Source organism: Roseisolibacter agri, assembly GCF_030159095.1.
GTDB lineage: Bacteria > Gemmatimonadota > Gemmatimonadetes > Gemmatimonadales > Gemmatimonadaceae > Roseisolibacter > Roseisolibacter agri.
Genome location: NZ_BRXS01000001.1, coordinates 855,523 through 911,733, shown reverse-complemented (window position 1 = coordinate 911,733; position 56,211 = coordinate 855,523). Strand labels below are relative to the sequence as shown.

The following is a 56,211-nucleotide window of genomic DNA, read 5'->3' as shown; positions in this document are numbered from 1 at the left end:
ACCCAGAACGCCGCCGCCAGCTCGTCGCTCAGCACCAGCGGCCCTGGCGCCGCGAGCGCCACGTGCGGACGCACGACGATCGCGGGCAGCGCGGGATTGCGCGGGTACAGGTCGTCCAGCGTGCCGAGCAGCAGGCCGTCGCGCCGCAGCTCGAGGCCCGTCTCCTCCCACGTCTCGCGCGCCGCGGTGTCCCACGGGGTCGCGTCGTCGGGCTCCGCGCGACCGCCCGGAAACGCCACGTGCCCGCTCCACGGATCGCCCTCGTACTCCGCGCGCTTCACGAACAGCAGCTCCGGCGTGCCGTCCTCGCGCAGCCGGAGCACGAGCGCCACCGCGGCGTGCCGCGGCGGCCGGTCGTCGGGGTGAATGCGCGCCGGGCGGCCGGGCCGCGCCGCGAGGGCGGCGGCGAGGCGCGCGATCTCCGGGTGCGCGAGCCCGTCGGCGAGCGCGTGCGGGAGGGCGGGACGGCCGCCGTCGCTCACGCGCGCGCCCTCACTCGACCTCGCCGCCCGCGTCGGCCCAGGCGCGGATCCCGCCGCGCATCGAGCTCACCTTCCGGTAGCCCATCTGCTGCAGGACGTCGGCGGCCAGCACCGACCGGTTGCCGGACGCGCAGTAGAGCACGACCTCCTGCTCGCGCGGGACGCGCGACTCGATCGCGGACTCCATCACGCCGCGCGGGATGTGCAGCGCGCCGGGGAGGTGGCCCATCTTCCACTCGTTCGGCTCCCGGATGTCGAGCAGCGTGAACGACTCGCCCTGCGCGAGACGCGCGCGCACGTCGTCGGCCGACACTTCGGTGATGCGTGGCTTGGCCTCGGCGACCAGGTCGTGGTAGGTCTTCATGACGGAACGGTGGAGCGGAGGACGGAACGGCGGCGAACGAGGACGCGGAGAACGATAGGGCGTGAAACGGTGGGGCGTCTACCGATCCGCCTTTCCGTCTCACGCTCCACCGTCCTCCGCCGTTCCGTTCTCCGCCGGTCCGTCCCCCGCCGGTCCGTCCCCCGCTCTCAGGCGGAGAGCGTGAGCGTCCTCGTCTCGGTGTCGACGGTCGCCGGCGCGCCCAGCGGGATCGTCCACTGATCCTCGATGTGCCCCACCGGAATGCCGAGCAGCGCCGGGACCTGCAGCGCATCGGCGATCTCGGTGACGACCGCCGCCAGCGAGCGCCGCCCGTCGTCGTCGCACTCCTCCGGGCAGGCCGTGCAGTGGCCGAACGCGATCGCGCGGCAGCCGTCCAGGCAGCCCGCCAGCAGCAGCTGCCGCAGCATCCGGTCGATGCGGTAGGTCGCCTCGTTCACGTCCTCGATCACCGCGATCGCGCCGTCGAAGCGCGGGGCCCAGCGCGTGCCCGCGAGCGCCGCCAGCAGCGCGAGGTTGCCGCCCGCGAGCCGGCCCGTCGCGCGCCCCGGCCGCAGCGTGCGCGCCGCCGGCGCCTCGCCGCACGGCTCGCCGCCGTCGCGCAGCGCGGCCAGGAACGAGCGCTCGGAGAACGGCGTCAGCACCGCCCGCGCGGTCGGCCCGTGGTACGACACCAGCCCCGGCACCTCGACCGCGAGCGCGCAGTGCAGCGCCGTGATGTCGGAGTACCCGATCAGCGCGCGGGGGCGCGCCCGCATCGCGTCCCAGTCGACGTGCGGGAGGAGGCGCATCGCGCCGTAGCCGCCGCGCAGGCACCAGATCGCGTCCACCGCCGGATCGCGGAGCGCGGCGTTGAGGTCGGCGAGGCGATCGGCGTCGTCGCCCGCGAAGTAGTCCGCGTGCGCCAGCGCGTGCTCCCCCACCACGGGCTCCCACCCCAGGCGGCGAGCGGTCTCGAGCGCGCGCGGCAGGTCGTTGGGGCCGAGGAGCGGACCGGCGGGCGCGACCAGGGCGACGCGGGCGCCGAGCGCGAGCGTGGGCGGGCGGAACGTGGGGGCGGCGACGGGCATGCCGGCGAACGTAGGCAGGCTCACCGGCCCCGGCAACGCGCCCGGGCGCGTCCCGCCTTTCGTCCGTTCCCGTACGAATGGGTACGGCCGTTGCCCAGGGAGGGGGCCCCCGCGAGGGGGACTCACCTCAGCAGGAGGCAGCACGATGGCCGATCGACAGAATCGCGACTCCCGCAACGATGACCTTCAGGGCAGCCAGTCCCGCCAGGGCGGCAGCCAGCAGTCCTCCAGCCGCCAGAACGACGAGGGCATGAGCGCGTCGTCGGGTGGCTCGCAGTCCAGCTCGTCCCGCTCGCGCAGCAGTCAGCGCGGCAGCCAGCAGTCCTCGGATCAGGGCGACGGCATGGACGGCATGTCGGCGAGCAGCGGCTCCAGCAGCGGCTCCAGCAGCGGCTCCAGCAGCGGCTCCGATCGCAACCGCGCGGACCACGGCATGGGCGCCAGCTCCCGCGATCGCCAGCAGCGCGACAGCGGCCGCGAGAGCGGCCGCGAGAGCGGCCGCGAGGGCCAGAGCGACCGTGAGGGCAGCGGCGGCTACGGCAACGACACCGGCTACAGCGGGGGCACGTCCGGCAGCCGCGACGACGAGGGCATGCGCGGGAGCTCGAGCAGCCCGTACCGCGACCAGGACGATCAGTCGTCGGACCGCTCGTCCGGCCGCACCCTCGAGCGCATGGACGACATGTGAGCGGAGCACGCTCCGCTCGTTGCGATCCATAGCGACGCCTGACGACGACGGCCGGCGCCCACGCGGCGCCGGCCGTCGTCGTACGTTCGCGGCCCACGCCATCTTGTCGTCGTGACCGATCCTGCCCTGCACTCCTGGCGCGACGCCGCCCTCCAGGCGATCCCGTGGGTCGCCGCGCCGCTCGTCGTCTGGTGGCGCACGCGCGACTCGCGCGCGCTCGACGACTACTCCGGCGTCGCCCCGTCCGACGCGCCGCTCATCTCGGTCGTGATCCCTGCGCGCGACGAGGCGCGCAACGTCGCGCGCTGCCTGCACTCCGTGCTCGGCACCACCTGGCCCGCGCTCGAGGTGCTCGTCGTCGACGACCACTCCACCGACGGCACCGGCGACATCGCCCGCGCTATCGCGGCGCGCGACACCCGCGTGCGCGTGCTCGACAACCCGGCGCTCCCCGACGGCTGGATGGGCAAGCAGTGGGCGTGCGCCACCGGCGCGGCGGCCGCGCGCGGCGACATCCTCGCCTTCGTCGACGCGGACACCACGCACGCGCCCGACCTGCTCCCGCGCGCGGTCAACGCGATGCGCGCGCGCGGCGCCGCCCTGCTCTCCGTCGCCGGCCGCCAGGAGATGGAAACGTTCTGGGAGCGCGTCGTGCAGCCGCAGGTCTTCGCCGTCATCGCGGGCCGCTTCGGCGGCACGGAGCGCGTCTCGCGCTCGCGCCACGCGGTCGACAAGATCGCCAACGGCCAGTGCCTGCTCATGACGCGCGCGGCGTACGACGCGATCGGCGGCCACGCCGCGGTGCGCGACGCGGTCGCGGAGGACCTCAAGCTCGCACAGCGCACCCACGCCGCGGGCCTTCCCGTCCACCTCCTCCTCGGCGAGTCGCAGCTCGCGACGCGCATGTACACGTCGCTGCGCGAGCTGGTGGGCGGCTGGCGCAAGAACGTCTTCGCCGGCGGCCGCGAGGCGATGCCGCTGGGCCGCGTGGGCCGGCTGCTCTTCCCGCTGCTGCTGCTGTTCCCGGCGTTGATGCAGCTCTGGCCGCTCGCGCTGCTGCTCGCCGCCGCCGCGGGCCTGCTCGACGACTGGACGCAGGTGCGGATGGCGACGATCGCGGTCGCGTGCACGCTGCTCTTCTGGATGGCGATCTACCGACGCTCGGGCCTCTCGCCGCTCTGGGCGCTCCTGTATCCGCTGGGCGCCGGCACCTACCTCACGATCGTCGCGCAGGCGATCGCGCGCGGCCGCCGCGTCGAGTGGCGCGGCCGCGTCTACCTCTCCGCGAGCGACCCGGCCTGACGTCGCTGCGTAGCCGCGTACCGCCACGCGCTCCACCGATACGGTCCCGCGCCGCGCACGACGCACTGTGTGCGCGTGCGCCTCGCCCTCGCCGCCCAGCTGCTCGCCGACGCCCGCTCGCTGCCCGCGCTCCTCCCCATCGCGCGCGCCGCCGGCTTCGCGTCCGCCCCGCTCACGCTCCCCCACGACACGCGCCGCACGCTCGGCATCGACGAGGCGATAATCACCCGCGCGCGCCTCGTCGTCGGGCCGGGCGCGCTCCGCGCGCTGCTCGCCACGGTGCCGGCGCGCACGCCGCTCCGCGACGCCGCGCGCACCCTCGCCTCACGCCTCGCGCTCCACGCGGCGCACGAGCGCTGGCTCCTGCTCCTCGTGCGCGACGACGGCGGTGCGCTCGCGGTCGCGGCCTGGACGCCGGTCGCGAACCGCCCGCCGCGCCTCCATGCCCTCCTCTGCGACCCGCGCGACGTCCGCGACAGCGACGCGGAGACGCTGCGCACGCTCCTCGCGCACGCGCCCGCACCCTCCGCCACCGACGTCGACGCGCTCCTCGCCCACCAGCGCTGGCTCGACGTCCTCGGACGCGACCGGCTGGGCACGCGCTTCTACCACGCGCTCGCGCGCACGGTCGCGACGCTCGCCGACGCGGCCACCGCCACGGTCCCCGACGCCGACGCGCGCGCCGACCTCGCGCTCCTCCACACGACGCGCTGCCTCTTCCTCGCCTTCCTCGAGGCGAAGGGCTGGCTCGACGGCGATCCCGCCTTCCTCGCGCACCGCTTCGACGCCTGCATGGCGAACGGTGGCGACTTCCACCGGCGCGTCCTGCGCCCGCTCTTCTTCGGCACGCTCAACACGCCGCGCAGTCGCCGCGCGCCGGTCGCGCGCGCCTTCGGCCGCATCCCCTTCCTCAACGGCGGCCTCTTCGCGCCCACCGCCCTCGAGCGCCGCCACCGGCGCCTCCACCTCGACGACGCCGCACTCGGCACGCTCGTCCACGACCTGCTCGCGAGTCACCGCTTCACGGCCCGCGAGGACGCCGCCGCCTGGTCCGAAGCCGCCGTCGACCCGGAGATGCTCGGCCGCGCCTTCGAGTCGCTGATGCACGCGCGCGACCGCCGCGCCACGGGCGCCTTCTACACGCCGCAGGCGATGGTGGAGCGCGTGACGTCGGCGGGCCTCCGCACGGCCCTCCTCGCGCCCCCGCCACGCGGACACGATGCGCTGCCGCCCACACTGGTCGACGCGTCGCTCGCGGGCCACGACGTCGCCAGCGATCCACGTGCCGCCACGCTGCGCCGCCGCGTGCTCGCGCTGCGCGCGCTCGACCCGGCCTGCGGCTCGGGCGCCTTCCTCGTGCACGCGCTGGAGCGCCTCGCCGATCTCCTCGCGACGGCCGGCGACGCGCGCCCGCTCGCCGACCTGCGGCGCGCGCTGCTCACGCACACGATCTTCGGCGTCGACCGCAACACGACGGCGGTCTGGCTCGCGGAGCTGCGCCTCTGGCTCTCGGTCGTGATCGAGGCGGACGTCGACGATCCGCTCCGCGTCCCTCCACTTCCGAACCTCGACCACAACGTCCGCGTCGGCGACGCGCTCGCGCTGCCGACGGGCCTCGCGCTCCCCGCGGACGCGACATGGGGCGGCGCACCGTGGGGCTCGGGTGCGCCAGTGCGCGCAGGCGGTGCACTGGCGACCCAGCGCGCCCGCTACGCCCGCTGCACGGGCGCCCGCAAGCGCGCCGCCGCCCGCGCCCTCGACGACGCGGAGCGCGCGCGGGCCCTCGCGACGCTCGACCGCGCCCTCCTCGCCCTGCGACACGAGCGCCGCGAGCTGCTCGCCGCCGCCCGCGCGCGCGACCTCTTCGGCGATCGCCGCCCGCCCTCCACGCGCGACCGCGAGCGCCTCCTCGCGCTTCGCCGCGCCATCCGCGCCGCCACCCGCCATCGCCGCGCGATCGCGGACGGCGCCGCGCTCCCCTTCGGCTTCGGGTGGCACTTCGGCGACGCGGCCGCGGCGTCCGGCTTCGACCTCGTCGTCGGCAATCCCCCATGGGTACGTCCGCACGCGATTCCCGCCGCGGAGCGCGACGCGCTGCGCGCCACCTACGCCTGCGCGCGCGACGCCGCCTGGCGCACGGGCGCCGCGCTCGCGGGCGCGGGCATGGGCTTCGGCAGCCAGGTGGACCTCGCGGCGCCCTTCGTCGAGCGCTCGCTCGCCCTGCTGCGGCCGGGTGGCGCGCTCTCACTGCTGGTGCCCGCGAAGCTCTGGCGCGCGCTCGCGGGCGGCGGCCTGCGCACCCTGCTCGCACGCGAGGCGGAGCTGCACGCGCTGGAAGACTGGACCGAGGCGCCCGCGGCCTTCGACGCGGCCACGTATCCATCGCTCGTCGTCGCCACGCGCCGCGCGTCTCACGACGACGCCACACCCGCGCGCGAGACGCACCTCCCTCACGTCGCGATCCGCGTGCACCGCCGCGCCGGCATCGCGGAGTCGCGGCTCGCGCCGCACGCCCTCGCGCTCGACGCCGATCCGGCCTCGCCGTGGCTGCTGCTCCCGCGCGACGTGCGCGCGGCCTTCGATCGCCTCCGCGCCGCCGGCCCCCCGCTCGGCGCCACCTCCCTCGCCCGCGCCACCCTCGGCGTGAAGTGCGGCTGCAACGACGCCTTCCTCGTCGACGTCGAGCCAGGCGACGGCCCGCTCGCCACGGTGCACGCCCGCGGCCGCACGGGCACGGTCGAGCGCGGGCTGCTGCGCCCCGCGCTGCGCGGCGAGGACCTCGCGCGCGGCAGCGACGCGCCGCTCACCAATTCCATCGTCTGGACGCATTGCGACGACGGCGCACCATTGCCCACGCTCCCGCCACGCGCGCTCCGCTGGCTCGCGCCGTGGCGCGCCCGCCTCGCGGCCCGCAGCGACGCCCGCAGCTCGCGCGCCTGGTGGACGCTCTTCCGCACGCACGGCGCGGACGCCCGGCGCCCGCGCGTCGCCTGGGCCGACCTCGCGCGTACTCCGTTACCGCGTCTCATGCCCGCCGGCGATCCGACGGTGCCGCTGAACTCGTGCTACGTCGCGTCGTTCGACGACCCGCGCGACGCCCGTGCGTTCGCCACCCTCCTCGCCGCCCCGCCCCTCGTCGCCTGGCTCGGCGCCCTCGCGGAGCCCGCACGCGGCGGCTTCCGCCGCCATCTCGCGTGGACGGTCGCGCTGCTGCCGGTGCCCGCCGACTGGCGCGCCGCACGCGACCTGCTCGCCGACGCATGGACCGCCACGCCCGGCGCGCGCACGCTCGCGGTCTGCGCGGCCTACGGCATCCCACCGCACGCGCTCGCGCCGCTGCTGGCCTGGGACGCGGGCCTCGTCCACGCCGACGCCCTCCCGCACGACGACGACGCCATGCGCGCCGCGCGCATGGTCCGCGAGCGACACGCCACGCATGCCGCATCATGCCGTCGCTGACCGGCGTCGCCCATGCGGGCATCGCCGCCGTGCGCGCGCGCATCGCCCGCGCCGCGCTCGCGGTCCCCGGCGCGCTCCCCGGCGCCACGCTCGGTAGCATCACGCTCCATCCGCACCAGCGGATCGCGGTCGCGCGGCTGCAGCACGCCCTCCGCGAGCATGGCGGCGCCCTCCTCGCCGACGACGTCGGCCTGGGCAAGACCTACGTCGCGCTCGCGGTCGCGCGCATCGAGTCGTCTACCGTCGTCGTCGCACCGGCCGCGCTGCGCGACACGTGGACGCACGCCTGTGCGGCCACCGGCGTCCGCTGCGCGTTCGTCAGCGTCGAGTCGCTCTCGCGCCCCGCGCTCGCTGCCGCGTCCTCCGACGTGCTCGCCCGTGCCGCCCTCGTGATCGTCGACGAGGCGCACCACCTCCGCAACCCCGCCACGCGCCGCTGGCGGCGGCTCGCCACGCTCGCGCGTCACGCACGCCTGCTGCTGCTCTCCGCCACCCCGATCCACAACTCCGCCCGCGATCTCGCCGCCCTCCTCTCGCTCTTCCTCGGCGCCCGCGCCACCACGCTCGACGCGGCGTCGCTCGCGCGCCTGATCGTGCGCCGCCGTGGACGACCCGCGGGCACGCACCTGCCACACGTCGCACCCACGCGCTGGCACCGCTTCGCTTCACGCGCGTTCGACGCTGCGCTGTGCGAGGCGATCCTCGCCCTCCCTCCTCCGCTCCCACCGCGCGACGGCGGCCTCGCGGCCTCGCTCGGCGCCATCACCCTACTGCGGCTCCTCGCGTCGGGTGAGGACGCGCTGCGCCACGGTGTGCGACGGCGCCTCACCGCCGCCGCCGCGCTCGACGCGGCGCTGCGCGGCGGCCGCCACCTCGCCACGCGTGAGCTGCGCGCGTGGGTCGGCGCGGAAGACGCGGTGCAGCTGGGCCTCGCGCTCGACGCCCCGACGACCGACGACGTGGCGGCGTTGCGCGACACGCTCTCTGCACACGCGCACGCGCTCCGCGCGCTGCTGCACCGGCTCGACGCCCCCGACGTCGCCGCGCGCGCCGACGAGCGTGCGGCGTGGCTGCGCGCGCTGCGCGCGTGTCGTCCCGACGCACCCGTCGTCGCCTTCACGCACTTCGCCGACTCGGCACGCGCGCTGTACGCGCGCATGGAGCGCGACGGACGCGTCGCGCTGCTCACGGCGTCGGGCGGTCGCATCGCGTCCGGGCCCGTGTCGCGCCGCGAGCTGCTCGCCCGCTTCGCGCCCATCGCCGCTGGTCTGCCGCCTCCGCCCGCGCGCGAGCGCATCGACCTGCTGCTCGCCACGGACTGCCTGTCCGAGGGGCTCGACCTGCGTGATGCGGCGACGGTCGTGCATCTCGACGTGCCGTGGACGCCCGCGCGTCTCGCGCAGCGCGTCGGCCGCGCGGCGCGGCTCGGCGGTCCGCACGCTCGGATCGCCGTCCACGGCCTCGCGCCGCCGCGCGAGGTCGCGCGCGCGCTCCGGCTCGCGGCGCGGCTGCACGCCAAGGCGCGCGCGGCGGCGCGCGTCGTCGGTGCGCGCATCGCCGGTGCGGACGACGCGCCCGCGCGCCACGTCGCCATTGCCTCGCGGCTCGAGCGCTGGCTCGACGCGTCCGTGTCCGGGGAGTCGACGCGCGCGGCGCGCACTCTCGTCACCGCCGTGTCCTCGCCGCGCGCGGGCTTTCTCGCGGCCTGCACCGTCGACGGCGCGTCCGTGCTCCTCGCGGCACGTGGCGAGGGCGCGGCACGGCCGGGCGGTCCAGTGCTCGCGTGGGCCGTGCGTCGGGTCGATCACGCGACCGTCGATCATCCACCGGAGCGCGCCGACGTGCTCACGGCGCTGCGGGCCGTTCGTCGATGGGCGCGTCGTACCGCGGCGCGTCGCGCGCTCGGTGGTGGTGTCGTGGCGCGGGAGGCGGCCGCGGCGCTCGGGGTTGCCGACGCCGCGCTCGCACGCGTTCCCGCGCATCGCCGTCCCGTGCTCGCCGCGCGTGTCGCGCGCCTGCGCGCCGCGCTCGCCGGTCCCGTGTCGGCCGGCACCGAGCGGGCGCTCGCTGCCCTCGCGCCCGGGCTGGAGGGCGAGGCGTGGCTCGACGCCGCCCTCGCCATCGTCGCCCCGGGCGAATCGTCCCCCGGTTCCGGCCCGTACGGCCCAGGGCCTCGCGTCGCCGCGCCGTCCGCGCTGGTGGTGCATGCCCTCGTGCTCCTCGTCCCGCCGGAGCGCCCCGGGGCCCGTTCAAACCTTTCGTCGCCTCGCCCGGTCTGACCTCGCGAGCCCGACGACGACACGATTCATGACGGTGGCCATCCAGGACTTCACTCCCACGCGCGTCGACCCCGAGCCGGTCGAGCCTTCCGATGCCGCGCTGGCCGCGGCGGGCGACCGGCGCGCGTTCGAGCGGCTCTACCGGGCGCACGTCGACCGTGTCTACGCCCTGTGCGTGCGCATGGTCGCCGACCGTGCGCTGGCCGAGGAGCTCACGCAGGACGTGTTCGTCCGGGCGTGGGAGAAGCTGTCGCTGTTCCGCGGCGAGAGCTCGTTCGGGACCTGGATCCACCGCATGACCGTGAACCTCGTGCTCAATCGCCGCGACAGCGACGGCCGGCGGGACCGCCGGACCATCGACGACGCGGAAGCCGTCGAGACCCTCCCCGCCCGGCCGCTCGCGCCGGGGGACCGGATGGACCTCGAGAAGGCGATCGCCGGCCTGCCGCCCGGCGCGCGCCGAGTCTTCCTCCTCCACGACGTGGAGGGGTACCGGCACGAGGAGATCGCCGAGCAGCTCGGGATCACCAGCGGCGGCAGCAAGGCGCAGCTCCACCGGGCGCGTCTCCTCCTGCGCGAGGCCCTGCAGCGATGACCGACATCCGTACCCCGACCCGACCCGCCGACGCCCTGCCCCCCGCCTGCGCGGTGGTGGACGAGCGGCTGATGGACTACCTCGAGGGCGACCTCCCGGCCGCCGATCGCGCGGCCGTCGAGGCCCACCTCGCCGAGTGCGGACGCTGCCGCGCCCTCGTGGCCGACCTGCGCGCCATCACGGCCGGCGCGGCCGCGCTCCCCGTGCTGCGCCCCGAGCGCGACCTGTGGGCCGGCATCGCCGAGCGCATCGAGGCGCCGGTGGTGCCGCTCCAGGTGCGGTCGACGACCCGTCGCGCGGAGCCGGCCGCCCGTGCGACGGTCGCCGTCACGCGGCGATGGATGGCGGCGGCCGCGGCGGCGCTCGTGACCGTGACCTCCGGCGTGACCTACCTGGCGACGCGCGGCCCCGACGCCCTGCGCGCGGTGGCGGCGGCCACGCCCGACACGACGGCCCGCGACACCGCGGCGCCGACGCCCGCGCCGGTCGCTCCGGCCGGGACCTCCGTGGCGACGCTGCCCGCGGCTCCGGAGCCGCGGCCGGACAGCGCCACGCCCGCGCCGGCCCCGGCGGCCGGCGGCACCGCGCGGCTGGCCGCGCGGCGTGCCACCCCGTCGGCCGAGGCCTCGGTGCCCGGCGTGCGGGACTACGACCGCGCGATCGCGACGCTCCGCACGGCCGTGCGCGAGCGGCGCGCCGACCTGGACTCGGGCACCGTCGCGGTGCTCGAGCGCAACCTCCGCATCATCGACGAGGCCATCCGCCAGAGCCGCGAGGCGCTGGCGAGCGATCCCGGCAGCCCGCTCGCCGGCCGCGCGCTGACCAAGGCGCTGGACCGCAAGGTCGAGCTGCTGCGGACGGTGGCCCTCATGCCGCGCACCTGAGAAGGACCCTGAGATGGACCCGCTCTCCCTCGCACATCTGCGGGCGCGCGCGCCGCGCCGCCCTTCTTCCGACGCTTCCGCACGCCCTGTCACGCGCCCTGCCATGCGCTCCCCCGTCCGTCTCTTCCATCTCGCGCTGCTGGCCGCCGTCGTCGGCAGCGTGGCGCCGCCGGCCACTGCGGCCGCCCAGCAGACCTCCAGCGAGCGTGAGCGCGAGCGTGAGCGCGAGCGCGCCGAGCGGGATCGCGAGCGCGAGCGGGAGCGCGCCGAGCGCGCGAAGGAGCGAGAGAAGGAGCGCGCGGAGCGTGAGAAGGAGCGCGCCAAGGAGCGCGAGCGCGACCGCCGCGACCGCGACGACGAGCGCGGCACCTACACGCAGACCCCGACGCGCATCGACACCACGGTGGGCGTGGGACGCGACGCGGTGGTCGACCTGGGGCTCATCAACGGCAACGTCACGGTGACGGCGTGGGGCCGCAACGACGTGCAGGTGCGCGCCTACAGCGAGCGCCTCCCGCTGCGCTTCGAGCACCAGGACGGGCGTGTGCGCGTCTGGGTGCCGTCGGGCAACTACCGCGGCCGCAGTGGCGACCAGCGGATGGAGGTCGTGGTCCCCATCGGCACGCGCGTCTCCGCGCAGACGGTGTCCGGCAACGTCCGCGTGACCGGCGTGCGCGGGGAGCTGGAGGCCGGCACCGTCAGCGGCGAGGTCGAGGCCTCGGACGCCGCGCGGCGCATCGCCCTCAGCAGCGTCAGCGGGTCGGTGCGCGGCACCAACCTCGAGGGCGACGTGCGCGCCAACTCGGTCAGCGGCGAGGTCATGCTCGACCAGATCGTCGGCGACATCGACGCGCAGTCCGTCAGCGGCGAGGTCGAGGTCCGCCGCGCGCGCACCTCGCGCCTCCGCATGGAATCCGTGAGCGGGGAGCTCACGTACGATGGCTCGATCGCGCGCGACGGCCGCTACGAGCTCTCGTCGCACTCCGGCGAGATCCACCTCGCGCTCCCGTCGGACGTCGGCGCGCGGCTCTCGCTGCGCACCTTCAGCGGCTCGATCGACACGGAGTTCCCGCTGACGATGGGCGGCACGACCCGCGACGACCAGGGGCGCCCGACGCGCGGCCGTGACCGGCGCATGGAGTTCACCCTCGGCAACGGCGGCGCCACGATCGTGGCCGAGACCTTCAGCGGCAGCATCGACATCGCCCGCGCCGGCTCGCGGCGCTGACCCGACCTCTCGCGATCCTCCGGAGATGCCTCTCGTGACCGCCTCCCGCCTCTCGCCCGTCGTCTCGCACGTCGTCTCGCCCGTCGTCCGCCTGCTCGCCGGCGCCGCGCTGCTCCTCCCGCTCGCAGGACTCGTCGCGCTGCCCCGCACCGCCGCCGCCCAGCGCGACGAGCGGAGTGAGCCCAACGCCTTCACGTGGACGGGCAGCATCCCTGCCGGCCGCTGGATCTACGTCCGCAACCTCAACGGCCCGATCCGCGTCGAGCGCGGCGGCGACCGCGTCGAGGTGGTGGCCGAGCGCCGCTGGGGCCGCGACGCCGACCCGAAGCGCGTGCGCTTCACGGCCGAGAAGGCGGGCGACGGCCAGAGCATGGTCGTGTGCGCGATCTGGAGCGAGAGCGGCAGCTGCGACGAGGACGGCTACTCGCGCGAGCGCGACAGCCGCTGGGGCGACCGCGACGACGGCTGGGTGGCGGTGGACTTCGTGGTGCGCGTGCCGAGCGGCGTGCGCGTGGACGTGCGCACCGTGAACGGCAGCCTCGAGGTGCGCGGCGCGACGGCGGAAGTCGTCGCCCGCACCACCAACGGCGGCGTGCGCGCGGAGACGCTCGGCGGGCCGGTGGACGCGCGGACGACGAACGGCAGCATCTTCGCCAGCATGCGCAGCGTCGGCGACGCGCGCGACCTGGACTTCCGCACCACGAACGGCTCCGTGACGGTCGAGATGCCCGCCTCGCTCGGCGCCGAGGTCGAGATGTCGACGGTGAACGGGCGCGTGAGCACCGAGTTCCCGGTGACGATCTCGGGCCGCATCGATCCCAAGCGGCTGCGCGCGCGGGTCGGCGACGGGTCGCGCCGCGTGTCGATGCGCACGGTCAACGGCAGCGTGGAGCTCCGACGCGCGAGCGACCGCTGAGCCGAGAGGGATCCGCAGTCCGCCTGCGGTTCCGAAACGCCGAACCGGGGCGCAGCGTAGGGACGCCGTACCGCGTTTCCCCTCACCGGTCCACTGCCATGATCCGCTCGCGCTCCGCGCTCGCCCTCGCCGTGCTGGCCTTCGTCCCGCTCGCCGGCTGCCGTCACTCCGAGGATGGGGAGCCCCGCACCGAGCAGGCGTTCCGCTGGTCGGGCACCGTGCCGCAGGGCGGCTGGGTGCGCATCCGCGATCTCAACGGCTCGGTGCGCGTGGCGCGCGCGCCGGGCCGCGAGGTCGTGATCACCGCGTCGCGGCGCTTCCGCGGTCGCCGGCCGCAGGAGGTGCGGCTGGTGGCGACGCCGGACGAGGAGGGCGTGACGGCGTGCGCGATCTGGGGGAGCGGCGCGTGCACCGCGGAGCGCTACCAGAACACGATGCATCGCAGCGGCGGCGGCTGGTTCCAGCGGCTGTTCCGGCGGCACTCGAGCGTCAGCATCGACTACCTGGTCGCGGTGCCGGCCGGCGTGCGCGTGGATGCGCGCACCACCAATGGAGGCGTCATCGTCGCCGACGCGACGTCGGAGGTCATCGCGCGCACGACCAACGGCAGCGTGACGATCGGCACGTCGGCCGGCCGCGTCTCGGGGCGCACGACGAACGGCAGCGTGCGCGCGCGCGTGGACGGGCTGCCGCCGGGCGCGTCGGTGGAGCTGGCGACGGTGAACGGCTCGGTGACCGCGCTGCTGCCGGCGAGCGTCGACGCCGACGTCTCGCTGCAGACGGTGAACGGCCGCGCGAAGAGCGACTTCCCGATCGCGCTGCAGGAGGGCAACCGCCGGTCGCTGCGCGGGACGCTGGGCGCGGGCGGGCAGCGCGTGTCGCTGAAGACGGTGAACGGCTCGGTGACGCTGGGCCGGCTCTAGACGCTCCAGCGCGCAACGCCGCGCGCGCGGCCGCCGTATCTCCGAGGGTGGGTCGCGATTCCCGTCTTCGGAGGGCTGTGCATGTCGGATCCCGTCGTGCCGTCGATCCCGTCCGCCGTGCCGGCGGACCCCGCGCTGGCCGCGCTGGTGCACTGCCGCCTGCGCATCGCGCGTGCGTTCCCGCGGCAGATCCACGCCGCCGTCGAGGCGCTGGACGACGCGCAGCTCTGGTGGCGGCCGAACGCGCACAGCAACTCGGTCGGGATCCTCGTGCGGCACCTCGCGGGCAACATCCGCGCGATCGTGGGCCACGGGATCGGCCGCTCGGGCTACGTGCGCGACCGCGAGGCCGAGTTCGACGCGCCGCCGATCCCGCGCGCCGCGCTGCTGGAGGAGTTCGACGCCGCGATCGCGGAAGCCGACGCGGTGCTCGCCGACCTCACGCCCGCGCGGCTGGCCGAGCGGTCGTCGGACCCGGCGTTCTACCCGACGGTGCTGGAGGACGTGCTGAACGTGACGATCCACATGTCGACGCACGTCGGGCAGATGGTGTGGATCGCGAAGATGCTGCGCGACGGCGCGCTCGACGACGTGTGGCGGCGCACGCATCGCGAGGTGGGGGCGTACGGGAGAACCCCCTGAGGCTGCGGACTGCGGGCTGCGGATCTTTGAACGGCGAACGGCATTTGCAAGGATGAAGATCGGATAAGGTCCGATAACGACGGATGGCTCCGCGTGGCGGCGAGGTTCCTCGCACTCACGCGGAGCCATCCGCTCTTATCCGATCTTCTCAGATTTTCATCCTTGCTGCCGTTCCCAGTTGCAGGATGCAGGACCCGCAGTCCGCAGCCCGCAGCCGTCAGTTCGCCAGCCGCTCGATCTCGCCCGCGAGGTCCAGGTCCAGCTGCGTGATGCCGCCCGCGCTGTGCGTGCTGAGCGTGCACACGATCTTCGTGTAGCGGATGTCGAGGTCCGGGTGGTGATCCGCGGCCTCGGCGGCCTGCGCGACGCGGTTCACGAACGCGATGCCCGCGAGGAACGCCGGGAACTGGTAGGTCTTCGTGAGCACGTCGCCGCGACGGCTCCAGCCGGGCAGTCGGCCCAGCTCGCGCTGGATGGCGATGTCGGACAGTCGTTCGCGGGCGCTCATCGGTGGTGCGGAGGGGTGGAAGCGCGGTCGGACGCGCCGCGCGCAACGTTAACGCTCCGGTGGTCGCGGACAAGGTTCAAGTCGTGGACCCGCGCGTCGTGTCGTGCCGACGCACACGCGCTCGCGCACGCGTCGTCGCGCTCACGTCGGTCACGCGCGCCTTCCGTCCATCACCTGTCGCGCATCATCTGTTTACATCACACACGACGTCGCGGCGGAACCCGGCTTGCATCTTCGGCTTTTGTTCGGTAAATAGGACGCCCATACTCGAGCCCGGAGAGACGCCGATGACGCTGCCCGATCCGTCGCATCCCGCGTACCCCGCTTCGCCCCGCGCCGAGTCGGTGGACGACCCGCGTGCGCAGCTCTACCTGGCGTTCCGCGACGGGCGCCCGTTCATCGCCAGCCACACCATCGCCGTCGGGCGGGTGGCCGAGCCGGACCTGCCGCCGGTGGCGGACCGCGCGCAGCTGTCGCTGTTCGGGCGCTGAGCGCATGACGGTCTCCGTTCGCGCCGTCGCGCGCCGCCGACTTTCGGCTTCTGTTCGGATCGCATGAGCGTCGCCCATGCGCTCGCCGTCCATGCGCCCGTCCATGCGCCCGATGCCACCCCGACCTCCGACGTGCTCGACGCCCTGCGGCGCCGCATCGCCGACGTCGTCGACGGCGACACGGCGCCGACGCAGGGCTTCCGCACCGGCGTCGGCGCGCTCGACGCCGCGCTGCAGCTCACCGGGGGCGTGCCGCGCGGCCGCCTCACCGAGCTGCTGGGCGCGGCCGGCAGCGGCGTCACGACGCTCGCGCGGCGGCTGGTCGGGCAGGCGCTCGCCGCGAGCGCGTGGGTGGCCTACGTCGACGCCACCTGTACGCTCGCGCCGCGCGACTGGGCGGACACCGAGCGGCTGTGGGTCGTGCGCCCCCCCGACGCCGCGCGCGCCGCGTGGTGCGCCGACGTGCTGCTGCGCAGCGGCGGCTTCGGGCTGGTGGTGGTGGACGGCGCGCCGGTGCTGTCGCGCGCCGTGGCGATGCGGCTCCTGCAGCTGGCGCGCGACGCCGACGCGGCGCTCGTGCTGGTGGGCACGGGGTCGCGCGCCAGCGACCTCGCGGGGGCGCTGCGGCTGCGCGCGCGCGCGGCCAACGCCGCGCCGGGCGCGGGGGAGCGGCCGCCCGCACGGCGGTGGCGCCCCGAGAGTGGCGGGACGTGGAGCGTGGTGCAGCGCGCGGTGATCACGGTGGAGAAGGGTGGGACGCATCGCAACGTGGAGGTGAGCTGTGCGGTCGGTGTGGCGCGTTGCCTGTGTGCGCATCCCGAGGTTCCCGATCGGCGCCCTGTGGCGCGCGCGGCAGGGCGCGTCGTCGGGAGCGCCGACGGACGGCCCGCCGATGGCCATGCAGCTGGCGCTGGCGCTCCCGCTGCCGCCGACGGCGTCTCCCGCGACCACGCCGGCCGCGTCGCCGACCCGGTCCGCCGGGGGCGCCGCTGCGCCGAGCCCGCGCTCGGCCGCCGCTGACACGGGGGCCGAGGAGCACTGGGACGCGCAGCCCATCGCGATCGCGGAGGGAGACGCGGGGCCGGCGCGCCGGCTGCGGGTCGTGTCGGCGGGCGCCGGCCGGCTCGGCGTGCGCGCGGGCATGACCGTCGCCGCGGCGCGCGCGCGCTGCGCCGCGCTGGTGGTGTGGCCATGGGACGAGGACGCGGTGCGCCGCGCGACCGACGCGGTGAGCGCGCTGCTGCTGATCGCCAGCCCGCAGGTGACGCCGGTCGCCGGCGCGCCCGGCATGTGGTGGATCGGCGCGGGCGGCGTGGACGGCGTCGGCGGGGAGCGCGGGCTCGCGCGCGCGCTGCACCGCCTCGCGGGCGCGTGGCATCCGGGCGCGCGCGTGGGCGTCGCCGACTCGTGCGTCGCGGCGCGCGCGGCGACGTGGGACTACGGGCCGGCCGAGCCGGTGCCCGATCCGTATGCGGAGGCGTATGCGCGGTATCTCCCCCCTGCCCCCACCCCGCCGCCGGTGGAGGCCGCGCCGCTGCCGCCGCCGCGCGGCTGCGTCGTGGTGCCGCGCGGCGGATGCGCGGCGTACCTCGCGACCGTGCCGCTCGCGCTGGTGCAGATGGACGTCGAGGTGCGCGCGGGGCTGGCCGCGCTGGGCGTGCGCACGGCCGGCGGGCTGGCCGCGCTCGACGGCGGCGACGTGGAGGCGCGCTGGGGTCCCGCGGGGCTGAGCGCATGGCGGCTGGCGCGCGGCGAGGACCGGCGCCGGCCGGGGCTCGTGCGCGTGGAGGCGCGGCGCAGCGTGAGCACCGAGCTGGCGGCGCCGTCGGCGACGCTGGAGCCGGTGCTGTTCCTCGTGCGCGCGGCGCTCGACCGGCTGGTCGCGGACCTGGCGCGCGACGCGCTGGGCGCGGCGACGGTCGCGCTGACGCTGCACCTGGACGTCGGCGCCACGCACACGCTCACGCGCGAGGTGCGGCTGGCGCGGCCGCTGGCGCGCGTGGCGCCGCTGTTCGAGCGGTGCCGCGCGCTGCTGGAGCGCGCGACGCTGCCCGCGCCGGTGTGCGGCGTGACGGTGAGCGTGCCCGCGACGGGCCGACTCGGCAGCGACCAGGGCGACCTGCTCTCGCCGGCGTGGCACGATCCGGCCGCGGTGGAGGCCGCGTTCGCGCGCATCCGCGCGGAGCTGGGGCCCAACGTCGTCGTGCGCGCCGTCGCGCGCGACCATCACCGCCCCGAGCGCGCGGGCCAGTGGCTGCCGGTGGAGGGCGTGGACGCGCCGAGCGATGCACCGAGCGACGCATCCGATGCACCGCGCGACGTGCATGCGCAGTCGACGCACGTCCCGGCCGCGCTGCGCCTGCTGGAGCCGGCCGAGTCGGCGGACGTGGCGCCCGACGCGGTGGGCGCGCCGACGACCGTGCACTGGCGCGGGCGCGCGCTCGCCGTCACGCGCGCGGACGGCCCGGAGCGCCTGTCGGGCGAGTGGTGGGCCGACCCGTACCGCCGCGACTACTGGCGCTGCACGACCGCGGCGGGGCTGCTGCTCGCCTACCGCGACCGCGCGCGGGGCGGGTGGTGGGTGCAGGGCTGGTACGATTGAGCGCGATACGGCGGAGGACGATACGGCGGAGGACGATGCAGCGGAGAACGGAAGGGCGCGATACGAGACGGCGGAACGGCGCGTGAGCTCCCAGCGCGAAGCATCCGCCCTCTCGTCTCACGCTTCATCGTCCTCCGCCCTTCCGTCCTCCGCCGCTCGGTCTTCCGCTTCATCAAGCTTCTACGAGTTGCACTGCCGCTCGGCGTTCTCGTTGCTCGACGGCGCATCGCTTCCCGAGATGCTGGTGGCGCGCGCGCTGGCGGTCGGGCTGCCGGGGCTCGCGCTCACCGACCGGCACGACCTGGGCGGCGTGGTGCGATTCGCGGAGGCGACGCGCGAGGCGGGGCTGGCGGGGATCGTGGGCGCGGAGATCGACGTCGCGTGGGACGACGACGGCGCCGACGCCGCGCCGCTCGTCCTGCTCGCGGAGTCGCGCGCCGGCTACGCCAACGTCTCGACCCTCGTCACGCGCGCGCGCATGGAGCGGCCGCGCGGGCGGCCGTGCGTGTCGTTCGCGGAGCTGGCCGCGCACGCGGGCGGCGTGTACGCGCTCACCGGCGGGCCACGCGGCCGCGTCCCCGCGCTGCTCGCGCACGGTCGCAGCGACGACGCGCGCCGCGCGCTCGGCCGCCTGCGCGACGCGTTCGACGGGCGCGTGGCGGTGGAGTGCTGGGACCACGGGCTGGCCGAGGAGCGCGCGCTCACGGCCGATCTCGTCGTGCTCGCGCGCGCGGTCGGCGCGCCGTGGGTGGTGGCGAACGACGTGCGCTACGCCGATCCCGGCGCGCGCGTCGCGCACGACGTGCTGTGCGCGCTGCGCCACGGGCGCCCGCTGGACGCGATGGGCACGCGCCTGCCGCCGAACGGCGAGTGGTACCTCAAGGGCCCGGCCGCCGTCGCGCGCCGCTGGCGCCACGCGCCCGAGGGCGTGCGCGAGAGCGTGGCGATCGCCGAGCGGTGCACGTTCCGCCTGGAGCAGCTGCGGCCCACGCTGCCGGCGTTCCCGCTGCCGCCGGGCGTCGACGCCGACACGTACCTGGCCGAGCTGGTGGAGACCCACGCGCGCGACCGGTGGGGCGAGGGCACGGGCACGCGGCGCACCGCCGCGCACGACCGGCAGCTGGCGCACGAGCTGGCGGTGATCCGGCGGCTGGGGCTCGCGGGCTACTTCCTGATCGTCTACGATATCGTGCGCTTCGCGCGCCGCGAGGGGATCCTCTGCCAGGGGCGCGGCTCCGCGGCCAACAGCGCGGTGTGCTACTGCCTGGGCATCACCGCGGTGGATCCCGTGGCGATGAACCTCCTGTTCGAGCGCTTCCTGAGCGAGGACCGGCAGGAGGCGCCCGACATCGACCTCGACTTCGCGCACCGCGAGCGCGAGCGCGTGATCCAGTACGTGTACGCGAAGTACGGGCGCGCGCACGCGGCGATGGTGTGCGAGCAGATCACGTGGCGCGGCCGCAGCGCGGTGCGCGACGCGGCGCGCGCGCTCGGCTTCTCGACCGCGCAGGGCGACGCGCTGAGCGCGTTCAGCGATCGCTTCTCCGCGCGGGCGACGGCGGACGCGCTGCGCGCGGGGCTGCCCGCGGCATCCGTCGCGCGCACGCTCGGCGACGGCATGGTGCGCGGCACCGAGGCCACCACGCGGGCGCGCGCCGTGAAGGACGCGGCACGGCGCGTCGTGGCGGCGCCGCTGGACGCACCGCGCGTCGAGCTGCCGTACGACCCCACGCGCGCCGACGTCCGCGGCACGCCCGCGCACGACGAGGCGCTGCGCCGCTTCCATGATGCGCGTGCCCAGGCGGCCACCGGCGCTCCGTGGCAGGATCCCCATGCCGCGCCCACGCCCGAGGAGCGCCGCAACCCCACGACCGCGGTGCTGCCGACCGCGCCCGCGCCGGAGAACGGCGTGCTCGCGCGCGCGGGGCTCGACGCGCGCGACCCGCGCGTGCGCGTGCTCGCCGACGTCGTCGACGGGCTGCATCAGCTGCCGCGCCACCGCTCCATCCACGTCGGCGGCTTCGTGCTGACGGCCGAGCCGCTGGCGACCGTCGTGCCGGTGGAGCCGGCGTCGATGCCGGGGCGCACCGTCATCCAGTGGGAGAAGGACGACCTCGATCCCGTGCGGCTGGTGAAGATCGACCTGCTCGGCCTCGGCATGCTGACGGTGCTGCAGGACTGCCTGCTGTACCTGCGCGGCACGCGCGGCCTGGCGCTCGACCTCGCGCAGCTCCCGACGGACGACCCCGACGTCTACGAGATGATGTGCCGCGCCGACACGATCGGCGTGTTCCAGATCGAGAGCCGCGCGCAGATGAACACGCTGCCGCGCCTGCAGCCGCGCTGCTTCTACGACCTCGTGGTGGAGGTGGCGCTCATCCGCCCGGGACCGATCCAGGGCGACATGGTGCATCCGTACCTGCGCCGCCGCGCCGGGCTGGAGGACGTGACGTTCCCGCACGAGTCGCTGCGGCCGGTGCTGGAGCGCACGATGGGCGTGCCGCTCTTCCAGGAGCAGGGGATGCAGGTCGCGATCGCGGCCGCGGGCTTCACGCCCGGCGAGGCCGACGCGCTGCGCCGCGCGATGGGGCACAAGCGCAGCCACGAGAAGATGGCGGAGATCTGCGAGAAGCTGGTCGCGGGGATGGCGCGCAACGGGATCCCGGAGGAGACCGCGCGAAGGATCTACAACCAGATCCATGCCTTCGCCGACTACGGCTTCCCCGAGAGCCACGCCGCCAGCTTCGCGCTGCTGGTCTACGCGTCGGCGTACATGAAGCACCACTACGCGCCGGAGTTCCTGTGCGCGCTGCTGAACGCGCAGCCGATGGGTTTCTACGCGCCGGGGACGCTGATCGAGGACGCGAAGCGGCATGGGGTGCGGGTGCTGCCGGTGGACGTCACGCGGTCGGCGTTCGACTCGACGTTCGAATCCGACCGCGGCGCGGCGCCCGCAGTCCGCCTGGGGCTACGACTCGTGCGCGGACTGGGAAGCCGGGCGCGCGCCCGACTGGAAGCGGCGGTCGCCAACGGCGCGTTCAGGTCCATCGACGATCTCGTCGCCCGCGCGGGGCTCGACCGGCGCGCGCTGCGCGTGCTCGCGGAGGCGGGCGCGCTCGACGCGTTCGTGCCCGACGAGCCGCAGCTGCGGCGGCGGCGCGCGGCCGTGTGGCGGCTGCTGGAGGCGGAGCGCGGCGACGCCGGCCCGCTGGCGCCGCGCGCGCGCACGCTCGACGTGCCGGCGGCCGTGCCCGCGATGACGCCCTACGAGCTGACCGAGGCCGACTACCGCGTCACCGGCGTCTCGCTCGTGGGCCACCCGATGGCGCACCTGCGCGAGCTGCTCGCGCCCAACGGCGTGCGCACCGCGCGCGCGGCCGTGCAGGACGGGCGCGACGGCGAGCTGGTGGCGGTCGCGGGGCTCGTCATCTGCCGGCAGCGGCCGGGCACCGCCAAGGGCTTCGTCTTCCTCACGCTCGAGGACGAGACGGGGACGATCAACGTCGTCATCAACCCGAAGCGCTTCGAGCGCGAGGCGCTGCTCATCTCGACGTCGCCGCTGCTGCTGATCCGCGGGCGGCTGCAGGTCGAGGGCACGGCGCCGCACGCCGTCGTCAACGTGCGCGCCGACCGCTTCCGCCGGCTGGAGGCGCCCGTGGGGGCCGAGCATGCGCGCGGCCACGACTTCCGCTGAGGGGGCGCGCGTGACAGGTTGGCGCATGCGCATCGGCATCGACCTGGGCGGCACCAAGATCGAGGCGATCGCGCTGTCGGACGCGGGCGCGATCACCGTCCGGCGGCGCGTGCCCACACCGCGCGACTACGCCGCCACGCTCGACGCGCTGGCCGGCATCGTCGCCGACGTCGAGCGCGAGGCGGGAGCGCGCGGCCGCGTCGGCATCGGCATCCCGGGCACCGTCGTGCCCGCGACGGGGCGCGTGAAGAACGCGAACTCCGTCTGCCTCAACGGCCAGCCGTTCCGCAGCGACCTCGAGGCGCGGCTCGGCCGCGAGGTGCGGCTGATGAACGACGCCAACTGCTTCGCGATCTCCGAGGCCGCCGACGGCGCCGCCGCGGGCGCGGACGTCGTCTTCGGCGTCATCCTCGGCACCGGCGTGGGCGGCGGGATCGTCGTGCACGGCCGCTGCCTGGTGGGCCCGAACCTCATCGCCGGCGAGTGGGGCCACAACCCGCTGCCGTGGCCCGCGCCCGACGAGACGCCCGGCCCGCCCTGCTACTGCGGCAAGCACGGGTGCATCGAGGCGTTCCTGTCGGGGCCCGCGTTCATGAAGGACCACGAGCGGCACACGGGCCAGGCGCTCACCAGCCGCGAGATCGAGCGCGCCGCCGCCGACGGCGAGCCTGCGGCCGTGGCGACGCTCGCGCGCTACCACGACCGCCTCGCGCGCAGCCTCGCCACCGTCATCGACGTCGTCGATCCCGACGTCGTCGTGCTGGGCGGCGGCATGTCCAACCTCGCGGGGCTCGCGGACGCGGTGACGGCGCGACTCCCGACGTACGTGTTCTCGGACACCGTGCTGACGCGCGTCGTGCGCAACCGGCACGGCGACTCCAGCGGCGTGCGCGGCGCGGCGTGGCTGTGGCCCGCGGGCGCGAACGCGGGCGCGAACGCGGGCGCGGGCGCCGCATGAGCGGCGCGCTGCGACTGCGCGCGAGCCGCGTCGACATCACGACGCTCGACGTCGACGCGATCGTCAACGCGGCCAATTCGGCCCTCATCCCCGGCGGCGGCGTGGACGGCGCCATCCACCGCGCGGCCGGTCCCGAGCTCGCGCGCGCGGGTGCGGCGATCGGCGGCTGCCCCACCGGCGAGGCGCGCATCACGCCCGGCTTCGGGCTGAAGGCGCGCCACGTGATCCACGCGGTCGGTCCCGTGTGGCAGGGCGGTGATGCCGGCGAGGCCGAGCTGCTGGCCGGGGCGTACCGGGCGTCGCTCGTGCTCGCGCGCGACCACGGCTGCGCGAGCGTCGCCTTCCCCGCCATCAGCACCGGCGTCTACGGCTACCCGCTGGAGGCGGCGACGCGCGTGGCCGTCGCCACCGTGCGCGCCTTCGCGCCGGAGGCGGGCGGGCTCGCGCTCGTGCACTTCGCCTGCTTCAGCGACGACGCCCTGGCCGCGTACCGCCGCGCGGGCGTCACCGACTGACGCGCGCCGCGACTCAACCTCCCACCCATCCCGTCCCATGAGCACCCCGACCGCCGCGACGCCGCTCGCCTCCCTCGCCGGCCGCTGGCGCGGCACGAGCCGGCTGTTCACGCCCTGGACGACGCCCGCCGAGCACGACTCCGACACGACGGCGGTGGTGACGCCCATCGGCCGCGGCAACTTCGTGACCGTCGCCTACACGTGGTCGCACGAGGGGAAGCCGTGCAACGGCCTGCTCTTCATCGGCCACGAGACGAAGCGCGAGGTGGCGCACGCGTCGTGGGTCGACTCGTGGCACCAGCACGAGCATCCGCTGACGTGCGTGGGCGAGGTCGACGCATCGGGCGCGCTGAGCGTGCGCGGCAGCTATCCCGCGCCCGAGGGGCCGCCCTGGAGCTGGCGCATCGCGATCGAGACGCCCGACGCCGCGACCTTCCGCATCCTGATGTACAACGTGACGCCCGAGGGCGAGGAGATGCCCGCCGTCGAGAGCCGCTACGCGCGCGACGACGCGTGACCGCTCCTCGCGACACGACGCCGCGCGTGCACCGCACCGCGGTGCAGATGCGCTTCGCCGACACCGATGCGCTGGGCCACGTCAACAACGGCAGCTTCGTCCTCTACGCCGAGACGGCGCGCCTGGAGTTCCTGGGCGCGCTGGGGGGCGCGGTGCAGTCGCTGATCCTCGCGCACCTCGCCATCGACTTCCGGCGGCAGGTGACGTTCGGCCAGACGGTGGTCGTGGACACGTGGGTCGAGCGCATCGGCCAGACGAGCGTCACCATCCTGCACGCGATCCGCGCGGACGACGCGGTGGCGGCCGAGGTGCGCTCGGTGGTGGTGTCGTTCGACTACGCGGCGCAGCGCCCGCGCCCCTGGACCGACGCCCAGCGCGCGGCGCTCGACGCCTACCGCGCCATCGGAGGCTGACCATGGACCTGCGCATCTGCCACGCGATCGCCGAGCGCGCCCTGCTGATGTTCGGCTACCGGGGCGCGGTGCGCGTCGTCGAGCCGCACCTGTACGGCCGCAACACGGCCGGCCACGACGCGCTCAGCGCCTGGATGCGCCCGGGCTGGAGCCGCACCGATCCGGACGGCGGCTGGCGCATGTTCCTCGTGGAGGAGCTGGACTCGCTGTCGCTGCTCCCCGAGCGCTTCGACGGCGCGCGCGCCGACTACAACCCGGGCGACCCGCACTTCGAGGAGGTGTACTGCCAGCTGCACGTCGCCCCGCTGTCGCCGCCGCCGCCGCCGGCGTAGGTTGGACGCGCCTCGCTCCCCCCTCGCTGGCCGTCCGTCCCTCCGCTCCACACCGCGCGCCGTGATCACCACGCTGATCCTGCCGGGCCTCTACGACTCGGGCCCCGAGCACTGGCAGAGCCACTGGGAGCGCGTGGATCCGAGCTGCCACCGCGTCGTGCAGGCCGACTGGGAGACGCCGCGCTGCGGGGACTGGGTGGCGACGCTCGACGCCGCGATCGGCGCCCATGCGACGCCCCACGGCGGACCGGTGACGCTCGTGGCCCACAGCGCGGCCTGCGCCATGGTGGCGCACTGGGCGCGCGACGCCGCGCCCGCCCAGCGGGCGCGCGTGCGCGGCGCGCTGCTGGTGGCGCCGTCGGATCCCGAGGGCCCGCGCTACCCCGCGGGCCCCACCGGCTTCGCGCCGATGCCGATGCGGCCGCTCCCCTTCCCCAGCATCGTCGTCGCGAGCCCGGACGACGAGTACGTGACGCCGGCGACGGCGCGCGCCTACGCCGACGCGTGGGGCAGCCGCTACGTCGAGCTCCCGCCGTGCGGGCACGTCAACAGCGCCAGCGGGCTCGGGATGTGGCCGACCGGCTACGCGCTGCTGGAGGAGCTGCGCGCGCTGCCCACGCGCGTGCACGCCACCGCCTGACGGCGCAGGCCCGCGTGCCGCGCTGCCGCGCGATGCGCGCCGAGGAGACGGACGCGGCGGCCGCGCTGGCGCAGCGCGTGTACGACGCGGCCATCGCGCCGCACGAGTCGCCCGAAGGCCGCGCGAGCTACGCGCGGTACGCCTCGCCCGAGGCGATGCGCGCCCGCGCCGCGAACCACGCGGTCACCGTCGCGGAGGAGGACGACGGCGCGCTGGTGGGCGTGCTGGAGGTGCGCGACGGCACGCACGTGTCGATGCTGTTCGTCGACCCGCGCTGCCAGCGCGCGGGCGTGGGCCGCGCGCTGCTGGGGCACGCCTTCGGGGCGCCGGAGGCGTGGCCCGCGCTGACCGTCAACAGCACGCCGGGCGCGGTGGATGCCTACGAGCGCCTGGGCTTCGTGGCGGAGGCGCCCGGCGAGGTGGTCGAGCGGAACGGGATCCGCTTCGTGCCCATGTGCCGCGCGGCCGGCGGCGCCGGCGGTGGTGCCGGCGGTGGCGCCGACGCGGCGGCGGTCGTACCCTGAGGAGCGCCCCTCCTCCTCTCCCCAGCCGGACGTTCGCATGCTCGTCCCCATCGACTTCGCGGCCGAGTTCGAGCGGCTCGCCGACTTCTGGTCGCCGCACGTCGTCGCCCGCGTCAACGACTCGTACGTCAAGGTCGCCAAGCTGCAGGGCGAGTTCGTGTGGCACGCGCACGCGGACGAGGACGAGCTGTTCCTCGTGATGCGCGGCCAGCTCGTGATCCAGCTCGAGGACGGCGAGGTCGTGCTCGGCCCCGGGCAGAGCGTGGTGGTGCCGCGCGGCGTGCGCCACAACCCGATGGCGGCCGAGGAGTGCTGGGTGGTGCTCGTGGAGCCGGTGGCCACGAAGCACACCGGCGACGTCGTCACCGACCGCACGCGCTCGATCGCCGAGCAGCTGGCCTGAGCCGCGGGTGGGCCGACGCCGAGCTGACGCGAGATGACGCTGCGCCTCACCAGCGACGACGCGCGCCGCCTGCGCGAGGCGACGGCGGCGCTGCTCGCGCCGCTGGCCGGCCCCGATCCGCGGGCGTGGTGGCGCGACGCGGAGGCGCGGCTGCACGCGCTCTTCCCGGGCGCCAACGCGATGCTGTCGATGCCGAACGGCACGCGGCTGCGCAACGACTCGCAGACGGTCGACCCGACGCAGCTGCAGCGCATGAACGAGATGTCGCGCGCCGATCCGCGCACGGGCTTCCATGGCAGCAGCGACCCGGCGAGCGCGTGGTTCAACCGCTACCGCCGCGCGCACGCGCTGGAGCTGTGGACGCTGGCCGAGGGCGGGGGCATCCTCGAGTCGCACGGCCACGACCTGCGGCGCAACACGGTCTACCACGAGGGGCTGGCGCCGGCGGGCTTCGCGGACTTCGTGTGCGCCGCGTCGCAGAACGACGCTGGCGAGATGTGGCTGACGGTCGGCTACCAGCGCCCGACCGCGCGGCGCCACTTCGACGACGAGCGCGAGGTCGTCGGCCTGCTGCTCCCCGCGCTGCAGGTCGCCCATCACGCGCTGGCGACGTTCGGCGCGCGCCGCTCGGCGCTGCTGGCGAGCCTCGACGCGATGGGCGACGCGCTGCTGGTGGTCGACGCCGACGGCCGCGCGCTGCACCACAACGCCGCGCTGCAGCGCGCGCTGGCCGGCGAGCCCGCGCGCGAGCAGGTGCTCGCGGCGATGCACGCGCTCGCGGCCGAGGTGCGCACGCTGCGCGGCCGCGCGGCCACGGCGCCCGTGATCCCCGCGCGCACCGTGCAGACCGCGCTCGCCCGCTACGCGCTGCGCGCCTCGCTCGCGCCGGCCGCGCTGTGGGGCGAGGAGGGGCTGGTGCAGGTGGCGCTCGACGCCGCGACGCCCGCGATCGTGACGCCTCCGCTCGCGATCCCCGACGCGCTGGGCCTCACCGCGCGCGAGGCCGAGGTGGCGCGGCTGCTCGCGCGCCGCCTCTCGAACGCCGAGGTGGCGGCGGCGCTGGGCGTCAGCGCGCACACGGCGCGGCACCACACGGAGCGGGTGATGCAGAAGCTCGGCGCGGCGCGACGCGCAGACGTCGCGGTTCGGTTGAGCGGAGGACCGTGAGGCGGAGGACGGAACGGCGGAGGACGATGGAGCGTGACACGGAAGCGCGGATCGGTGGACGCCTCATCGTTCCACGCCTTATCGTTCTCCGCGGTTTCGTTCTCCGCTCCACCGTCCTCCGCTTCGACACTTCCGTGGCCGTCTCCGCGACAGTCTATACGTTCGAAATCCAGCTCGCCCACGTCGACCGCGGCGTGTACGAGACGCTCGCGCTGCGCGTCGCGCGCCATCCGTCCGAGACGGAGGAGTACCTGCTGACCCGGGTGCTCGCCTACTGCCTGGAGTACCGCGAGGGGATCGCGTTCACGCGCGGGCTCGCCGAGCCGGACGAGCCGGCGGTCGAGGTGCGCGACCTGACGGGCACGCGGCAGGCGTGGATCGACATCGGCGCGCCCGACGCCGCGCGCCTGCACCGTGCGAGCAAGGCGGCGCCGCGCGTCGCGATCTACACGCACCGCGATCCCGCGCAGCTGCAGCGGCAGCTCGCCGGGGAGCGCATCCACCGCGCCGAGGCGGTGGAGCTGTGGGCGGTGGACCGCGAGCTGCTCGCCGCGCTGGCCGAGCGGCTGGATCGCCGCATGAAGCTCGACCTGTCGGTCACCGACGGGCACCTCTACATCGAGCTTGGCGGCGAGACGCTGGCGGGCGAGGTCGTGCGGCACCCGATCCAGACGGACTGACGACGGACCGACGCGCCGTTGCGGCGCGCCGTTGCGGTGCACCGAGGGGGGTCGTCCAGCGTGAGTCGCCCTCCCCTCTCATGCCCGCCTCGCGTCCCACGCCCCGCTCCGCGCCCGCCGTGCCGTACGCGCCCGGCGAGGCCCAGCTGTCGCTCTCGGAGGTCCTGACCGCGCTCTCGCACGCGCTGGACCTCACCGAGGGCCAGCCGTTCGGGCACACGGTGCGCACGTGCCTGATCGGGATGCGCCTGGCCGAGGAGCTGCCGATGCCGCTCGCGGACCGCTCGGCGCTGTACTACGCGCTGCTGCTGAAGGACGCCGGCTGCTCCAGCAACGCGGCGCGCATGACCGCGCTGTTCGGCGCCGACGACCGCGCCGTGAAGCCGCGGATGAAGATCGTCGACTGGCACCGCCGCTTCGGCCTCGCCGTCGAGACGTTCCGCTGCGCGAGCCTCGGCGGCTCGCTGCCGGCCAAGCTGCGACAGTTCGCGGCCATCGCGCGCTCGCCCGGCGTCACCCGCGACCTGATCCAGATCCGCTGCGATCGCGGCGCGGAGATCGCGCGGCGGCTCGGCTTTCCCGAGGGCACGGCCGCCGCGATCCACGGGCTGGACGAGCACTGGAACGGCGGCGGCTATCCCGCCGGGCTGCGCGGCCACGACATCCCGCTCGGCGCGCGCATCGCCAACCTCGCGCAGACGCTCGAGACGTTCGCGCGCACGCACGGCCCCGACCACGCCCTGCGCGTGCTGCGCGCCCGGCGCGGGACGTGGTTCGATCCCCGGCTGGTGGACCACGTGCAGGCGTGGCGCCGCGACGCCAAGTGGTGGGCGGCGCTGCGCGATCCGGACGCCGACGCGGCGGCCGCCGCGCTGGAGCCCGACGATCGCCGCCGCACGGTCGACGACACGGGCCTCGACGACATCGCGCGTGCGTTCGCCGAGATCATCGACGCCAAGTCGCCGTACACCTACCGCCACTCCACCAACGTCGCGCACTTCGCGGAGCGCATCGGCGCCGCGGCGGGCATGGACGCCGTCGCGTGCAAGCGGCTGTGGCGCGCGGGCATGCTGCACGACGTCGGGAAGCTCGGCGTGTCGAACAGCATCCTCGACAAGCAGGGACCGCTGACCGACGACGAGCGGCGCGCGGTGAACGAGCATCCGCGCTTCACGTGGGAGATCCTGACGCGCGTGCGCGCGTTCGCGGACTTCGCGCGGCCGGCCGCGCTGCACCACGAGAAGCTCGACGGCTCCGGCTATCCGTGGGGGCTGACGGGCGATGCGCTCGACCAGTCGGCACGCGTGATGGTCGTCGCCGACATCTACGAGGCACTCACCGCGGACCGTCCGTACCGCGCCGGCATGACGCCCGCGCAGGCGCTCGCCCTGCTGGCGAAGGACCGCGGCACGAAGATCTGCGCGCTGGCGCTCGATGCGCTCGACGCCGTCGTGACGGACGGCGAGGGGCACGCGCAGGCGGCCTGACGGGACGCTCACACGACGTGGTGCAGCTGCACTACGTCGCCGGACGCGGCCGACGCGACGTTGGCGGCAGACGGGCGCATCGTGCGGTGCGCCCCACGCGTCCCCAACCCCATCGTCGATGTCCGCCATCCGCCCCGCCCTCCGCGCGGGACTCGTCCTCCTGCTGACCGCCGCACCCGCGGCCGCGCAGGGCACCAACGCGCTCGCCACCAGCTACGACGGCACCAACACCTTCGCCGGCACGCTGTCGCAGGAGTTCACCGTCGGCGCCGCGCCCGTCCGCATCACCCGCTTCGGCGCCTTCGATGCCTCCACGCCCGGCGGCCAGGGCGTGCGCGACGGCTTCGCGGGCACGATCACCGTGCAGCTGTTCCAGCTGCTGCAGCGCGGGGCCGTGCCGTCGCAGGACGTGGTCGCCGCGTATGGCAGCGCGCTGACCTTCAGCGGAACGCAGGGCACGCTCGACGGCGCCTTCCGGTACCAGGCGCTCGCGGCGCCGCTCGAGCTGCCGGCGGGCTTCGTGGGCCGCATCGGCGCGTGGGGCTTCGTGGGCGCGGACCGCTACTTCAACGCCTTCGACGTCAGCCAGTCGGGGTTCGCCCGGATGACGACCGACGGCGGCGGTCTGCTCGACTTCGGCAGCGTGTACTACGCGGAGGCGCCGGGCGGCGTCCCGACGCTGCGCTCCGGCGATGGCAGCCCGGGGTGGTACGGCGCGGCCAGCTTCACCTTCGAGGCCGGCCGGGCCGCCGTCGTGACACCGGAGCCGGGCACGTGGGCGCTCCTCGGCACCGGGCTCGTGGCGATCGCGGGCATCGCCGCGCGACGCCGCCGCGCGGGCTGACGAACGGGCTGACGGACGCGAGCCGCTTGCGGCGTGGCCCGGGGCGTGCCCAGCGTTCGGGCATGCTCCGGTCCCTCCTTCTCGCGGGCGCCTGCGCGGCGCTCCCCCTCGCGCCGCTCGCTGCCCAGGCGCCGCAGCACGACGTGCGGTCGCTCGGCCCGGCGCGCGTCGCCCTGCAGGTCGGCGCCGGGACGCTCGGCACGCCCATCGGCTTCATCGCCGTCGGCGTGCTGACCGATCAGCTGTTCGAGAGCCTCGGCCGCGACGATCCGACCACGTCGAAGCTCTCGCTCGGCGCGGCGTACCTGGGCGGCGCGCTGGGTGCGGCCGCCGGGCCGGCGCTGGTGGGCGCGCGCGGCCCCGGCAGCGGGAAGTATCTCGCCGGCGTCGGCGGCGCCGCGGTGGGCGGGCTGGCCAGCTGGGCGATCGTGCGGCTGGTGGACCGCGACGGCGACGAGCCGCCGCGCGGCGGGCGCATCACGAGCACACTCGCCGGCATCGCCGTGACCGTGCTGCCGAGCGTGGGCGCGACGATCGGGTACAACCTCAGTCGACGGCCCTGAACGGCGCTGCAGGCTGCGGATCCTGAACTGCGAACTGCAGCAAGGATGAACATCTGAGAAGGTCTGATAACGACGGATGGCTCCGCGTGGTGCGACGTCACTCGTCGGCCACATGGAGCCATCCGTCGTTATCAGACCTTATCCGATCTTATCCTTGCAAATGCCGTTCGGGCCCGGCGAGACGGTTTGAGGATCGCTGCTTCAGAATCCGCAACCCGCAGCCCGCAGCCGTGCCATCACGGCCGGTCCTTGAACCGGTCGTTGAGGTCCGTGTGCTTGCTCTCCAGCGGCACCGGGCGGCCGTCGATGAAGAGGTGCTTCGTCTGCGTCCGCGCCTCCAGCAGGTCGCCGTCGGTGACGACGAGGTTCGCGACCTTGCCGACCTCGATCGAGCCGAGGCGGCTGCCGATGCCGAGGATCTGCGCGGGCCAGAGCGTGACCGACTTCAACGCGTCCGCCTTCGAGAGCCCGAACGCCGCCGCCATGCCCGCCGTGTACGGGAGGTTGCGCGCCTCCGCGCCCTGGTCGCCCGACGTGATCGCGAAGCGCACGCCCGCCGCGGCCAGCTTGGACGGCGCCCCGAAGTTCACGTCGTACGGGTCGTCCTCGCGCGACGGCAGATCCATGACGCTGCTCAGCAGCACCGGCACGTCCTTCTGCTTCAGCAGCGACGCCACCTGCCACGCGTCGCGGCCGCCGACGATGATCGGCTTGAGCTTCATCTCGTCCGCGAACGCGATCGCCTCGCGGATGTCGGCCGCGCGGTCGGCGATGAACAGCACCGGCATCTGCCCGCGCGCCGCCGCCACCAGCGAGGCCAGCACGACGTCCTGCTTCGGCCGCGGCAGCGAGCGGTCCTTCGCGTACGCGTCCTGCACGTTCTGGTAGGCGTCCGCGTCGCGCAGCATCGCGCGCAGGCTGTCGAGCTGGCGCGTGCGCGTGCGCGCGACGTCCTGCTGGTTGCCCGCCGTCTGGAACGCGAAGCCGCCGCCGAAGCGCCCGCCGCCGAAGCCCGAGCGCGGCAGCTCGATCACGAGGCCCGCGCGCTGCACGAGGTTCATCTCGGGCACCGTGGAGCCGGCGAGGTTGAGCAGCGCCGCCTGCCCCGCGATCACGCCGCCGCTGGGGCGCGTGAGCACGTGCGTGATGCCGACCACGCGCGTGACGCCGATGTGCGCGCTCTGCGGGTTGACGCCGTAGTACGCCTGCGCGTTCGGGTTGAACGTGCCGACCTCGCTCGCGTCGACGGTCGCCGGCGCGCCCTGCGGGATCTCCGAGAGGCCGAGCGACGTGCCGGCGTCCATCATGCCGGGATACACCGTGAGCCCCGCGCCGTCGATCACGGTCGCGCCGGACGGCACCGCGGCGTCCGCGCCGACGGCCGCGATCTTCCCGCCGCTGATGACGACGGTGCCGCTGGCGATCTCGGGGCCCGAGACGGTGACGATGCGCGCGCCGCGGATCGCGAACGTGCCCTGCGGGCCCGGCGGCGGATTGTAGGAGCCGAGCTGCGCGGAGAGCGCCGCGGGCGCGAGGACGGCGGCGAGCAGCGCGGCCGTCGACGTGTAGATGCGCGGCATCAGCGGCGCTCCTCGTTCGGGATGAAGGGCTGGGCGGGGCGCTGCTGGCGCGCGGGCGTCTGCTGCTCGGCGCGCTCCAGCTGCTGCCGCTCGCGCGCCTTGGCGTCGCGCTCGGCGATGTCCTTCTGGCGGTCGAAGAACAGCTCCCCGTCGATGTAGGTCCGGTCGACGTTGGCGTAGACGCTGAGCGGGTGCGCGCTCCAGAGCGCGACGTCGGCGTCCTTGCCGACCTCGATCGACCCGACGCGGTCCTGCACGCCGAGCTGGATCGCGCCGTTGTACGTGATCGTCTTCAGCGCCTCCTCCTCCGTCAGCCCGCCGTACTTCATGAGCTTCGCGGCGTCGACGTTCAGGCGCCGCACGCGCTCGTCGGAGTCGGAGTTGATCGTCGTCACGACGCCCTTCCGCGTCAGGATGGCGACGTTGTACGGGATCGCGTCGTACGCCTCGATCTTGTACGACCAGCTGTCGGCGAACGTCGACAGGCCCGCGCCGTGCTTGGCGATCTCGGAGGCGATCTTGTAGCCCTCCAGGCCGTGCTGCAGCGTCTTGACCTTGAACCCGAACTCGTCGGCGAGGTTGAGCAGCATCAGCATCTCGTCGCCGCGGTACGAGTGCGCGTGCACGAGGCGCTTGCCCTCCAGCACCTCCACCAGCGGCTCGAGCTCCAGGTCGCGGCGCGGCGCCACGCCCTTGCTCCCGCCGCGGCGGTAGTCGTCCCACGACGCCTTGTAGTCGCGGGCGCGCGTGAACGCGTCGCGCAACACCTCCTCCTGGCCCATGCGCGACGTCGGGTAGCGCGCCGGCGGGCCGCCCGGGAGCGACGTGCGGCTCTTGCGCGTGACGTTCTCGCCGAGCGCGAACTTGATCCCCGGCGGCGCGCCCGGGAACACCATCTCGTCGGCCTCGCGGCCGTACTTCAGCTTCACGGTCGCGTTCTGCCCGCCGATCGTGTTGGCGGAGCCGTGCAGGATGTTGATCGTCGTCACACCGCCGGCCAGCGCGCGATAGACGTTGATCGCGGTCGGGTTCAGCACGTCCGTGATCCGCACCATCGACGTCACCGAGAGCGAGCCCTCGTTGATGGCGTCGCTCATCATGTGCGAGTGCGGGTCGATGATGCCCGGCATCAGGAACTTGCCCGTCGCGTCGACGACGGTGGCGCCCGCGGGCGCCTGCAGGTTCTGCCCGACGCGCGCGATCTTGCCGTTCTGCAGCAGGACGTCGGTGTTCTGGAGCGTCCCCTTCGTGACCGTGAGGACGGTGGCGTTCTTGATCAGCGTCGGGCCCTTGGACGCGACGGGCGCGGCCTGCGCGGCGAGCATCGCCGGGGCGAGGGCCGCCAGCGCGGCGAGCGAGCGCGTGACGGTGCGCGGCAGGATCGGATTCATGGGGAGTCGCATGGCGGTCAGTCCTGCGGCGGCGTGGTGGGACGCGGGCGCTGCCCGCCCGGAGTGCCGGCGCCGCCGTTCGGCGGGCCGCCGCGGCCCGGGCGCGTGCCGTTGAAGGTGCCCGGCTCGTGGCCGACGATCGTCACGCGGCCGCGGATGGCGTTGCCCTCCAGCGTGCCCGTGAACGTCGCCTCCTCGGTCCCCTCCTTGAGCGTGATCGGCGCGGTGAAGCGCAGCGCGCCGTCGGCGCCGATGGAGCCGTTCGTCAGCTCCGCGGTCCCGAGGTCGCCCTGCATCTGGCCGAGCAGCCGCTCGCCCTCCTGCCGCAGCGTGAACGTCACGGCGTGGCTCTGGTTGTCGAGCGCCACGGTCGCCGTCCACGCGCCGGCCGCGGTCGCGGCGCCGTCGCCCGCGGGCGTCGCGGCGCGCACGGTCACCGGCCTGCCGTCGATGAACAGCTGCGCCACGCGCGCGCCGCTCGTGCCCAGCGCGCCGCGCATCAGCGTCAGGTTCGCGATCTTGCCGACCTCGATGCTCCCCAGCCGGTCGTCGACGCCGAGGATCTGCGCCGGCGCGAGCGTCAGCGCGCGCGCGGCCTGGTCGGCCGTCAGCCCCGCCTCCACCGCCTTCTGCACGTTGCCGAGGAACTCGGTGCCGTTCGTGAGGCCGCCCGACTGCAGCGCGAAGCGCACGCCCGCCTGCTGCAGGCGCGACGCCACGCGCGGCGCCTCGGCGCGCTCGCGCAGCACGCGCAGCGGCTCCGGGTCGGCGTCGGCGCTCTGCGTCGTCGGGCGCTTCGGGAAGTTGGCCGACAGCAGCACCGGCACGTTCTCCGCCTTCAGGCGATCGGCCACCAGGTGCGCCTCGGCGCCGCCGGCGATGATCGCGCGCAGGTTGAACTCCTTCGCCAGGTCCAGCGCGCGCTCGATCTCGCGCTTGCTGTCCGCACGCATGACGACGGGCTGCGTGCGCGCTAGCACCGGCTGCAGCGCGTCCATCGCCGCGTCGAACGTCGGGCGGTTCATGCCGCGCGGGTTGCGCGCGTAGGCGGCCTGCTCGTCGCGGTAGTGCTGCGCGTCCAGCAGCATCTGCCGCAGCGCGCTGAACACGCCGAGCAGCGAGTTGGGGTAGCCGCCGCCGCGCACGGGCGTGAAGCCGACGTGCTGCGCGACGGGCGCCTTCACCACCAGCGCCGACGCGTCGTCGCCGAGCGTGATGAGCGCGCTCTGGCCCTGCAGGATGCCGCTGGCGGGCGCCGTCAGCGCCGCCGTGATCCCGCCAGCCTGCGCGTTGCCGAAGGCGTCCGCGTCCACGCGCAGCAGGTCCACCGCCGTGGCCTCCGGCGTGAGGCCGACGGGATGCACCACCAGCCGGCCGGCCGTCGACGCGGGCGTCGCCGCGGCGCCGAAGGCGGCCAGGCCGCCGCCACCACCGCCACCACCGCCCTGGCCCGCCGCGCGCGCCGGCGCGGTGCCGAGGGTCGACTGGCCGTCGATGAAGCCGGGATAGACGGTCAGGCCGGCGCCGTCGATGACGCGCGCGTCGGCGGGCACGGACACGCCGGCGCCGAGGGCGGCGATCAGCCCGTTGCGCACCACGATCGTCCCGCGCTCGATGGCGGGGCCGCTGACCGGCACCAGCCGCGCGTTGGTGATCGCGTACGTGGAGGGGATGGCGCGCGGGCTGGAGGGCTGCGCGGCGAGCGGCAGGGCCGCACCGACCGCGCCGGCCGCGCCGAGCACGCGCGCGAGGCGGGAGAGCAACGCCATGGAGGGGACTCCTGGGATGGGCGTCCGGGCCGGGCGCACGAGGCGGCCGGCCGGATCGGGGACGGGATCGTCCCGAGTACGGGGGGGCGTGGCGGACCGTTGGCGCCGGTCGTCCTTCCGTGGCACCGGGCCGCAGCGCGCGGTACGATGCGGGCGGCCCCCGTCTCTCGCCATGCCCCCCTCCCCCTCCCTGCTCTCCCGCCGCGACTTCCTCGCCGGCGCCTCGTGCGCCGCGCACCTGGCGCTCGCCGGCGCGCTGGTCCCCCGCGCCCTGCGCGCCGCGCTCTGGACGCAGCCCGCGGGGCGCGTCGTCGCGCGCGAGCCGTTCGGGGCGCTGGAGCAGGTGGGCGAGGGCGTGTGGGCGCTGATCTCGACGCCGTTCGGCGGCGACCGCACCACGCTCGCCAACGGCGGCATCGTCGCGGGCCGCAGCGGCGTGCTGGCGATCGAGGGGTTCAACACGCCCGCGGGCGCGCGCTGGCTGGCCGAGCGCGCGCGCGAGCTGACGGGCCGCTGGCCGACGCACGCGGTGCTCACGCACTTCCACGCCGACCACGCCAACGGCGTCGCCGGCTACGTGGGCGCCCACACCAGCGGCGCGCGCTGCGCGATCCACGCGACGGCCGCCACCCGCGACGCGGTCGTCGCGCGCAACCAGCCCGCCGACGCCTCGCGCGAGGCCGCGCTGCGCGAGTGCGTGCTGCTGCCGTCGGGCGAGGGGACGACGCTGGACCTCGGCGGCCGCAGCGTGCGCATCACGCCGCGCGCCGCGCACACCGCGAGCGACGTCGCCATCGAGGTCGACGATCCGCGCGTGGTGTTCGGCGGCGACCTGCTGTGGAACGGCGTCTTCCCGAACTACGTGGATGCGACGGCGTCGCGCCTCGCGTCCGCCGCGCACGCGCTGCGCCGCCCCGATCCCGTCGTCTACGTGCCGGGGCACGGCCCGCTCGCGCGCCGCGCGGAGTTCGAGCGCTACGTCGCGCTGCTGGACGAGGTGGAGCGCGCTGCCCGCGCCGCGCACGCGCGCGGCCTCCCGGTCGCCGCCGCCGCGGCCACCTTCGCGCTCCCGCCGACGCTCGGCGAGTGGACGCTGTTCAACCGGGTGTTCTTCGAGCGCGCATTCGCGGCCTGGTACCGCGAGCTGGGACTCTGACGCGCGTCGCGCTCGCTCAGGCGACGGCGCGCTCCGGCGTCGGCGCCAGGCGCGCGCTCAGCTCCGACGCCGGCATCGGCCGCGCGAAGTGGAAGCCCTGCGCCAGCTCGCAGCCCAGCGCGAGCAGCCCCTCGACCTGCTCGGGGCGCTCGACGCCCTCGGCCACCATCGGCAGGCGCAGCGCGCCGCCGATCGCGACGATGGCGCGCGTCAGCGCCGGGTCGTGCGCCGCGCCGCCCAGCCCGTCCACGAACGACTTGTCGATCTTCAGCTGGTCGATCGGGAATCGCTGGAGGTACGACAGCGACGAGTAGCCGGTACCGAAGTCGTCCACGCCCAGCGTGACGCCGAGCGCCTTCAGCTCGTGCAGGCGACCCAGCGTCACCTCGGTGTCGGTGAGCATCGTGCTCTCGGTGATCTCCAGCGACAGCGCCGACGCCGGCAGCCCCGCGTGCGCGAGCGCCTCGCGCACGTCGGCCACCAGCTCGGAGCTCTGCACCTGCCAGGCGGAGACGTTGACCGCGATGCGGAAGTCCGTCGTTCCCGCGGCGCGCCAGCGCGCGGCCTGCGCGCACGCCTCGCGCAGCACCCAGCGCCCGATCGGCACGATGAGCCCCGTGCTCTCGGCGATCGGGATGAACTCCATCGGCGGGATCAGCCCGCGCACCGGATGGCGCCAGCGCACCAGCGCCTCCGCGCCGACGATGCGGCCCGTCGCCAGCTCGACGATCGGCTGGTAGTGCAGCAGCAGCTCGTCGCGCGCCAGCGCCTCGCGCAGGTCCGACTCCAGCGCCACGCGGTGCAGCGCCGCGGTGTACATCGTCGCCTCGAAGAACGCGAAGCGGCGCTTGCCGGCGTTCTTGGCCGCGTACATCGCGAGGTCGGCGAAGCGCAGCAGGTCGTCGGCATCCTCCACCGCCGCGCCGAGCGCGATGCCGACGCTGGCGCCGACCCGCACCTCCGCGCCGCCGATTGCGAACGGCGCGCCGAGCGCGCGCGTGACGCGCTCCGCGACCACGGAGGCCTCGCGCTCGTCGCGCACGCGCCGCAGCAGCACCGCGAACTCGTCGCCGCCCAGCCGCGCCACCGTGTCGCAGCCGCGCGTCGCGCTCAGCAGGCGATCCGCCGCCAGCACGAGCAGCCGGTCGCCCGCCGCGTGGCCCATGCCGTCGTTCACCGCCTTGAAGTCGTCGAGGTCGACGTAGAGCACCGCCACCGCGCCGCGCTCCCCATCGGCCTCGACGCGCGCCACGCGCTCGCGGAAGAGCGTGCGGTTGGCGAGGCCGGTGAGCGCGTCGTGCGTCGCCTGGTGGCGCAGCTGCTCCTCGCTGCCGCGAAGGCTGGCCACCATGCGGCCCATCGCCCGCAGGAGATGGCCCACCTCGTCGGGCCCGGCGTCGGGGAGCCGCATCGTGAGGTCGCCCGTCGCGAGCTGGTCCACCGCGCGCACCGCCTCGCCGAGCGGCGCGGTGAGCCGCCGCGTGGCGACCCGCGAGAGCACGGCCACCATCAGCACCGCCGCGAGGCCGAGCGCGAGGCCCACGATCCACGCGGCGCGCTGCCACAGCTGCTCCTCGCGGAACGCGTCGCGCAGCAGGCCGCGATGATGCCGCGCGTCCTCCGCCAGCGCGGCGGCGAGCGCGCGCCGCTGCACCGCGAAGTCGCGCAGCGCCGCGGTCAGGCTGTCGCCCCCCTCGTCGGCCATGAGCCGGGTCGTGACCGCGCGTCCCACGGTGTAGTAGCGGTCGAAGCGACGCCGCAGCTCACGGTGCTGGTGCCCGTCGTCGGTGATGACGGGCGCGTCGGCCGCCGCCATGAACGCCCGCGCCAGCGAGTCGGCGCGCGCGAGGTGCTCGGCGTCGTTCGTGGCGGCCGCGTTCTGGAGCGCGCGCTGGACGTCGGTGAAGGCCTCCTCCACCCGGTCGCTGGCCTCGACCATCGGGTAGAACTGGTCGCCCATGCGCACCAGCCGGCGCTCGCCCACGAGGCCGAACGCCACCGTCACCAGCAGCACGAGGCTCAGCGCGACCGCGGTCAGCAGCGGGAAGAGCCGCAGCTTGGCGGCCACCGGCAGCGCGGCGTAGCGCCGCTCCCAGAACCCGCTCACGGCTCCGTGAGCGGCAGCACGCGCACGCCCGGCGGCAGCGCGGTGGTCGCGGACACGTAGCCGACCGCCGCCGGGTGCGCGCGCACGTACGCCAGCGCCTCGGCCTCACCGGCGCGCTCGGGCGGCGGCACGTCGCGGCCCGAGAAGATGCGCTCCTGCCAGTACGCACGGACGGCCGTCACGGTGCGCGCGAGCACGTGGCGCGTGAACGCCGCGCGCACCGGCGCGTCGGCGGGCAGGTCCACCGGCATCGCGGGCTGCCCGCCTGGCCAGCGCGCGACCTTGCGCAGGAAGAGGCGCGCGAGGTGCTCGCGCGGCAGCGACGGCGTCGGGTTGTCCGCGTGCACCACCACCACGAACCCGGCGAGCCCTCCCGCGCGCGCCGGCTGCGCGGCGCCCGGCGTCACCGGCGCGAGCGCCGGCAACGCCAGCAGCAGCGTGGCGATGCGCAGGAGACAGCGGGTGAGCGGAGGCATGGGACGTTGGTCGGGTCGGGAGCGGCTTCCCCAGAGGATCGGCAGCCGTCGCGCACCGACTTGAGTGCTCAAGCGTGACGATATCGCATGACTCCCGCATCATGCCGTCGGGCTGCCCTCGCCCTGCACGTCCTGCCGGTGGCCGCACGCGGCTGGACGGCGTCGCGTTGCGCGCGACGCCGTGCGCGCGCAGCGTTGCGCTCCATGCCCTCACGCGCCCTCGCCGTCCTCGTCGCGCTCTGCGCCGCCGTCTCCACGGTGGGCTGCCGGCGCCCCATGCCGGCCCCTGCCCGCCCCACCGCCTCGATCGACGTCGTGGCCCTGGGCCAGGGCGCGTACGCGGTGCTGCGGCACGAGCCGCCGGCCTTCCTCTTCGAGTCCAACGGCGGCTTCGTCGTCGGCGATCGCGACGTGCTGGTGATCGACGCGCAGTTCACGGCGGCGCACACGCGCGAGGTGATCGCCGCGATCCGTGGCGTGACCCGTCTGCCCGTGCGCACGGTCGTCGTGACGCACGCGCACGACGACCACGTCTCGGGGCTGCAGGTGTACCGCGACAGCTTCCCCGACGTCGAGATCGTCGCGCACGCGGCGACGCGCGACGACCTCGCCGGCGGCTACCAGCAGCGGCGCCGCGAGCTCGTGGACAACCTGCGCGCCGGGACGGCGCGCTACCGCACGCTGCTGGAGACGGGCCGCGCGCGCGACGGCCGCGCGATCGACGACGAGGAGCGCGCGAGCTTCACCGCGCTGCTCGCGCTGGCCGATGGCTACCTCGCGGACGCGCCGTCGTGGCGCCCGACGCCGCCCACGCGCACCTTCGACGGCGACAGCCTGCTGCTGCGGCGCGCGGGTCGCGCGGTCATGCTGCGCCACCTCGGCCGCGGCCACACCGCCGGCGACGTCGTCGTGCACCTGCCGGCCGAGGGGATCGTGTACGCGGGCGACCTGGCGGCGTGGCCGGTGCCGCTCGTCGGCACGACGTCGTTCCCCGCCGACTACGCGGCCGCGCTGGGCCGGCTGCGTGCGCTGCGCCCGCGCGTGCTGGTGGGCGGCCACGGGCCGGTGATGCGCGACGACGCCTACGTCGCGCGCGTGCAGGCGCTGCTGGAGGCCGTGCAGACGCGCACCGCCGCGGCGGTGGCGCGCGGCGAGACCGCGGAGCAGGCGCAGCGCAGCGTCGACCTCTCGGACTTCCGCCGCGCGTTCGCGGGCGAGAGCCGCGTGCGCGGCGCGCTGTTCGACGCCTACGTCGCGGCGCCCGCCGTCGCGCGGGCGCACGCGCAGGCGACCGCCGCGCGCTGAGCGCCCATCAGACGCGGATCAGCGTCGCGCGGCCGTGCTCCACGCGGAACCGCGCCGGCGTCTCCAGCGGCACGTCGGGCGTCGTCACCTGCGCGAGCGTGTGGTAGTCGGTCTGCCACGCGTCGGCGGTCACGTGGCACGACAGGTAGCCGCGCCGCGCGTTGTGCCACTTGAGCTGCGGGTTCGCGGCCAACGCGGCCTCGGTCACGCTCGGCCAGCGGTCGCTGCCGTCGCCGCCCGACGTGATGCTCGTGCCCACGAACTCCGCCGCCACCAGCGCCGAGTCGGGGCGCCGCGGATCGGCGCGCAGCTCGTTCGCCCAGCTGGAGTGGATGTCGCCCGTCAGCACGACCGTGCGCCCCGGCGCCCGCTCGGCGATCGTGCGCAGCAGCCGCGCCTTCGCGGCGGGGTAGCCGCCCCACTGGTCCATGTCGAGCCGCACGGGCGCGCCCGCGTCCTGGTCGAACGAGCCCACCATCACCTGGTTGCCGAGCACCTGCCAGCGCGCACGCTCGCGGGCGAGGCCGTCGGCCAGCCAGCGCTCCTGCGTCTCGCCCATCAGGGTGCGCCCGGGCTCCGCCCACTCGCCGCACGGCACCACGCGCGAGCCGCCCTCGCACGCCTGCGGGCTGCGGTACTGCCGCGTGTCGAGCATCGCGAAGCGCGCCAGCCCACCCCAGTGGATGGTGCGGTAGATCGTGAGGTCGGCCCACGAGCGCGCGCGCGGCACGCGCACCGGCTGGTGCTCCCACCACGCCTGGTAGGCCGCCGCGCGGCGGGTGCGCATCTGCTCCTCGGACTCGAAGCCGTTCTCGCCGTGCGTGCCGGCGTAGTTGTTGTCCACCTCGTGGTCGTCCCACGTCAGCACCCACGGGCAGCGAGCGTGCGCGGCCTGCAGCATCGTGTCCGCCTTGTACTGCGCGTAGCGCCGCCGGTAGTCGTCGAGCGTGCGGATCTCGAGCCCCGCATGCTGGCGCACGCGGCGCGGCACCGGCGCGTACTCGTAGATGTAGTCGCCGAGGTGCGTGACGAGGTCCAGCTCCTCGCGCGCCATGTGCGCGTAGGCGGTGAAGAGCCCCTGCTCGTAGTTCTGGCACGACGCGACCGCGAAGCGCAGCGGCGTCATCGCGCCCGCGGCGGGCGCGGTGCGGAAGCGCCCGACGGGGCTCGTCGCGCCCGTCGCGCCGGCGGTCGAGAAGCGGTAGAAGTACCAGCGGTCGGGCTGCAGGCCGTCGACGTCCACGTGCACGCTGTACGACAGCTCGAACGCCGCCGTCGCGCGGCCCCGCTGCACGACGCGCGCGAACGCCTCGTCCTCCGCCACCTCCCACGACACGACGACGCGCTGCCCGTCCATGCCGCCCTCCGGCTCCATCGGCCGCGGCGCGAGGCGCGTCCACAGCACGCCGCCGGTGGGCGTGGGATCGCCCGACGCGACGCCGAGCTGGAACGGATCGTCGGCGAGGCGCGGGCGCGTGGTGACGCGCCAGACGTTGGGCACGACGGCGCACAGCGCGGCCGCGCGCGTCAGGTCGGCGAGGAAGAGTCGGCGGTCCATGGCGCGGAAGGATGGAGCCGTGGCGCGCCGCGCGCGACCCGTGCAGGTTGCCTCGGTGCCCGATCGTGACGCCCTCCTGCTCTTCCTCGCCACCGGCCTGGCGCTGAACCTCACGCCCGGCCCGGACATGCTCTACGTCGCCGCGCGCTCCGCGTCCGAGGGGCGCGGCGCGGGCGTCGCCTCCGCGCTCGGCATCGCGGCGGGCACGCTGGTGCACATCGCGCTGGTGGCGTTCGGGCTGGCGGCGCTGCTGGCCGCCGTGCCGGTCGCCTACACGATCGTGCGGCTCGCGGGCGCGGCGTACCTCGTGTACCTCGGCGTTCGCGCGCTCTGGCGTCCGTCGGCGCTGGCCGAACGTGCGCTCGCGCCGGCGTCGCGCTGGGCGGTGTTCCGGCAGGGCGTCGTCACCAACGTGCTGAACCCGAAGGTCGCGCTCTTCTTCCTCGCGTTCCTGCCGCAGTTCGTCGATCCCGCGCGCGGCAGCGCGGCACTGCAGGTGCTCGCGCTCGGCCTGCTGTTCGACACGTCGGGGACGATCGTGAACCTCGCCGTCGCGCTGGGCGCCAGCGGCGCGGCCGGCCGCCTGCGCCGCAGCGCGCGCGCCGCGCAGCTGCTGGAGCGCGCCACGGGCGCCCTCTTCGTCGCGCTCGGCGTGCGCCTCGCGCTGGCGGGCCGCCGGTGAGCACGACGGGCACGCTGGCGGCGATCTGGGTGAAGCGCGCGCACCGCGGCCCCATGGACGCCGTGGCGCGCGCCGAGGTGGTCGCCGGACGCGGGCTGGTGGGCAGCGCGGACCGCAGCCGCTTCCGGCAGGTGACGCTGCTGGAGGAGGAGGAGTGGGAGGCGCTGATGGAGGAGACGGGCGGCGATGCGCCGCCGGTCGCGCGCCGGGCCAACCTGCTCGTGCGCGGCGTCTCGCTCGCCGGCACGCGCGGCCGCGTGCTGCACGTGGGCGGCGTGCGCCTGCGCATCGGCGGCGAGACGAAGCCGTGCGAGCGGATGGACGAGGCCGTTCCCGGCCTCCAGGCCGCCATGCGGCGCACGCCGTGGAGCGGCGGCGCGTACGCGCAGGTGCTCGAGGACGGCGTGCTCGCGGTCGGCGACGCGGTGGCGTGGGAGGATCCGCCTCTCGACGGAATCGTCGGCGCGTGACACCGTGGAGGGTCGCGGGGTCGGCGCCCCGACGCCGCTTCACCCCGCGTCGCTCACCGTCCAGCACGGAGGTGCGAGATGATCCTCATCCGCGACGTGTTCCAGCTCAAGTTCGGCGCCGCCCGCGAGGCCGTCGCGCTGTGGCGCGAGGGGCTCGACTTCCTGCGGCGCGGCGGCCTCGCCAAGGACGTGCGGCTCCTCACCGACCTCGCCGGCCCGTACTACACGCTCGTCCTCGAGTCGACGTACGACGACCTGTCGACGTTCGACCGCGAGATGCGCGAGGCGATGACCGACGAGTGGCGCGCATGGTACCAGCGCTTCGTGCCGCTCGTGCAGTCGGGCCACCGCGAGGTGTTCAACATCGTCGGCAGCGACGTGCCGCCGCTGCCGCGCGCGCAGGCCCGGGAGCGCCGGACGGCAGGGGCGGACGCGGTGCGACTGGATTGAAGGGCGCTGCGGACTGCGGGCTGCGGATTCTCGTGCTCCGTGCCCTCGGCAGCCGACGTCGCGCCCGGGCTGCTGGCCTTTGGGGAGGATGCGGATGCTCCGGATCGGAGCGGATCTGACGGATCGCGCCGTGTGGCGCATGGGACGTCGCCGCCATGTGGGGCGATCCGTCAGATCCGCTCCATCCGCAGCATCCGCATCCCTCCCGAAGGCACAGGGGACCGGCGCGCGGGACGCGGAACGACACTGGACAGGATGACCAAGGGGGCTCCGCGCGGCGTGACGTTCCATGCGCTCCGCGGAGCCTCCTGGTCATCCTGTCATCCCGCCCTGCAGTTGTCGTTCGGATCCGCAGCGCGCAGTCCGCAGTGCGGGTGCGTCAGCGCGTGGGCTTCGCGGCCGGCGCCTTCGTGGCGGCCCGCTTGTCCGCCACGTCGCGCAGCACCATCCGCTGGTCCTCGTAGCCGAACGTCAGGCGCCCGCTCTTCTCCAGGTCCGCCAGCAGCGCGCGCGTCGAGCCCAGCTCCACGTCCACGTTCACCGGACGCGCCAGCAGCGCGGAGTCGGGCACCAGCAGCGTCAGCCCGAACCAGCGATGCGCCTCGGCGATCGCCTCGCGCAGCGGACGGCCGCGGAGCACCATCCGGTTGTCGGCCCACGCGAAGGCGCCGTCGCGCGCGTCGTTCGCCACGTCTCGCATCTCGCCCTTCGCGCCGACCTCCACGTAGTCGCCGGCCGCCAGCGTGCGCGTCTCGTCGCCCTCGCGCGCGCGCACCGTGACCGTGCCCTCGCGCACGCGCACCAGCGTGCGGGCGTCGGCCGGGAAGGCGCGCACGTCGAACGCGGTGCCGACCGCCGATACCATCGCCTGCGGCGTGCGCACGTGGAACGGGCGCGTGCCGCCGTCCTGCACGTTGAACGACGCCGCGCCCTCGAGCGCCAGCGCGCGCATCGGCTCACCGAACGACGGCGGGATGCTCATCTTCGAGTCGGCGCCGAGCGTCGCGCGGCTGCCGTCGGTGAGCGTCAGCGCCGCGCGCTCCCCCGGGCGCGTCACCCGCACGCGCAGGTCGGGCGACGAGAGCGCGCTGTTCACCGCGACGTCGCCGCCCGCGCGGTCCATCCACCGCATGCCGAGCGTGAACGCCGCCGCCAGCGCGACCGCGATGATGACCGGCGCGACCCAGGGCGGCCGCTTCGCGACCGACGCGAGGTGCTGCGCCGCCTCGTGGCGCGAGTGCTCGTGCCGCACGTCGGCCACGTGCGCCGCGTCGACGGGCGGCGCGTGGAGGATCGCGCTGACGTGCGCCCACGCCGCGTCCACCGGCAGGTCGGCGACCGCGTGCGCGCCGGTCGTCCCGGGCTTCACCCCCTCGCGCTGCTCGAAGCGGTGCAGCGCCGCGCGGCGGCTCTTCTCGCGCACCGCGCCCTCGTGCACCGAGCGCTGCAGGAAGTGGTCGAGCGCCTCGGGCGTCTCGAACTGCGCCCGGTCCGCCCAGACCCTCAGGAAGGCGCCCTCGACCACGCGCGGCGCCACGGCCGGATCGTCCAGCTCCGCCCGCGCCTTGTCGGCGAGCTGCGGGTAGTTGGATCGGAACAGGCGCTCGAGCGCCTGCTCGTCCCCATGCCGGAGGTTGCTGAGCACCTCGCGATCGATCGGAACGGTGGCGGGCATACGTCCTCCGTCGGGAGAGCGGTCGGACCCACGGGCCGGTGCGACGGTCGCCCGCGGCACAGCACGCGCGCAACAGGGAATCCCCGACAAGACGTACTGACTTCCCTGACAACATCGCCGAGCCCGCTGGCCGCCGACGTCGCCAGATTCCACGGTCCGTCCGACGCTCCTCACGCTCCGCCCCCGCCGTGCTCCTGTACGTCCTCGACCTCATCGGCGTTGCCGTCTTCGCCGTCAGCGGCGCGCTCGCCGCGGGCCGCAAGCGGCTCGACCTGATCGGTGTGCTCGCGCTCGCGCTCGTGACCGCGATCGGCGGCGGCACCATCCGCGACGTGCTGCTCGACCGGCACCCGATCTTCTGGCTCGCCGACCCGCGCTACATCGTCGTCATCACGGTGTCGGGCCTCGGCACCGTGTGGCTGGTGCGGCACCAGCGCACCCGCCCGCACGAGACCGCGATGCTCGTCGCCGACGCGCTCGGCCTCGCGCTCTTCAGCGTCTCGGGCGCGCAGATCGCCGAGCGGGCCGGGATCTCGGCGGCGGGCGGCATCGTGCTGGGCACCGTCACGGGTGCGGCCGGCGGCGCGATCCGCGACGTGCTGAGCGCGGAGATCCCGGTCGTGCTGCGGCGCGGCAGCCTGTACGCCACGGCCGCCATCGCGGGCACCGGCGTCTACTTCGCGCTCGAGGCGCTCGGCGTCGCGCGTGGCGCCGCGACGCTGGTCGGCATGGGCGTCGTCGCCAGCGTGCGCTTCGCCGCCATCTGGTGGGGGCTGCAGCTGCCGGAGTTCCGCCTGCACACCGACGAGCATCCCATCGGCGACGCCTCGCGGGACGCGCCCTCCGACGCGTAGCTTGCGGGCGCGCGGTCGACCGGCCGCCGCTCCCTCCACGACGCCCCCATGTCCAACGCCCGCCGCTCGCTCGCCGCGCTCGTCGCCGTCGTCGCGCTCGCGCTGCCCGGCCGACTGTCCGCGCAGCTGCGCGACGCCCGCGTGCTCTCCACCGAGGCCGCGCGCCGCGCGCTGGCCGCCGCCGAGGCCGAGGCGCGCCGGAACAAGTGGGACGTGTCGATCGCGGTGGTGGACGCGTACGGCGAGCTCGCGGCCTTCCTGCGCCTGGATGGCGCGCCGCCGCTCAGCATCGAGCTGTCGCGCGCCAAGGCGCGCACGGCGGCACGCTTTCGCCGCCCCACCAAGTCGCTCGACTCGTCGATCACCGCCGGCCGCATGGCGCTGCTGAACGCCGACAACGGCCTGCCGATGGAGGGCGGGGTGCCGATCGTCGTCAACGGCGTCGTCGTGGGAGCGGTGGGCGTGAGCGGCGTGACGTCGCAGCAGGACGCGGTGGTCGCCGCCGCGGGCGCGGGTGCGGTCTCGCCCTGACGCCGCGGGCCCGCGCGACGCGGTCTCGCTGGCGCGCGCGCTGTCCAAGCTGGGCGTCTGCTCGCGTCGCGACGCCGAGGCGTGGGTCCGCGCGGGGCGCGTGCGCGTGGGCGGCCGCGTGGTGCGCGAGCCGTCGCACCGCGTCGATCCGGGGCGTGACGCGATCGCCGTCGACGGCGACCCGGTGCGCGCCGCCGCGCGCGTCTACCTGGCGATGAACAAGCCGCGCGGCGTGGTCGTGTCGCGCGAGGACGCGCGCGGCGCGCCCACCGTGCACGACCTGCTGGCGACGCATCCCGTCGCGTCGCGCGTCGCGCACCTGTCGCCCGTCGGGCGCCTCGACAAGGCGAGCGAGGGGCTGCTGCTCGTCACCAACGACACGCGCTGGGGCGCGCGCCTGCTCGATCCCGCATCGCACGTCGACCGCACCTATCACGTGCAGATCGACCGCGTGCCCGACGACGCGCTGCTGGACGCGCTGCGCGCGGGCGTCGCGACGCAGGAGGGCGACACGCTGGCCGCGAAGGCGGTGCGCGTGCTGCGCAGCGGCGACCGCACCGCGTGGCTCGAGGTCGTGCTCGACGAGGGGCGCAACCGCCACATCCGCCGCATGCTGGCCGCGCGCGACGTCGAGACGCTGCGCCTCGTGCGCGTCGCCATCGGCCCGCTCGCCCTCGGCGACCTGCCGAAGGGCGCGGTGCGCGCGCTGACGGCGGCCGAGCAGCGCGCGCTCACCACGGCCGGATAGCCGCGATGCCTAAGCGCCTGCAGACCTACGCGACCGACGAGGTGACGGTCACCTTCGACCCGAACCGGTGCATCCACGCGGCGGCGTGCGTGCGCGCGCTGCCGCTGGTGTTCGATCCGCGCGAGCGCCGCTGGATCCGGCCCGAGCTCGCGCCCGCGGCCGACGTCGTGGCGGCGGTGACGCGCTGCCCCACCGGCGCGCTGCGCGCCTGGGCGCCCGACGGATCGCAGGCGAGCGCGGTGCCCGATGATGGGCTGACCATCCGGGCCCGCCGCGACGGCCCGCTGTACGTGCGCGGCCCCGTCCGCATCGTCACCGAGGCCGGGGAGATCATCGCCGAGGATGAGCGGGTGGCGCTCTGCCGCTGCGGGGGCACCGCCAACGCCCCGTTCTGCGACGGCAGCCACACGGCGCGCGGCTTCACCGACCGCCCCGCGCCGCCGCCCGCCACGCCACCCGCCACGCCGCCCGCCGCGTCCTGACGCGGGCCGCACTCGCGGCCGGTGGCTGTCCGACCCCGGCCCGGCGATCTTGTGGGCGGCCGGCGGGTACTCCGGCCGGGCGCGGTGACTCCGCTCGCGCCCGCCACCGCCGGTCCGTGCCTCCCACCCTCCCCGTCCCCATGTCCGACGCGCTCTCCCGCCGCGAGTGGCTCGCGCGCGCCGCCGCCGGCGTCGCCACGCTCGCGCTGGGCGGCTCCGCCCACGCCCTCGTCGCGGCCCCCGGCCCGACGATGACGATCTACAAGACGCCCGAGTGCGGCTGCTGCCAGAAGTGGGTGCTGCACGTGGCCGGCGCCGGCTTCAAGACCGCGGTCAACGACGTCCCCGACGTCGACCCGATCAAGCGCCGCTACGGCGTGCCGGGCGCGCTCCAGTCGTGCCACACGGCGCTCGTGGACGGCTACGTGGTCGAGGGCCACGTGCCCGCGGCCGACATCCGCCGCCTGCTCAAGGAGCGCCCCAAGGTGAAGGGGATCGCCGTCGGCGGGATGCCGGCCGGCTCTCCCGGCATGGAGGTCCCGGGCGGCCGCGTGGACCGCTACGAGGTCACGGCCTTCCTGGCCGACGGCACGACGCGGCGCTTCGCGTCCCACTGAGCCGCCACGCCGCCATGCCCCGACGCTTCGTCCGCCTCGCCGCCGCGCTCCTCGCCGCCTCGCTCGCCGTCGCGGCGCCGGGCGGCGCGCAGGCCGTCACGAAGGATGCGCCCACGGGTGCGGCGGTCGCGCGCGCCGCGAGCCCCACGCTCGTCCTGCTGGTGCGCCACGCCGAGAAGGCCGCGGAGCCGGCCGACGACCCGCCGCTCACGGATCTCGGTTCGACGCGCGCCAGGGCGCTCCAGGCCGCGCTGGCCGACGCCGGCGTGCAGGCCGTCATCGCCACGCCGCGCCGCCGCACCTCGGACACGGCGAAGCCGCTGGCCGACGCGCTGGGCCTCGTTCCCGAGATCGTCCCGCTCTCGGGCGACCACGTGAAGGCGGTCGCGGACGCGGTGCGGCGCCACGCGGGGCAGGTCATCCTCGTCGTCGGCCACAGCAACACGATCCCCGCGATCATCGGCGCCCTCGGCGGTCCGCGCCTGAAGGACCTGTGCGACGCCGAGCATTCGAACCTGTTCGTGCTGACGCTGCCGGCCGAGGGCACGCCGCGCCTCGTCCGCGGCCAGTACGGCCCCGCGGACCCGGCCGGCGCCTCGAGCTGCGCGCCCGCGGGCGCGATGCGCTGACCCACCACTTCCCGATCATACCATGGACTTCCGCATGCGCCCCACCGTGCTCGCCGCGCTCGTGCCCGCCCTCCTCGCCGCGCCGGGCGCGCTGCGCGCGCAGCCCGTCCAGAAGAGCGTCGGCGCGCCGACCGCCGCCGCGCCCGTCGTGCTTCCGGGCGGCTGGGCGATGCGCCTCGACCGCGAGGGCGCGAGCACGGCCGGCCTGACGTTCGCGGCGATGGGCGCGGGCTACCACGCGACCACCGGTCCGTCGGGCATCTTCTACGATCCGTCGATGACGGCGACCGGCGCGTACACGGCCGAGGCGACGTTCACGCAGACGAAGGCGCCCGCGCACGCCGAGGCGTATGGCCTGATCTTCGGCGGCACGGGGCTCGGCGGCCCGCAGCAGAGCTACATGTACTTCGTCGTGCGCGGCGACGGGAAGTATCTCGTGAAGCACCGCGCGGGCAGCGAGGTGCACACGATCCAGGACTGGACCGCGCATCCCGCGATCCGGCCGGCCGACGCCGCGGGCAAGGCGACGAACGCGCTGCGCGTGCGCGTCGCCGCCGACTCGGTGCGCCTCGACGTCAACGGCACGCAGGTCGTCGCGCTGCCGAAGATGGGCACCGACGGCATCGTGGGCGTGCGCGTGAACCATCAGCTCGACGTGCACATCGACGGGTTGAAGGTCACGCCGGGCGCGAAGTAAGCGCGCGCCCGTGGATGCGGTCCGCCTGTCGCGCGTGACGACCGCGCTCGTGGTGGCCGGCGTCGGCGGCGTCGCGGGGCACGTGCTCTGGCCGTTCGCGCCGGGTGCCGGCTTGGTGCGTCCCGCCGCGTTCGTGGCGGTGATGCTGGCGACGGGCGCGCTGCGCGGGTGGCGCGAGGCGGTCGTGCGCGAGGCGTCCGCCGTCGGCCGCGCGGCGATGCTCTACGCGGCCGGCGCGCTGGCGGTGGCGCTCCTCGGCTACGCGATCATGCACGGGCGTCCGGGATAGTGCGCGGCACGCGCGCAGGGCAGCGAGGGACCGGGGCGGGACGCTTCCACTGGAGGCGTCCCGCCTCTTTTTCGGGGCGTCGCGAGGGCCCCGGCGGCTCGACCGTGTGGCCGTCCGGACCGGCGGGCGCGACTGGATCGCGAATTCCTGTCGCGTTCGTCTCCGCGCCGGCACGACCCGTGCTTTAGGCGATGGTGCCGCGACGAACGGTCGTCGCACGGGGCCGACGGCCCCAGTAGCTCGATGGTACGGCGCCCCACGCGCTGAGGACACGTAGTCTGCTGCGTAGTCTCCAGTGCGTCCGTCGTGCCAGTGGGTTGCGCATGAGCCGCCGTCGCCTTTCCCGCCCGCAGCGCCCGCGGGGGCTTGAGTTCTGGGCTTTCGAGAAGAGGAGGAGCCATGAAGACTCTGCGGTTCACGACTACCTGCGCGCTCGGCGCCGCCCTCGCGCTCACTCTCGGCGCCTCGATGAACGAGGCGGCCGCACAGGTCGACACGACGCGCCGCGAGCCGACGCGCCCGAGCGCCGAGCGGCAGCGCGTGCGCAAGGAGACCACCGGCCAGACGTCGCCGACCACCGGCCAGCCGACGTCGCCGATGGCGCCGTCCACGACGGGCGAGACGACGATGATGCGCCGCGACACGGTGTACGTCGGCCGCTCGGACACGACGGTCGTGCAGTGCAACTGCGCCGCGGCGACGCAGGCCGCGACGGGTGAGGTGCTGCCCTTCAAGGCGCTGCGCGAGCGCCTGTTCGGCAACGGGCTCTATGCCGGCCTCGGTGGCGGCGCGACGATCCCGGTGGGCGACGCGTACAAGGCGTACAACGAGGGCTGGGGCCTGAACGCGGTGGTGGGCTGGGATCCGAAGGCGAGCCCGGTCGGCGTGCGCGGCACCTTCGCGTACACGACGCTCAACGGCCGCGCCGCCGGCCCGCAGATCCGTGATCCGCTCGGCCGCGTCGACGTGATCAACGACTTCGGTGGCTCGGGCGTGGACGCGAAGCAGATCAGCGCCCTCATCGACGCGAAGCTGCGCATCCCGTTCGGCCGCTTCCTCGGCGCGACGAGCGGCGTGTACGCCCTCGCCGGCGGTGGCATCCACCACTTCCGCGACTACAACTCGACGGTCTTCCTGACCAACCAGTTCTACGGCCGCGGCATCAACAGCTTCAACAACGACGTCTCGCTCCTGAACTCGAGCCGCAACGCCAGCGAGAGCAGCACGCGCTTCGGCCTCAACGCCGGCCTCGGCGCCTCGCTCGGCATCGGCACCGCGGAGGTGTTCGCCGAGACGCGCTACGAGCGCGTGTTCACCGAGTTCCGCGCGCTGAACTACATGCCGGTGATCATCGGCGTGCAGATCCACTGAGCAGCTGCAACACCCTCGCAGGACCCTGATCGTCGGGCGACGGCGCGCGGCCGCAGCGCGCGCCGTCACTCCTCCTTCGGCGAACGGGCCGGCATGCCTTGGGGCGTGCCGGCCCGCTCGTTTTGCCGTGCATGCGCCGACGCCACTCGCGCCGTTGCAGCAGCGGCGGCCGTCCGCGCACCGTGCGTCCCCTGGCGCCGGCGGCGGGCGGCCCGAGGCGTGGCGCGCGTCACGCTGCTGGGCGATTCCCGCCGTAGATCCGGGATTTTTGTCACGTTGCCTCCGTCGGCGGCATGCAGCCTGCCTTAGTGCTGCGTGCCGCGACGGACCTCTCCGGCCCGCGCACCGCATGCAGAGGATCGCAGGTGCGCAGCGCACGCCCCGACAACGGGAGCGACGCCAGGGCACCGCGGCACGACCCTGCCAGCCTCGCCCGCATGGGACCCGGCAGCTTCAGCAGCACTCTGGAGGATTGACGTGATGACTCTTCGGTTCACGACTTCGCGCGCCATCGGCGCCGCCATCGCCCTGACGATCAGCGCCACCGCCGCCGCCGCTCAGACCGTGCCGGTGCGCAAGGACCCGATGCCCGTCCGCAAGGAGGCGCCGACGCCCGCGCCGACGCCTGCGCCGGCCCCGACGCCCGCGCCCGAGACGCCGGCTCCGGCTCCCGCGCCGGTGACGGTCGACACGACCACGCGCCGGGACACGACGACGTCGATGACGACCACGACGACGACCACCGTCGAGAGCACGGGTGAGGTCGCGCCGCCGACGCGCACGACGCGCTTCGGCAACGGCCTGTACTTCGGCATCCAGGGCGGCGCCAACTTCCCGCAGAACGAGATCAACAACGTCTACGAGGCCGGCGTCGGCGCCGGCGCGCAGCTCGGCTGGGATCCGACCAACAGCCCGCTCGGCCTGCGTGTGAACGCGATGTGGAACCGCCTCAACGGGAAGGACGTCGCGGACGGCCCGATCAACAACGTGACGTACAACAACGTCCCGAACGCGGACCTGTACTCGGTGTTCGGCGACGCGAAGCTCCGCCTGCCCTTCGGCCGCCTCGCGGGCGCCACGAGCGGCCTGTACGTGGTCGGCGGCGGTGGCGTGACGTACTTCCGCAACTACGCCAACTTCCAGGGCGGCACGGGCATCAACCCGGGCAACAGCGTGACGAACACGTTCAACCCCGAGGACAAGACGCAGTTCGCGCTCAACGGCGGCGGCGGCCTCTCCTTCGGCGTCGGCAACGCGTCGCTCTTCGTCGAGGGCCGCTACGTGCGGGTCTTCACGCAGGGGCCGCGCACCGACTACGTGCCGGTCACGGTCGGCATCACGTTCCACTGAGCCTGAGCTGACGGCCACCGTCGGGGCGCGCCGGGCCGGGCGCTCCGACGGGCCGCAGGGAGAGACGGCGATGGCGGCCGGGGCACGCCCCGGCCGCCATCGCGTACGACCCGCGAGACGCTCGGCCGACGCGGACGGCGCGCGACCTGCGCCTGGACGAGGCAGCAGCGCAAGCGGCAGCAGCGAGCAGCGACGACAGCCAGAGCAGGTCGCGGCAGTTCCCCGACGGTGCGCGTGCCACACGCCGCGTACCCTCCGGAACGATGCCGCGCGACCGGTGACCCACGACACGCGGTGACGCGGCGCACGGCATGGTGCGGCGCGACGCCGCAGCATATTCGTCGGTCGCCGGCACAGGCGTTGCCCTTGGTGAAGGTGCCTGCAGGACGCGATCACGCGCCGCGGCACCGACCCATTCGCCGGATAGCGCCGAAATGCTGACTGATATGTTCGAGTCCCCGTCGCTCGCTCCCGCCGCCCGCCGACGCGTCCCCGCGATGCGCCGGGCGTCCGCGCTCACGCCCGCGCGCGCGGCCGTCGCCGCGGCCCTCGGCACGCTGGCGGCGCTCGCGCTCGCCCTGCCCGCCGGCGCGCAGCCGCGGCCCATCACCACCCAGACCTCCGCCGGCACGGTCGCGTCCGCCGCCAGCCTCGCCGCCGACACGACCGAGAGCGCCACCGTCTCGATGGCGCGGCCGACCGTCCCGTTCACGTCGCGCTTCCGCTCCACCGCCGACAGCGTCGCCTACGAGCGCACCCGCACCCTGGCCGACGCCTACACCGGCCTGCGCGTCCTCGTGCTGCTCGACGACCGCCAGCTCGCGGTGATGAACGGCCTCGACACGCTCATGGTCGCGCCGGTCGCCATCGGCATGGACACGACCATCGTCTTCGGCAGCAAGAGCTGGACGTTCGAGACGCCGCGCGGCCGCCGCTCGGTGCTCAAGAAGGAGAAGGACCCCGTCTGGGTCCCGCCCGAGTGGCACTACGCCGAGGTGGCCTCGAAGCGCGGGCTGCGCATGGCGCACCTGCAGTCGGGTCGCACCGTCAGCCTCTCCGACGGCCGCGCGCTGACCATCCGCGGCGGGCGTGTGGGCCTGCTCCAGTCGGGCACCTTCACCGCACTGCCCACGGACGAGGAGATCGTGTTCGACGGGACGCTGTTCGTGCCCCCGCACGGCACCGCGAACCGCCGCATCCCCGGCGAGCTGGGGCGCTACAAGCTGGACCTGGGCAACGGCTACCTGCTGCACGGCACGCCCTACGAGAACACGATCGGCGACGCGGCCACCCACGGGTGCGTGCGCCTCTACGAGGAGGACATCGCGTGGCTCTACCAGAACGTCCCGGTCGGCACGCCGGTCTTCATCTTCTGACGGAGCGGGCGTGACGCCCCGTCCCGCCGCCTCCTCGCCACGGCGCTCCCCCACGGGAGCGCCGTGCGCGTCTCTCCACCCCTCTGCCTGAGCGAGGCCCCATGGGTGCCGCCGTCATCGCCGTCGCCGCCGCGCGCGCCGAGCGCCGCCTGGTGGAGCGGCTGCGCAGCGCGGGTGCGCTGACGCCCGCCCACGCCGTCCCGATCATCTCCGACGCCCCGCCCGACCGCCGCCGGCTGGCGCGGCTGGTGCGCGCGGGCGCCGTCCACGAGACGCCGCACGGCTACTGGCTGGAGGAGGCGGCGTACGCCGCGCACCGCGAGAACCGGAAGCGCAGCGCGGCCCTCGTCCTCCTCGGCGCCGCGCTCGCGGCCGCGGCGGCCGGCATCGGCGTGCGCCGCTAACGCGGCGCGCGTCACCTCGCGGCGCGTCACCTCGCGGCGCGTCATACCGCGCCGCGGCGGCGTCGGCGGATGGCTAGGCCGCTCCCCTGTACCGACGGCGAGCCCGCGCGGCGGCCAGGGACCGCACGGGCTCGCGTGCTCCCGCGGACGAGGCGGGGAGCGGGTACCAGTCGATGACCAGCGCCTTGCCGGCGACGAAGCGGCGCATCCGCAGCCACTCCAGCGGCCAGGCGTAGCGCTCCGCGAGCCGCGCGCGATCGGCGTCCCACTCCTCGGCCGGTACGCCGATGGTGATCCGGGCGCACGGCGCCGCCGGCGGGACCAGCACGGGCCCCGACTCCTCACGGCGCACGAACCCGAACACGCGCAGCAGGTGCTCCAGCGCGCTCCGCGCGGAGGTCGAGCGCACGTCGGCGACGAGACGCTGCAGCTTGTCGACGGCCTCGTCGCTCACCTGGCCCTGGTACAGCGCGTCGAGCGCGGCGAAGTACGCCTTCCGCGCGCGTCGCTCCGCCGCCCGCGCCGACGGCGGCCGGTCGTCCCACGACGGGGGACTCGGCAAGCGCAGGAAGAGCGGGTCCTGACCGTCTGACGTCGAGCCGCCAGCGACGTACAGCGCGGGCGAGCGCAGCGGGCGTCCGGTGTGGGGCACGGTGTGGGCGCGGGCTGGGATGGTGGGTGACATCGCCGGAAGGCTCCGATCCAACAGTCTCGACCGGAGGACGCGACGACTACACCTGACCTCGGTACTGCCAGGACACCCGCCGCCGCGCGACCGGGAGGGTCGCGCTGATCCGTCGCTCGCGCCGTGATCCGCGTCACCACCGCTCGGCACGATCTGCCGGGCTTCGTGGCGTGCGCGCGACGGCGACGCATCGTTGACTCACATGCTCGACGCCCGCGCCGCGATGCCGGTCACGTTATTTCTGCGTCACGCTGTGCTGTACGCAAACGCACACAGCGCTCACCGTCGAACCCGTCAGGTGCCGCGCGGCTTCGCGCGATGCGTCGGCGTCGCCTGCAGGGGATCCTCGGGCCAGTGATGCTTGGGATAGC

Annotated in this window: 57 protein-coding genes (2 of these 57 cut by a window edge); 44 read left to right on the top strand and 13 right to left on the bottom strand. The window is 75.3% G+C overall.

Translation table 11 applies throughout. The annotated features are described in order from the left end of the window. The 3 genes from rosag_RS03710 to rosag_RS03700 all read right to left on the bottom strand — a co-directional run. Nucleotides 1-482 carry the 5' portion of an NUDIX hydrolase gene (locus rosag_RS03710; RefSeq protein ID WP_284348686.1) on the bottom strand. It extends 187 nt beyond the left edge of the window, so only the first 482 of its 669 coding nucleotides appear in the window; the start codon lies at nt 480-482; its stop codon lies beyond the left edge, outside the window. 10 nt (nt 483-492) lie between these two features. Next, nucleotides 493-846 (bottom strand): rhodanese-like domain-containing protein, encoded by a 354-nt coding sequence (locus rosag_RS03705; protein ID WP_284348685.1) that lies wholly within the window; start codon nt 844-846, stop codon nt 493-495. A 167-nt stretch (nt 847-1,013) separates the two neighbouring features. Beyond that, nucleotides 1,014-1,934 carry a S66 peptidase family protein gene (locus tag rosag_RS03700; protein ID WP_284348684.1) on the bottom strand — a complete coding sequence of 307 codons (921 nt, stop codon included), beginning with the start codon at nt 1,932-1,934 and terminating at the stop codon, nt 1,014-1,016. A gap of 433 nt (nt 1,935-2,367) precedes the next feature. Here rosag_RS03700 and rosag_RS03695 point away from each other — a divergent pair, with 433 nt between their 5' ends. The 10 genes from rosag_RS03695 (at nt 2,368) to rosag_RS03650 (ending at nt 14,850) form a co-directional block, all read left to right on the top strand. Next, nucleotides 2,368-2,622, top strand: coding sequence for a hypothetical protein (locus rosag_RS03695; protein ID WP_284348683.1), 255 nt, complete (start codon nt 2,368-2,370; stop codon nt 2,620-2,622). Between the two features lie 111 nt (nt 2,623-2,733). Beyond that, the gene (locus tag rosag_RS03690; RefSeq protein WP_284348682.1) at nt 2,734-3,924 is read left to right on the top strand and encodes a glycosyltransferase family 2 protein; all 1,191 of its coding nucleotides are present in this window, start codon (nt 2,734-2,736) and stop codon (nt 3,922-3,924) included. A gap of 75 nt (nt 3,925-3,999) precedes the next feature. After that, entirely contained in the window at nt 4,000-7,383 is a 3,384-nt protein-coding gene (locus rosag_RS03685) for an Eco57I restriction-modification methylase domain-containing protein (RefSeq protein WP_284348681.1), read from the top strand. Further along, complete coding sequence (locus tag rosag_RS03680; RefSeq protein ID WP_284348680.1) at nt 7,371-9,662, top strand: DEAD/DEAH box helicase; 2,292 nt, start codon at nt 7,371-7,373, stop codon at nt 9,660-9,662. Before rosag_RS03685 ends, rosag_RS03680 begins: the two co-directional genes overlap by 13 nt. 28 nt (nt 9,663-9,690) lie before the next feature. Continuing rightward, nucleotides 9,691-10,257, top strand: a complete 567-nt coding sequence (locus rosag_RS03675) for an RNA polymerase sigma factor (protein ID WP_284348679.1) — start codon at nt 9,691-9,693, stop codon at nt 10,255-10,257. Then, the gene (locus tag rosag_RS03670; RefSeq protein WP_284348678.1) at nt 10,254-11,141 is read left to right on the top strand and encodes a zf-HC2 domain-containing protein; all 888 of its coding nucleotides are present in this window, start codon (nt 10,254-10,256) and stop codon (nt 11,139-11,141) included. The genes rosag_RS03675 and rosag_RS03670 overlap by 4 nt, the downstream gene beginning before the upstream one ends. Nucleotides 11,142-11,244: 103 nt before the next feature. After that, a complete protein-coding gene (locus rosag_RS03665; protein WP_284348677.1) occupies nt 11,245-12,369 on the top strand; it encodes a DUF4097 family beta strand repeat-containing protein in 1,125 nt (374 codons plus the stop codon). A 34-nt stretch (nt 12,370-12,403) separates the two neighbouring features. Beyond that, nucleotides 12,404-13,285 carry a DUF4097 family beta strand repeat-containing protein gene (locus rosag_RS03660; protein WP_284348676.1) on the top strand — a complete coding sequence of 294 codons (882 nt, stop codon included), beginning with the start codon at nt 12,404-12,406 and terminating at the stop codon, nt 13,283-13,285. Nucleotides 13,286-13,383: 98 nt separating this feature from the next. Then, on the top strand, nt 13,384-14,208 hold the full coding sequence (locus rosag_RS03655) for a DUF4097 family beta strand repeat-containing protein (RefSeq protein ID WP_284348675.1): 825 nt from the start codon (nt 13,384-13,386) through the stop codon (nt 14,206-14,208). Between the two features lie 81 nt (nt 14,209-14,289). Beyond that, nucleotides 14,290-14,850, top strand: coding sequence for a DUF1572 family protein (locus rosag_RS03650; RefSeq protein WP_284348674.1), 561 nt, complete (start codon nt 14,290-14,292; stop codon nt 14,848-14,850). Between the two features lie 217 nt (nt 14,851-15,067). On the opposite strand, the gene rosag_RS03645 is transcribed toward rosag_RS03650, so the two are convergent. Then, a complete protein-coding gene (locus rosag_RS03645; protein WP_284348673.1) occupies nt 15,068-15,358 on the bottom strand; it encodes a 4a-hydroxytetrahydrobiopterin dehydratase in 291 nt (96 codons plus the stop codon). A 287-nt stretch (nt 15,359-15,645) separates the two neighbouring features. Between rosag_RS03645 and rosag_RS03640 the strand changes: the two genes are divergently transcribed. The 17 genes from rosag_RS03640 to rosag_RS03560 all read left to right on the top strand — a co-directional run bounded on the left by rosag_RS03640 (nt 15,646) and on the right by rosag_RS03560 (nt 31,188). Next, a complete protein-coding gene (locus tag rosag_RS03640; RefSeq protein WP_284348672.1) occupies nt 15,646-15,849 on the top strand; it encodes a hypothetical protein in 204 nt (67 codons plus the stop codon). Nucleotides 15,850-15,912: 63 nt separating this feature from the next. Beyond that, nucleotides 15,913-16,869 carry a P-loop NTPase family protein gene (locus tag rosag_RS03635; protein WP_284348671.1) on the top strand — a complete coding sequence of 319 codons (957 nt, stop codon included), beginning with the start codon at nt 15,913-15,915 and terminating at the stop codon, nt 16,867-16,869. Further along, on the top strand, nt 16,754-18,451 hold the full coding sequence (locus rosag_RS03630; protein WP_284348862.1) for a Y-family DNA polymerase: 1,698 nt from the start codon (nt 16,754-16,756) through the stop codon (nt 18,449-18,451). Before rosag_RS03635 ends, rosag_RS03630 begins: the two co-directional genes overlap by 116 nt. Nucleotides 18,452-18,533: 82 nt before the next feature. Next, complete coding sequence (locus rosag_RS03625) at nt 18,534-22,145, top strand: DNA polymerase III subunit alpha (RefSeq protein ID WP_284348670.1); 3,612 nt, start codon at nt 18,534-18,536, stop codon at nt 22,143-22,145. A gap of 25 nt (nt 22,146-22,170) precedes the next feature. Beyond that, nucleotides 22,171-23,103 (top strand): ROK family protein, encoded by a 933-nt coding sequence (locus rosag_RS03620; protein WP_284348669.1) that lies wholly within the window; start codon nt 22,171-22,173, stop codon nt 23,101-23,103. Then, nucleotides 23,100-23,618 (top strand): O-acetyl-ADP-ribose deacetylase, encoded by a 519-nt coding sequence (locus rosag_RS03615; protein WP_284348668.1) that lies wholly within the window; start codon nt 23,100-23,102, stop codon nt 23,616-23,618. Before rosag_RS03620 ends, rosag_RS03615 begins: the two co-directional genes overlap by 4 nt. A 37-nt stretch (nt 23,619-23,655) precedes the next feature. Further along, nucleotides 23,656-24,135 (top strand): DUF1579 family protein, encoded by a 480-nt coding sequence (locus rosag_RS03610; RefSeq protein ID WP_284348667.1) that lies wholly within the window; start codon nt 23,656-23,658, stop codon nt 24,133-24,135. Further along, a complete protein-coding gene (locus rosag_RS03605; protein ID WP_284348666.1) occupies nt 24,132-24,548 on the top strand; it encodes an acyl-CoA thioesterase in 417 nt (138 codons plus the stop codon). The genes rosag_RS03610 and rosag_RS03605 overlap by 4 nt, the downstream gene beginning before the upstream one ends. Before the next feature lie 2 nt (nt 24,549-24,550). Then, complete coding sequence (locus rosag_RS03600; protein ID WP_284348665.1) at nt 24,551-24,880, top strand: hypothetical protein; 330 nt, start codon at nt 24,551-24,553, stop codon at nt 24,878-24,880. A 61-nt stretch (nt 24,881-24,941) separates the two neighbouring features. Continuing rightward, entirely contained in the window at nt 24,942-25,520 is a 579-nt protein-coding gene (locus tag rosag_RS03595) for an RBBP9/YdeN family alpha/beta hydrolase (RefSeq protein WP_284348664.1), read from the top strand. Nucleotides 25,521-25,534: 14 nt separating this feature from the next. Then, the gene (locus rosag_RS03590) at nt 25,535-26,044 is read left to right on the top strand and encodes a GNAT family N-acetyltransferase (protein ID WP_284348663.1); all 510 of its coding nucleotides are present in this window, start codon (nt 25,535-25,537) and stop codon (nt 26,042-26,044) included. A gap of 37 nt (nt 26,045-26,081) precedes the next feature. Further along, nucleotides 26,082-26,447 carry a cupin domain-containing protein gene (locus rosag_RS03585; RefSeq protein WP_284348662.1) on the top strand — a complete coding sequence of 122 codons (366 nt, stop codon included), beginning with the start codon at nt 26,082-26,084 and terminating at the stop codon, nt 26,445-26,447. A gap of 33 nt (nt 26,448-26,480) precedes the next feature. Further along, nucleotides 26,481-27,614 carry a helix-turn-helix transcriptional regulator gene (locus tag rosag_RS03580; protein ID WP_284348661.1) on the top strand — a complete coding sequence of 378 codons (1,134 nt, stop codon included), beginning with the start codon at nt 26,481-26,483 and terminating at the stop codon, nt 27,612-27,614. 134 nt (nt 27,615-27,748) lie between these two features. Next, a complete protein-coding gene (locus rosag_RS03575) occupies nt 27,749-28,294 on the top strand; it encodes a YaeQ family protein (protein ID WP_284348660.1) in 546 nt (181 codons plus the stop codon). Between the two features lie 119 nt (nt 28,295-28,413). Beyond that, entirely contained in the window at nt 28,414-29,781 is a 1,368-nt protein-coding gene (locus rosag_RS03570; RefSeq protein WP_284348659.1) for an HD-GYP domain-containing protein, read from the top strand. A 118-nt stretch (nt 29,782-29,899) separates the two neighbouring features. Then, complete coding sequence (locus rosag_RS03565; protein ID WP_284348658.1) at nt 29,900-30,625, top strand: PEP-CTERM sorting domain-containing protein; 726 nt, start codon at nt 29,900-29,902, stop codon at nt 30,623-30,625. Nucleotides 30,626-30,687: 62 nt separating this feature from the next. Further along, entirely contained in the window at nt 30,688-31,188 is a 501-nt protein-coding gene (locus rosag_RS03560; protein WP_284348657.1) for a hypothetical protein, read from the top strand. Nucleotides 31,189-31,424: 236 nt separating this feature from the next. Here the strand turns inward: rosag_RS03560 and rosag_RS03555 are convergent, their stop codons facing one another. From rosag_RS03555 to rosag_RS03545, 3 genes are read right to left on the bottom strand one after another with little or no spacing between them, the layout of a single operon-like run. Beyond that, a complete protein-coding gene (locus rosag_RS03555; RefSeq protein WP_284348656.1) occupies nt 31,425-32,768 on the bottom strand; it encodes an amidohydrolase family protein in 1,344 nt (447 codons plus the stop codon). Further along, entirely contained in the window at nt 32,768-34,171 is a 1,404-nt protein-coding gene (locus rosag_RS03550; RefSeq protein ID WP_284348655.1) for an amidohydrolase, read from the bottom strand. The genes rosag_RS03555 and rosag_RS03550 overlap by 1 nt, the downstream gene beginning before the upstream one ends. A 5-nt stretch (nt 34,172-34,176) precedes the next feature. Then, nucleotides 34,177-35,928 carry an amidohydrolase family protein gene (locus rosag_RS03545; protein ID WP_284348654.1) on the bottom strand — a complete coding sequence of 584 codons (1,752 nt, stop codon included), beginning with the start codon at nt 35,926-35,928 and terminating at the stop codon, nt 34,177-34,179. Between the two features lie 172 nt (nt 35,929-36,100). Between rosag_RS03545 and rosag_RS03540 the strand changes: the two genes are divergently transcribed. Beyond that, nucleotides 36,101-37,084, top strand: coding sequence for an MBL fold metallo-hydrolase (locus rosag_RS03540; RefSeq protein WP_284348653.1), 984 nt, complete (start codon nt 36,101-36,103; stop codon nt 37,082-37,084). 16 nt (nt 37,085-37,100) lie between these two features. Here rosag_RS03540 and rosag_RS03535 read toward each other — a convergent pair whose 3' ends face one another. Beyond that, nucleotides 37,101-39,191 carry a putative bifunctional diguanylate cyclase/phosphodiesterase gene (locus tag rosag_RS03535; RefSeq protein ID WP_284348652.1) on the bottom strand — a complete coding sequence of 697 codons (2,091 nt, stop codon included), beginning with the start codon at nt 39,189-39,191 and terminating at the stop codon, nt 37,101-37,103. After that, the gene (locus tag rosag_RS03530; RefSeq protein ID WP_284348651.1) at nt 39,188-39,667 is read right to left on the bottom strand and encodes a type 2 periplasmic-binding domain-containing protein; all 480 of its coding nucleotides are present in this window, start codon (nt 39,665-39,667) and stop codon (nt 39,188-39,190) included. The genes rosag_RS03535 and rosag_RS03530 overlap by 4 nt, the downstream gene beginning before the upstream one ends. Before the next feature lie 204 nt (nt 39,668-39,871). Here rosag_RS03530 and rosag_RS03525 point away from each other — a divergent pair, with 204 nt between their 5' ends. Further along, nucleotides 39,872-40,972, top strand: a complete 1,101-nt coding sequence (locus rosag_RS03525; RefSeq protein ID WP_284348650.1) for an MBL fold metallo-hydrolase — start codon at nt 39,872-39,874, stop codon at nt 40,970-40,972. Nucleotides 40,973-40,979: 7 nt separating this feature from the next. Here the strand turns inward: rosag_RS03525 and rosag_RS03520 are convergent, their stop codons facing one another. After that, nucleotides 40,980-42,530, bottom strand: a complete 1,551-nt coding sequence (locus rosag_RS03520) for an alkaline phosphatase D family protein (protein WP_284348649.1) — start codon at nt 42,528-42,530, stop codon at nt 40,980-40,982. Nucleotides 42,531-42,585: 55 nt separating this feature from the next. Here rosag_RS03520 and rosag_RS03515 point away from each other — a divergent pair, with 55 nt between their 5' ends. The 3 genes from rosag_RS03515 (at nt 42,586) to rosag_RS03505 (ending at nt 44,132) form a co-directional block, all read left to right on the top strand. Next, a complete protein-coding gene (locus tag rosag_RS03515; RefSeq protein WP_284348648.1) occupies nt 42,586-43,212 on the top strand; it encodes a LysE family translocator in 627 nt (208 codons plus the stop codon). Beyond that, nucleotides 43,209-43,682: an MOSC domain-containing protein gene (locus rosag_RS03510; RefSeq protein WP_284348647.1), complete on the top strand. Its 474-nt coding sequence runs from the start codon at nt 43,209-43,211 to the stop codon at nt 43,680-43,682. Before rosag_RS03515 ends, rosag_RS03510 begins: the two co-directional genes overlap by 4 nt. Before the next feature lie 78 nt (nt 43,683-43,760). After that, complete coding sequence (locus rosag_RS03505) at nt 43,761-44,132, top strand: hypothetical protein (protein WP_284348646.1); 372 nt, start codon at nt 43,761-43,763, stop codon at nt 44,130-44,132. Between the two features lie 379 nt (nt 44,133-44,511). On the opposite strand, the gene rosag_RS03500 is transcribed toward rosag_RS03505, so the two are convergent. Beyond that, on the bottom strand, nt 44,512-45,807 hold the full coding sequence (locus tag rosag_RS03500) for a FecR domain-containing protein (protein WP_284348645.1): 1,296 nt from the start codon (nt 45,805-45,807) through the stop codon (nt 44,512-44,514). 188 nt (nt 45,808-45,995) lie between these two features. Here rosag_RS03500 and rosag_RS03495 point away from each other — a divergent pair, with 188 nt between their 5' ends. From rosag_RS03495 to rosag_RS03440, 12 genes are all read left to right on the top strand, one after another. Continuing rightward, nucleotides 45,996-46,661, top strand: coding sequence for a trimeric intracellular cation channel family protein (locus rosag_RS03495; RefSeq protein WP_284348644.1), 666 nt, complete (start codon nt 45,996-45,998; stop codon nt 46,659-46,661). Between the two features lie 48 nt (nt 46,662-46,709). After that, the gene (locus rosag_RS03490; RefSeq protein WP_284348642.1) at nt 46,710-47,192 is read left to right on the top strand and encodes a GlcG/HbpS family heme-binding protein; all 483 of its coding nucleotides are present in this window, start codon (nt 46,710-46,712) and stop codon (nt 47,190-47,192) included. Then, nucleotides 47,176-47,940, top strand: coding sequence for a pseudouridine synthase (locus rosag_RS03485; protein WP_284348641.1), 765 nt, complete (start codon nt 47,176-47,178; stop codon nt 47,938-47,940). Before rosag_RS03490 ends, rosag_RS03485 begins: the two co-directional genes overlap by 17 nt. A gap of 5 nt (nt 47,941-47,945) precedes the next feature. Beyond that, nucleotides 47,946-48,422 (top strand): CDGSH iron-sulfur domain-containing protein, encoded by a 477-nt coding sequence (locus rosag_RS03480; protein ID WP_284348640.1) that lies wholly within the window; start codon nt 47,946-47,948, stop codon nt 48,420-48,422. 140 nt (nt 48,423-48,562) lie between these two features. Then, nucleotides 48,563-49,039 carry a DUF411 domain-containing protein gene (locus rosag_RS03475; protein ID WP_284348639.1) on the top strand — a complete coding sequence of 159 codons (477 nt, stop codon included), beginning with the start codon at nt 48,563-48,565 and terminating at the stop codon, nt 49,037-49,039. A 14-nt stretch (nt 49,040-49,053) separates the two neighbouring features. Beyond that, nucleotides 49,054-49,668, top strand: a complete 615-nt coding sequence (locus tag rosag_RS03470; RefSeq protein ID WP_284348638.1) for a phosphoglycerate mutase family protein — start codon at nt 49,054-49,056, stop codon at nt 49,666-49,668. Nucleotides 49,669-49,690: 22 nt separating this feature from the next. Beyond that, nucleotides 49,691-50,365, top strand: coding sequence for a hypothetical protein (locus rosag_RS03465; RefSeq protein ID WP_284348637.1), 675 nt, complete (start codon nt 49,691-49,693; stop codon nt 50,363-50,365). Between the two features lie 10 nt (nt 50,366-50,375). Next, on the top strand, nt 50,376-50,654 hold the full coding sequence (locus tag rosag_RS03460; RefSeq protein ID WP_284348636.1) for a hypothetical protein: 279 nt from the start codon (nt 50,376-50,378) through the stop codon (nt 50,652-50,654). Between the two features lie 399 nt (nt 50,655-51,053). After that, the gene (locus rosag_RS03455) at nt 51,054-52,025 is read left to right on the top strand and encodes a hypothetical protein (RefSeq protein ID WP_284348635.1); all 972 of its coding nucleotides are present in this window, start codon (nt 51,054-51,056) and stop codon (nt 52,023-52,025) included. 480 nt (nt 52,026-52,505) lie between these two features. Continuing rightward, on the top strand, nt 52,506-53,375 hold the full coding sequence (locus rosag_RS03450; protein ID WP_284348634.1) for a hypothetical protein: 870 nt from the start codon (nt 52,506-52,508) through the stop codon (nt 53,373-53,375). A 497-nt stretch (nt 53,376-53,872) separates the two neighbouring features. Continuing rightward, nucleotides 53,873-54,751 (top strand): L,D-transpeptidase, encoded by an 879-nt coding sequence (locus rosag_RS03445; protein ID WP_284348633.1) that lies wholly within the window; start codon nt 53,873-53,875, stop codon nt 54,749-54,751. Between the two features lie 101 nt (nt 54,752-54,852). Further along, nucleotides 54,853-55,155, top strand: coding sequence for a hypothetical protein (locus tag rosag_RS03440; protein ID WP_284348632.1), 303 nt, complete (start codon nt 54,853-54,855; stop codon nt 55,153-55,155). Nucleotides 55,156-55,228: 73 nt separating this feature from the next. Here the strand turns inward: rosag_RS03440 and rosag_RS03435 are convergent, their stop codons facing one another. Next, complete coding sequence (locus rosag_RS03435; RefSeq protein ID WP_284348631.1) at nt 55,229-55,807, bottom strand: hypothetical protein; 579 nt, start codon at nt 55,805-55,807, stop codon at nt 55,229-55,231. A 327-nt stretch (nt 55,808-56,134) separates the two neighbouring features. Further along, nucleotides 56,135-56,211, bottom strand: partial view of an ATP-dependent helicase HrpB gene (gene hrpB / locus rosag_RS03430; protein ID WP_284348630.1) — the 3' end only. Its footprint extends 2,491 nt past the window's final position; only the last 77 of its 2,568 coding nucleotides appear in the window; its start codon lies beyond the right edge, outside the window; its stop codon occupies nt 56,135-56,137.

Bases quoted from the DNA above. Each gene is read 5' to 3' on its own strand.
- rosag_RS03705 (WP_284348685.1), bottom strand. From the start codon at position 846: ATGAAGACCTACCACGACCTGGTCGCCGAGGCCAAGCCACGCATCACC.
- rosag_RS03700 (WP_284348684.1), bottom strand. From the start codon at position 1,934: ATGCCCGTCGCCGCCCCCACGTTCCGCCCGCCCACGCTCGCGCTCGGC.
- rosag_RS03695 (WP_284348683.1), top strand. From the start codon at position 2,368: ATGGGCGCCAGCTCCCGCGATCGCCAGCAGCGCGACAGCGGCCGCGAG.
- rosag_RS03680 (WP_284348680.1), top strand. From the start codon at position 7,371: ATGCCGTCGCTGACCGGCGTCGCCCATGCGGGCATCGCCGCCGTGCGC.
- rosag_RS03675 (WP_284348679.1), top strand. From the start codon at position 9,691: ATGACGGTGGCCATCCAGGACTTCACTCCCACGCGCGTCGACCCCGAG.
- rosag_RS03670 (WP_284348678.1), top strand. From the start codon at position 10,254: ATGACCGACATCCGTACCCCGACCCGACCCGCCGACGCCCTGCCCCCC.
- rosag_RS03665 (WP_284348677.1), top strand. From the start codon at position 11,245: ATGCGCTCCCCCGTCCGTCTCTTCCATCTCGCGCTGCTGGCCGCCGTC.
- rosag_RS03655 (WP_284348675.1), top strand. From the start codon at position 13,384: ATGATCCGCTCGCGCTCCGCGCTCGCCCTCGCCGTGCTGGCCTTCGTC.
- rosag_RS03650 (WP_284348674.1), top strand. From the start codon at position 14,290: ATGTCGGATCCCGTCGTGCCGTCGATCCCGTCCGCCGTGCCGGCGGAC.
- rosag_RS03645 (WP_284348673.1), bottom strand. From the start codon at position 15,358: ATGAGCGCCCGCGAACGACTGTCCGACATCGCCATCCAGCGCGAGCTG.
- rosag_RS03640 (WP_284348672.1), top strand. From the start codon at position 15,646: ATGACGCTGCCCGATCCGTCGCATCCCGCGTACCCCGCTTCGCCCCGC.
- rosag_RS03635 (WP_284348671.1), top strand. From the start codon at position 15,913: ATGAGCGTCGCCCATGCGCTCGCCGTCCATGCGCCCGTCCATGCGCCC.
- rosag_RS03620 (WP_284348669.1), top strand. From the start codon at position 22,171: ATGCGCATCGGCATCGACCTGGGCGGCACCAAGATCGAGGCGATCGCG.
- rosag_RS03615 (WP_284348668.1), top strand. From the start codon at position 23,100: ATGAGCGGCGCGCTGCGACTGCGCGCGAGCCGCGTCGACATCACGACG.
- rosag_RS03610 (WP_284348667.1), top strand. From the start codon at position 23,656: ATGAGCACCCCGACCGCCGCGACGCCGCTCGCCTCCCTCGCCGGCCGC.
- rosag_RS03600 (WP_284348665.1), top strand. From the start codon at position 24,551: ATGGACCTGCGCATCTGCCACGCGATCGCCGAGCGCGCCCTGCTGATG.
- rosag_RS03585 (WP_284348662.1), top strand. From the start codon at position 26,082: ATGCTCGTCCCCATCGACTTCGCGGCCGAGTTCGAGCGGCTCGCCGAC.
- rosag_RS03580 (WP_284348661.1), top strand. From the start codon at position 26,481: ATGACGCTGCGCCTCACCAGCGACGACGCGCGCCGCCTGCGCGAGGCG.
- rosag_RS03565 (WP_284348658.1), top strand. From the start codon at position 29,900: ATGTCCGCCATCCGCCCCGCCCTCCGCGCGGGACTCGTCCTCCTGCTG.
- rosag_RS03560 (WP_284348657.1), top strand. From the start codon at position 30,688: ATGCTCCGGTCCCTCCTTCTCGCGGGCGCCTGCGCGGCGCTCCCCCTC.
- rosag_RS03555 (WP_284348656.1), bottom strand. From the start codon at position 32,768: ATGCCGCGCATCTACACGTCGACGGCCGCGCTGCTCGCCGCCGTCCTC.
- rosag_RS03550 (WP_284348655.1), bottom strand. From the start codon at position 34,171: ATGCGACTCCCCATGAATCCGATCCTGCCGCGCACCGTCACGCGCTCG.
- rosag_RS03545 (WP_284348654.1), bottom strand. From the start codon at position 35,928: ATGGCGTTGCTCTCCCGCCTCGCGCGCGTGCTCGGCGCGGCCGGCGCG.
- rosag_RS03540 (WP_284348653.1), top strand. From the start codon at position 36,101: ATGCCCCCCTCCCCCTCCCTGCTCTCCCGCCGCGACTTCCTCGCCGGC.
- rosag_RS03530 (WP_284348651.1), bottom strand. From the start codon at position 39,667: ATGCCTCCGCTCACCCGCTGTCTCCTGCGCATCGCCACGCTGCTGCTG.
- rosag_RS03525 (WP_284348650.1), top strand. From the start codon at position 39,872: ATGCCCTCACGCGCCCTCGCCGTCCTCGTCGCGCTCTGCGCCGCCGTC.
- rosag_RS03520 (WP_284348649.1), bottom strand. From the start codon at position 42,530: ATGGACCGCCGACTCTTCCTCGCCGACCTGACGCGCGCGGCCGCGCTG.
- rosag_RS03505 (WP_284348646.1), top strand. From the start codon at position 43,761: ATGATCCTCATCCGCGACGTGTTCCAGCTCAAGTTCGGCGCCGCCCGC.
- rosag_RS03500 (WP_284348645.1), bottom strand. From the start codon at position 45,807: ATGCCCGCCACCGTTCCGATCGATCGCGAGGTGCTCAGCAACCTCCGG.
- rosag_RS03490 (WP_284348642.1), top strand. From the start codon at position 46,710: ATGTCCAACGCCCGCCGCTCGCTCGCCGCGCTCGTCGCCGTCGTCGCG.
- rosag_RS03480 (WP_284348640.1), top strand. From the start codon at position 47,946: ATGCCTAAGCGCCTGCAGACCTACGCGACCGACGAGGTGACGGTCACC.
- rosag_RS03475 (WP_284348639.1), top strand. From the start codon at position 48,563: ATGTCCGACGCGCTCTCCCGCCGCGAGTGGCTCGCGCGCGCCGCCGCC.
- rosag_RS03470 (WP_284348638.1), top strand. From the start codon at position 49,054: ATGCCCCGACGCTTCGTCCGCCTCGCCGCCGCGCTCCTCGCCGCCTCG.
- rosag_RS03465 (WP_284348637.1), top strand. From the start codon at position 49,691: ATGGACTTCCGCATGCGCCCCACCGTGCTCGCCGCGCTCGTGCCCGCC.
- rosag_RS03455 (WP_284348635.1), top strand. From the start codon at position 51,054: ATGAAGACTCTGCGGTTCACGACTACCTGCGCGCTCGGCGCCGCCCTC.
- rosag_RS03450 (WP_284348634.1), top strand. From the start codon at position 52,506: ATGACTCTTCGGTTCACGACTTCGCGCGCCATCGGCGCCGCCATCGCC.
- rosag_RS03445 (WP_284348633.1), top strand. From the start codon at position 53,873: ATGCGCCGGGCGTCCGCGCTCACGCCCGCGCGCGCGGCCGTCGCCGCG.
- rosag_RS03440 (WP_284348632.1), top strand. From the start codon at position 54,853: ATGGGTGCCGCCGTCATCGCCGTCGCCGCCGCGCGCGCCGAGCGCCGC.